Source organism: Streptomyces canus (assembly GCF_030815415.1).
In the GTDB taxonomy this organism is placed as follows: domain Bacteria; phylum Actinomycetota; class Actinomycetes; order Streptomycetales; family Streptomycetaceae; genus Streptomyces; species Streptomyces canus_F.
Window position 1 is genome coordinate 1,029,926 of sequence record NZ_JAUSWW010000001.1, and the last position, 57,671, is coordinate 1,087,596.

48 protein-coding genes and 4 pseudogenes (2 of these 52 running past the window's edge) are annotated in these 57,671 nt (G+C 70.2%); 29 read left to right on the forward strand and 23 right to left on the reverse strand.

Features of this window, described 5'->3' with window-relative positions; all coding sequences use genetic code 11:
• Positions 1-2,712, forward strand: partial view of a glycosyl hydrolase gene (locus QF037_RS04865; RefSeq protein WP_307022142.1) — the 3' portion only. 300 nt of this gene lie to the left of the window's left edge; 2,712 of the gene's 3,012 nt are visible here — the last part of the coding sequence; its start codon lies off the left edge, out of view; it ends in the stop codon at positions 2,710-2,712.
• Between the two features lie 93 nt (positions 2,713-2,805).
• Here the strand turns inward: QF037_RS04865 and QF037_RS04870 are convergent.
• The 6 genes and pseudogenes from QF037_RS04870 to QF037_RS04895 form a co-directional block, all read right to left on the reverse strand.
• Positions 2,806-3,340: pseudogene (locus tag QF037_RS04870) on the reverse strand (potassium-transporting ATPase subunit KdpA); the annotation flags it as partial.
• A 7-nt stretch (positions 3,341-3,347) separates the two neighbouring features.
• On the reverse strand, positions 3,348-3,437 hold the full coding sequence (kdpF, locus tag QF037_RS04875) for a K(+)-transporting ATPase subunit F (protein WP_016434100.1): 90 nt from the start codon (positions 3,435-3,437) through the stop codon (positions 3,348-3,350).
• Positions 3,438-3,667: 230 nt separating this feature from the next.
• Entirely contained in the window at positions 3,668-4,780 is a 1,113-nt protein-coding gene (locus tag QF037_RS04880) for a DUF4037 domain-containing protein (RefSeq protein WP_307022169.1), read from the reverse strand.
• 146 nt (positions 4,781-4,926) lie between these two features.
• A complete protein-coding gene (locus tag QF037_RS04885; RefSeq protein WP_307022171.1) occupies positions 4,927-5,172 on the reverse strand; it encodes an NAD-dependent epimerase/dehydratase family protein in 246 nt (81 codons plus the stop codon).
• 350 nt (positions 5,173-5,522) lie between these two features.
• Complete coding sequence (locus QF037_RS04890; RefSeq protein WP_266818958.1) at positions 5,523-6,539, reverse strand: DNA-directed RNA polymerase subunit alpha; 1,017 nt, start codon at positions 6,537-6,539, stop codon at positions 5,523-5,525.
• A 344-nt stretch (positions 6,540-6,883) separates the two neighbouring features.
• Positions 6,884-9,433: a discoidin domain-containing protein gene (locus tag QF037_RS04895; protein WP_307022174.1), complete on the reverse strand. Its 2,550-nt coding sequence runs from the start codon at positions 9,431-9,433 to the stop codon at positions 6,884-6,886.
• A 271-nt stretch (positions 9,434-9,704) separates the two neighbouring features.
• Here QF037_RS04895 and QF037_RS04900 point away from each other — a divergent pair.
• Positions 9,705-10,096, forward strand: a pseudogene (locus tag QF037_RS04900) (dihydrodipicolinate reductase); the annotation flags it as partial.
• A 93-nt stretch (positions 10,097-10,189) separates the two neighbouring features.
• Here the strand turns inward: QF037_RS04900 and QF037_RS04905 are convergent.
• Positions 10,190-10,597, reverse strand: a complete 408-nt coding sequence (locus QF037_RS04905) for a RidA family protein (RefSeq protein WP_307022177.1) — start codon at positions 10,595-10,597, stop codon at positions 10,190-10,192.
• 135 nt (positions 10,598-10,732) lie between these two features.
• Between QF037_RS04905 and QF037_RS04910 the strand changes: the two genes are divergently transcribed.
• From QF037_RS04910 to QF037_RS04920, 3 genes are all read left to right on the forward strand, one after another.
• A complete protein-coding gene (locus tag QF037_RS04910) occupies positions 10,733-11,113 on the forward strand; it encodes a winged helix-turn-helix transcriptional regulator (RefSeq protein WP_307022179.1) in 381 nt (126 codons plus the stop codon).
• Between the two features lie 82 nt (positions 11,114-11,195).
• A complete protein-coding gene (locus QF037_RS04915) occupies positions 11,196-12,194 on the forward strand; it encodes an RNA polymerase subunit sigma-70 (RefSeq protein WP_307022181.1) in 999 nt (332 codons plus the stop codon).
• Between the two features lie 5 nt (positions 12,195-12,199).
• Positions 12,200-12,955: a DUF6069 family protein gene (locus tag QF037_RS04920; RefSeq protein ID WP_307022183.1), complete on the forward strand. Its 756-nt coding sequence runs from the start codon at positions 12,200-12,202 to the stop codon at positions 12,953-12,955.
• Here QF037_RS04920 and QF037_RS04925 read toward each other — a convergent pair.
• Positions 12,941-13,396 carry a hypothetical protein gene (locus tag QF037_RS04925; protein ID WP_307022185.1) on the reverse strand — a complete coding sequence of 152 codons (456 nt, stop codon included), beginning with the start codon at positions 13,394-13,396 and terminating at the stop codon, positions 12,941-12,943. The genes QF037_RS04920 and QF037_RS04925 overlap by 15 nt on opposite strands.
• Before the next feature lie 120 nt (positions 13,397-13,516).
• Entirely contained in the window at positions 13,517-14,305 is a 789-nt protein-coding gene (locus tag QF037_RS04930; protein ID WP_307022186.1) for a heparin lyase I family protein, read from the reverse strand.
• Positions 14,306-14,667: 362 nt separating this feature from the next.
• On the opposite strand from QF037_RS04930, the gene QF037_RS04935 reads away from it, so the two are divergent.
• Positions 14,668-15,777: a hypothetical protein gene (locus QF037_RS04935; protein ID WP_307022187.1), complete on the forward strand. Its 1,110-nt coding sequence runs from the start codon at positions 14,668-14,670 to the stop codon at positions 15,775-15,777.
• Between the two features lie 44 nt (positions 15,778-15,821).
• Positions 15,822-16,175 carry a VOC family protein gene (locus tag QF037_RS04940; RefSeq protein WP_307022189.1) on the forward strand — a complete coding sequence of 118 codons (354 nt, stop codon included), beginning with the start codon at positions 15,822-15,824 and terminating at the stop codon, positions 16,173-16,175.
• Positions 16,176-16,470: 295 nt separating this feature from the next.
• Here the strand turns inward: QF037_RS04940 and QF037_RS04945 are convergent, their stop codons facing one another.
• Positions 16,471-17,256: an AraC family transcriptional regulator gene (locus tag QF037_RS04945; protein WP_307022192.1), complete on the reverse strand. Its 786-nt coding sequence runs from the start codon at positions 17,254-17,256 to the stop codon at positions 16,471-16,473.
• A 70-nt stretch (positions 17,257-17,326) separates the two neighbouring features.
• On the opposite strand from QF037_RS04945, the gene QF037_RS04950 reads away from it, so the two are divergent.
• Both QF037_RS04950 and QF037_RS04955 read left to right on the forward strand, forming a co-directional pair.
• Positions 17,327-18,145: a phytanoyl-CoA dioxygenase family protein gene (locus QF037_RS04950; protein ID WP_307022194.1), complete on the forward strand. Its 819-nt coding sequence runs from the start codon at positions 17,327-17,329 to the stop codon at positions 18,143-18,145.
• Positions 18,142-18,453 carry a hypothetical protein gene (locus QF037_RS04955; RefSeq protein ID WP_307022196.1) on the forward strand — a complete coding sequence of 104 codons (312 nt, stop codon included), beginning with the start codon at positions 18,142-18,144 and terminating at the stop codon, positions 18,451-18,453. Before QF037_RS04950 ends, QF037_RS04955 begins: the two co-directional genes overlap by 4 nt.
• Positions 18,454-18,476: 23 nt before the next feature.
• Here QF037_RS04955 and denD read toward each other — a convergent pair whose 3' ends face one another.
• The gene (gene denD / locus QF037_RS04960) at positions 18,477-19,487 is read right to left on the reverse strand and encodes a D-erythronate dehydrogenase (RefSeq protein WP_307022198.1); all 1,011 of its coding nucleotides are present in this window, start codon (positions 19,485-19,487) and stop codon (positions 18,477-18,479) included.
• 371 nt (positions 19,488-19,858) lie between these two features.
• Between denD and QF037_RS04965 the strand changes: the two genes are divergently transcribed.
• The gene (locus QF037_RS04965; RefSeq protein ID WP_307022200.1) at positions 19,859-21,058 is read left to right on the forward strand and encodes a serine hydrolase domain-containing protein; all 1,200 of its coding nucleotides are present in this window, start codon (positions 19,859-19,861) and stop codon (positions 21,056-21,058) included.
• Between the two features lie 289 nt (positions 21,059-21,347).
• Here the strand turns inward: QF037_RS04965 and QF037_RS04970 are convergent.
• Positions 21,348-21,698, reverse strand: a pseudogene (locus tag QF037_RS04970) (ArsR/SmtB family transcription factor); the annotation flags it as partial.
• A gap of 212 nt (positions 21,699-21,910) precedes the next feature.
• Complete coding sequence (locus QF037_RS04975) at positions 21,911-22,285, reverse strand: hypothetical protein (protein WP_307022202.1); 375 nt, start codon at positions 22,283-22,285, stop codon at positions 21,911-21,913.
• Positions 22,286-22,602: 317 nt separating this feature from the next.
• On the opposite strand from QF037_RS04975, the gene QF037_RS04980 reads away from it, so the two are divergent.
• Positions 22,603-23,943: a diacylglycerol/lipid kinase family protein gene (locus tag QF037_RS04980; protein ID WP_307022204.1), complete on the forward strand. Its 1,341-nt coding sequence runs from the start codon at positions 22,603-22,605 to the stop codon at positions 23,941-23,943.
• 62 nt (positions 23,944-24,005) lie between these two features.
• Here the strand turns inward: QF037_RS04980 and QF037_RS04985 are convergent, their stop codons facing one another.
• Together QF037_RS04985 and QF037_RS04990 are read right to left on the reverse strand one after the other, a co-directional pair.
• Complete coding sequence (locus QF037_RS04985) at positions 24,006-24,806, reverse strand: peptidoglycan-binding domain-containing protein (RefSeq protein ID WP_307022206.1); 801 nt, start codon at positions 24,804-24,806, stop codon at positions 24,006-24,008.
• 549 nt (positions 24,807-25,355) lie between these two features.
• A complete protein-coding gene (locus QF037_RS04990) occupies positions 25,356-25,874 on the reverse strand; it encodes an adenylate kinase (RefSeq protein ID WP_307022207.1) in 519 nt (172 codons plus the stop codon).
• Between the two features lie 113 nt (positions 25,875-25,987).
• Here QF037_RS04990 and QF037_RS04995 point away from each other — a divergent pair, with 113 nt between their 5' ends.
• The gene (locus QF037_RS04995; protein WP_307022208.1) at positions 25,988-27,163 is read left to right on the forward strand and encodes a cytochrome P450; all 1,176 of its coding nucleotides are present in this window, start codon (positions 25,988-25,990) and stop codon (positions 27,161-27,163) included.
• Positions 27,164-27,326: 163 nt separating this feature from the next.
• On the opposite strand, the gene QF037_RS05000 is transcribed toward QF037_RS04995, so the two are convergent.
• Positions 27,327-31,058, reverse strand: coding sequence for an nSTAND1 domain-containing NTPase (locus QF037_RS05000; protein WP_307022209.1), 3,732 nt, complete (start codon positions 31,056-31,058; stop codon positions 27,327-27,329).
• Between the two features lie 227 nt (positions 31,059-31,285).
• Between QF037_RS05000 and QF037_RS05005 the strand changes: the two genes are divergently transcribed.
• Positions 31,286-32,530 carry an acyltransferase family protein gene (locus QF037_RS05005; RefSeq protein WP_307022210.1) on the forward strand — a complete coding sequence of 415 codons (1,245 nt, stop codon included), beginning with the start codon at positions 31,286-31,288 and terminating at the stop codon, positions 32,528-32,530.
• A 12-nt stretch (positions 32,531-32,542) separates the two neighbouring features.
• Positions 32,543-33,511 (forward strand): phosphotransferase family protein, encoded by a 969-nt coding sequence (locus tag QF037_RS05010; RefSeq protein ID WP_307022211.1) that lies wholly within the window; start codon positions 32,543-32,545, stop codon positions 33,509-33,511.
• 32 nt (positions 33,512-33,543) lie between these two features.
• On the opposite strand, the gene QF037_RS05015 is transcribed toward QF037_RS05010, so the two are convergent.
• Positions 33,544-33,837 carry a hypothetical protein gene (locus tag QF037_RS05015; RefSeq protein ID WP_307022212.1) on the reverse strand — a complete coding sequence of 98 codons (294 nt, stop codon included), beginning with the start codon at positions 33,835-33,837 and terminating at the stop codon, positions 33,544-33,546.
• Positions 33,838-34,842: 1,005 nt separating this feature from the next.
• On the opposite strand from QF037_RS05015, the gene QF037_RS05020 reads away from it, so the two are divergent.
• The 3 genes and pseudogenes from QF037_RS05020 to QF037_RS50890 form a co-directional block, all read left to right on the forward strand.
• Positions 34,843-35,574, forward strand: coding sequence for an HAD family hydrolase (locus QF037_RS05020; protein ID WP_307022214.1), 732 nt, complete (start codon positions 34,843-34,845; stop codon positions 35,572-35,574).
• Positions 35,575-35,785: 211 nt separating this feature from the next.
• Positions 35,786-36,064, forward strand: a complete 279-nt coding sequence (locus tag QF037_RS05025) for a hypothetical protein (RefSeq protein WP_307022216.1) — start codon at positions 35,786-35,788, stop codon at positions 36,062-36,064.
• A 149-nt stretch (positions 36,065-36,213) separates the two neighbouring features.
• A pseudogene (locus tag QF037_RS50890) lies at positions 36,214-36,627 on the forward strand (GNAT family N-acetyltransferase); the annotation flags it as partial.
• A 123-nt stretch (positions 36,628-36,750) separates the two neighbouring features.
• On the opposite strand, the gene QF037_RS05035 reads toward QF037_RS50890, so the two are convergent.
• On the reverse strand, positions 36,751-37,404 hold the full coding sequence (locus QF037_RS05035) for a response regulator (protein ID WP_307022221.1): 654 nt from the start codon (positions 37,402-37,404) through the stop codon (positions 36,751-36,753).
• Positions 37,401-38,537 (reverse strand): sensor histidine kinase, encoded by a 1,137-nt coding sequence (locus tag QF037_RS05040; RefSeq protein WP_307022224.1) that lies wholly within the window; start codon positions 38,535-38,537, stop codon positions 37,401-37,403. The genes QF037_RS05035 and QF037_RS05040 overlap by 4 nt, the downstream gene beginning before the upstream one ends.
• A gap of 249 nt (positions 38,538-38,786) precedes the next feature.
• Between QF037_RS05040 and QF037_RS05045 the strand changes: the two genes are divergently transcribed.
• A complete protein-coding gene (locus tag QF037_RS05045; RefSeq protein WP_307022226.1) occupies positions 38,787-39,407 on the forward strand; it encodes a hypothetical protein in 621 nt (206 codons plus the stop codon).
• On the opposite strand, the gene QF037_RS05050 is transcribed toward QF037_RS05045, so the two are convergent.
• Positions 39,397-40,515 (reverse strand): endonuclease/exonuclease/phosphatase family protein, encoded by a 1,119-nt coding sequence (locus tag QF037_RS05050; protein WP_373463941.1) that lies wholly within the window; start codon positions 40,513-40,515, stop codon positions 39,397-39,399. The two genes, QF037_RS05045 and QF037_RS05050, sit on opposite strands and share 11 nt — an antisense overlap.
• Positions 40,516-40,541: 26 nt before the next feature.
• Positions 40,542-41,195: a M15 family metallopeptidase gene (locus QF037_RS05055; RefSeq protein ID WP_307022230.1), complete on the reverse strand. Its 654-nt coding sequence runs from the start codon at positions 41,193-41,195 to the stop codon at positions 40,542-40,544.
• A gap of 86 nt (positions 41,196-41,281) precedes the next feature.
• Here QF037_RS05055 and QF037_RS05060 point away from each other — a divergent pair, with 86 nt between their 5' ends.
• From QF037_RS05060 to QF037_RS05100, 9 genes are all read left to right on the forward strand, one after another.
• Positions 41,282-41,989 carry a response regulator transcription factor gene (locus QF037_RS05060; protein WP_307022232.1) on the forward strand — a complete coding sequence of 236 codons (708 nt, stop codon included), beginning with the start codon at positions 41,282-41,284 and terminating at the stop codon, positions 41,987-41,989.
• Positions 41,982-43,109, forward strand: coding sequence for a sensor histidine kinase (locus QF037_RS05065; RefSeq protein WP_307022233.1), 1,128 nt, complete (start codon positions 41,982-41,984; stop codon positions 43,107-43,109). The genes QF037_RS05060 and QF037_RS05065 overlap by 8 nt, the downstream gene beginning before the upstream one ends.
• Before the next feature lie 338 nt (positions 43,110-43,447).
• Complete coding sequence (locus tag QF037_RS05070; protein WP_373463942.1) at positions 43,448-44,539, forward strand: LacI family DNA-binding transcriptional regulator; 1,092 nt, start codon at positions 43,448-43,450, stop codon at positions 44,537-44,539.
• A 320-nt stretch (positions 44,540-44,859) separates the two neighbouring features.
• Entirely contained in the window at positions 44,860-46,251 is a 1,392-nt protein-coding gene (locus QF037_RS05075; RefSeq protein ID WP_307022236.1) for an ABC transporter substrate-binding protein, read from the forward strand.
• Position 46,252: 1 nt separating this feature from the next.
• Entirely contained in the window at positions 46,253-47,149 is an 897-nt protein-coding gene (locus tag QF037_RS05080) for a carbohydrate ABC transporter permease (RefSeq protein ID WP_307022238.1), read from the forward strand.
• Positions 47,146-48,087, forward strand: a complete 942-nt coding sequence (locus QF037_RS05085) for a carbohydrate ABC transporter permease (RefSeq protein ID WP_307022240.1) — start codon at positions 47,146-47,148, stop codon at positions 48,085-48,087. The genes QF037_RS05080 and QF037_RS05085 overlap by 4 nt, the downstream gene beginning before the upstream one ends.
• Positions 48,088-48,134: 47 nt before the next feature.
• On the forward strand, positions 48,135-50,261 hold the full coding sequence (locus QF037_RS05090) for a beta-galactosidase (protein ID WP_307022242.1): 2,127 nt from the start codon (positions 48,135-48,137) through the stop codon (positions 50,259-50,261).
• Positions 50,262-50,307: 46 nt separating this feature from the next.
• A complete protein-coding gene (locus QF037_RS05095; protein ID WP_307022244.1) occupies positions 50,308-52,113 on the forward strand; it encodes an RICIN domain-containing protein in 1,806 nt (601 codons plus the stop codon).
• A gap of 274 nt (positions 52,114-52,387) precedes the next feature.
• Positions 52,388-53,713, forward strand: coding sequence for an MFS transporter (locus QF037_RS05100; RefSeq protein WP_373463666.1), 1,326 nt, complete (start codon positions 52,388-52,390; stop codon positions 53,711-53,713).
• A 94-nt stretch (positions 53,714-53,807) separates the two neighbouring features.
• On the opposite strand, the gene QF037_RS05105 is transcribed toward QF037_RS05100, so the two are convergent.
• Complete coding sequence (locus tag QF037_RS05105; protein ID WP_307022248.1) at positions 53,808-54,290, reverse strand: class I SAM-dependent methyltransferase; 483 nt, start codon at positions 54,288-54,290, stop codon at positions 53,808-53,810.
• Between the two features lie 257 nt (positions 54,291-54,547).
• On the opposite strand from QF037_RS05105, the gene QF037_RS05110 reads away from it, so the two are divergent.
• Both QF037_RS05110 and QF037_RS05115 read left to right on the forward strand, forming a co-directional pair.
• Positions 54,548-55,726 carry an FAD-dependent monooxygenase gene (locus QF037_RS05110; RefSeq protein WP_307022250.1) on the forward strand — a complete coding sequence of 393 codons (1,179 nt, stop codon included), beginning with the start codon at positions 54,548-54,550 and terminating at the stop codon, positions 55,724-55,726.
• On the forward strand, positions 55,726-57,264 hold the full coding sequence (locus QF037_RS05115) for a hypothetical protein (protein WP_307022251.1): 1,539 nt from the start codon (positions 55,726-55,728) through the stop codon (positions 57,262-57,264). Before QF037_RS05110 ends, QF037_RS05115 begins: the two co-directional genes overlap by 1 nt.
• Before the next feature lie 96 nt (positions 57,265-57,360).
• Here the strand turns inward: QF037_RS05115 and QF037_RS05120 are convergent, their stop codons facing one another.
• Positions 57,361-57,671, reverse strand: the end of a protein-coding gene (locus QF037_RS05120) for an FAD-dependent oxidoreductase (RefSeq protein ID WP_307022253.1). 826 nt of this gene lie beyond the right edge of the window; the window shows 311 of its 1,137 coding nt (coding positions 827-1,137); the start codon falls outside the window, past its right edge; its stop codon occupies positions 57,361-57,363.

Below are 57,671 nucleotides of genomic sequence, written 5' to 3' on the forward strand. Positions count from 1 at the left end.
AGCATCAAGGACAAGTCCGTCCTCGACACCGCGCACCACGGCTGGGGCAGCGCTCCCTGGCGTGAGGGCGTCGAGGCCGCCCTGCGCCAGGCCGCCCGCCGCGGCCTGACCGTCGACCTCACCCTCGGCCCCAGCTGGCCTGTCGCCGTACCCGGCGTCACCCCCGACGACGAGTCGGCCGCCCAGGAACTCGCCTACGGGCGCGTCACCGTGACCGGCGGCACCACCTACCAGGGCCCGGTGCCCGAGCCCGTGCGCGTGGCCGCCGGCGCGGTCACCCGGCGCACCCTGCTCGCCGTCCAGGCGGCCCGCGTCGAGCCTGCCAACGCCACCCGCAAGGAGACCGGTCTCGATCTCGCGAGCGTCCAGGACCTCACCGCCACCGTCGAGGACGGCGCACTGCGCTGGACCGCTCCCGCCGGCGGCGACTGGGTGCTGATCTCCTACTGGCAGCGCGGCACCGCCCAGCAACCCGAGTCGGGCCCGCACTCCGCCCCGGCCGCCTATGTCGTCGACCACTTCAGCCCGGCCGGCACCGCCGCCGTCACCGGCTTCTGGGACCACTCGGTTCTGACCGGCACGATGCGCCGACTCCTCAGAGCCGCGGGCGGCGCCTTCTTCGAGGACTCCATCGAGCTGGAGACCGACTCCCTCGTGTGGACCTCGGCGCTGCCCGACGCCTTCGAAGAGCGCTGGGGCCGCTCGCTGCTGCCGTACCTGCCGGCGCTCGTCCTGGACAAGAACAACCAGGTCTTCGCCTTCGATGCGCAGATCACCCGGCAGATCCGGCACGACTTCTGGGAGACGGTCTCCCATCTGTTCAACACGCACCACGTCACCGCTCTGAGGGACTGGGCCCACTCCCTCGGCATGGAGCTGCGCGCCCAGCCCTACGGGCTGCAGACCGACGCCATCGCCTCCGCCGCGCTCCTCGACATCGCGGAGGGAGAGTCGCTCGGCTTCAAGAACCTGGACGACTACCGCTGTCTGGCGGGCGGCCGGGACATGGCCGGGCACACCGTGCTGTCCTGCGAGTCGGGCGCCTACAACGGCTCGGCGTACAGCACGACGTGGGACCGGTTCCTGCGCACCATGGGCGGTGCGTACGCCGCCGGCGTCAACCAGACGGTCGTGCACGGTTTCTCGTACGCGACCGCCCCCGGCGTGAGCTGGCCCGGCTTCGCCGCCTTCAGCCCCTACAACGGCGCGCCCGGCTACGGTGAGTCGTGGGGTCCCAGACAGCCCACCTGGCGGCACGCCGAGGACATCGCCGGATATCTCGGGCGCGTGCACCAGGTTCTCCAGGCGGGTACGGCACGAGCGGACGTCGCCGTCTTCCGCCAGACCGGCTACACCGCCACCGGCATCGGCGCCTCCTGGTTCACCGCGACGGGCGTCCCGCTCGGCTGGACCCACCAGTTCCTCAGCGGTCCCCTGCTCGACCTGCCCGCCGCCCGCGTCTCGGACGGCCGCCTGGCACCCGAAGGCCCCGCGTACAAGGCGCTGTTCGTCGAGGGCGACTTCTTCTACGGTTCCACTGCGACCCTCGCCCTCGCCGACGCCCGGAAGCTGCTGGGCCTGGCCCGGGCCGGACTGCCCATGGTCCTGCTCGGTTCCTTCGACCAGGCCCTGACCCCCGGCGTTCCCGGTGAGAACGAGACGGAGCAACTGCGCGGGGTCCTCGCGAGCCTCCTCGCCCTTCCCCACGTCAAGGCCGTCACCGACAAGAGCGCCGTCGGCGACGCACTCGCCGTCCTCGGCATCGCCCCCGACGCCCGCTACGCCGCCTCCTCCACTCTCCTCAACGCCCACCGCGTCATCGGCGACACCGACCTGTACTACCTGTGCAACGGCAAGCACGCCGAGACGGTCAAGCCGCCGGTCGCGGCCATCGACCACGACGTCACCCTGCACCGCACCCGGCGCGGCACGACCATCCCCTACCTCCTCGACCCGTGGACGGGAGAAGCGACCCGCATCGGCCGCTACACCGAGGACGGCGACACCCTCACCGTGCGCGTCACCCTGGAACCCGGTCAGGCCACCGTCATCGCCCTGGGCGGACCCGGCCTGTTCGGGGACCGCAACGGCGACCGGCAACACGCCGTGGACAGCACCGCCGACCGCGTGCTGTTCACCGACCGCGGCCTGGTCGTACGCGCCACGAGCGGCGGCACGTACACCACCCGGCTCTCCCGCGGCCGTACGGTCACCACCACGCTGCCCGCGGTACCGGGCCCGACGACACTGGAGCGCTGGCGGCTCGACGTTCAGGACTGGCAGCCTGGCACCCAGGCGACCGACACCGACATCGTCCGCCGCCGCCTCACCCTGGACGCCCTGCTGCCCTGGTCGCAGATCCCCGAGCTCGCCGACTCCGCGGGCACAGGCCGCTACCGCACCACCGTCTCCCTGCCCGCCGACTGGACCTCGGCGCACGGCGCCCACCTCGAACTCGGCACCGTCAGCGACACCTTCCGGGTCACGGTCAACGGCACACGGCTGGCCCCCTGCGACCGGCTCCACCCGGTCGTCGACCTCGGCGGACACCTGCGCCCCGGCAGCAACGTGATCGAGGTGGAGGTGGCGACGCCCCTCATCAACCGCCTCCGCGTCAGCCAGCCCTCCGTCTTCGGCACGGCCACCCGCCAGGCATACGGCCTCTCCGGCCCTGTCCGCCTGGTGCCGTACGCCCAGTCTCCGGTGAGGTGACGGCGGCCGCCCGCCGGCCGGCCGACCACACCGGTCAGGATTCGAGAAGCGATGGCCGGCGAGGTTCCCTAGCGTGAAGGACATGAAAGCCCCGGGCAGCAGGATGCGTACGACACCACGCACCAGGTCGGACCAGAAGTTGCCGAGTTCACCGGTCCGGGAGCGCGCGAACCCTCGTACAAGAGCCACCGCCACCGCGATACCGACAGCGGCGGAGACGAAGTTCTGCACGGCCAGTCCGGCGGTCTGTACGACGTGGCCCATGGACTGCTCGCCGTAGTAGGACTGCCAGTTGGTGTTCGTGACGAACGAGACCGCCGTGTTGAACGCCTGGTCCGGGTCGATCGACGCGAAGCCCAGCGAACCGGGCAGGACGCCCTGGAGCCGCTGGAGGAGGTACAGGAACAGGACGCTCACGGCCGAGAAGGCGAGCGCTCCGCGCAGGTAGGCGGGCCAGCGCATCTCGGTGGTCGGGTCGGCACCGATGCCTTTGTAGATCCACTTCTCGACGCGCCAGTGCCGGTCGGAGGTGTAGACCTTGGCCATGTAGTTGCCGAGGGGGGTGGACGAGCGCCAGCGCGCCTATGAGGGCGAGCAGTTGCAGGACCCCGGCGAGTACGGGACCCATCTGTGTCTCAGAACCTCTCCGGAAAAATCAGGGCGAGGACGAGATAGCCCAGCAGGGCGACGGCCACGACGAGGCCGACGATGTTCTCGGCGGTCACAGCTTCGTCACCCCCTTGGCGACGCGAGCCACCAGCGCGAGACCCGCGATCGTGACGATGACGAAGGCCAGATCGGCCATCGCGAACTCCGAAACTCCCGGAGTGAGGTTCGTGGGAAAGGGACAGCTAGAGGAAAGCGCCTCTTTCGCCGGATCGGTCGTTCGTTGACGGCTCCCTGACGGCGGTGCCCACGGCTTTGACGGACCTCTTACGGCCGGGATCAGAGCGCCTCAATCCTTCGGGGCAGGGGTCTCGGGGAGAAGGCCGAGGGATGCGTGGGTGGCGGCCCGCGTCAACGCCGGACGGCTCAGGACGTCCGTACTGTCGACGAACTGATCGACGGCCCCGATCATGGGCAGGCAGCGGACCTCCGGGGCGGTGACGCGGGCCATCAGCGCCGCGGTGAAGCGTTCGGCGTGCAGCACCTGGAAGGGCCTGCTGTGGTAGTGCCGCGTGGCGGGATCGACCGGGTCGGTCAGGCCGAGATCGTTGTGCGCGGCCGCGACCGTCTCGTAGGCGCGGGCCAGGTGCTGCTCGCGGGTGTGCCAGTCGGCGGCGGTGAGTGCCGCGGTCAGGACCGGAGTGAGGACGGATGCCTGCGGGATGCGGGAAAAGGCGCTGCCGAGCCATTTGCTGTACGGCGGGTAGCGGCGCTCCATCAGCAGGCACAGCCGCATCAGATCGCGCACCAGGCGGGCCGCGACGACAGCGGAACCGAGTTCGTCTCCCACCTCCCCGCAACGGCCGACGAAGGCTTCCTCCTGGGAGATCCGCTGCCACTGGCAGGCCAGGAGGTACCGCCACAGATCGTGGGGATACCAGGCGAGACGGGCGCGGGCCGGAGCGAGTCGGCCCAGTCCGTCGTGGAAGACGGCACCGGCCGTGACCTCGGCGAGGCGCTGGGTGGGGGCGGCCAGCCAGTCGGCGACGGTGACGTCCCGGCACGGGTCGAAGCCCAGGAGGTCGGTGAACCAGGCGCCAGGGTCGGCCACTTGGACTCGGTGGTGGACGGGGCCGTCCGTTGTCCGCATGACCCCGATGCCCGCCTCGCCGGTGGAGGCGAAGTGTGTCGGATAGCCGTGGAAGGTCTTCGGCAGGCGTTCGCCGAGTAGTGCGTTGATCCTCGGGCCATGGCGGGTGACGTCCTGCGGGTGGAGGAAGAGCTGCAGGCGAGGCCCCCACTCGTGGTCGGCGGAACGGACGGTGTCGAACCCGAGGACTTCCGATCCGCTGCCCAGACGGGCAGCGGAATGCGCCAGCCCGTCAGCGGCTTCGTCCAGCACCGCCTCGAAGTAGAACCGACGCGACAGTTCCAGCCCGGGAATGAAGGACGCCGTGGTCATGCGGGGAGCCTGCCGCACCGGCGTCCGGCCGGTCGACAGCTTTTCCCTCCGGCGGCTGTCAGCGGGGCAGAGGCCTCAAGATCTGTCCCTGCATGTCTCCCGTGACCGCCGGCGCAGCAGCACTACGTGTCCCATCAGCTTGCCTTTCAGACCGAGCGTGAACTCGTCGTCGGAAGGGAGGCGAGCGGCGTCAGCTGACCGCCGGCCGCGCAGCAGATCACCGCGTCCACCGTGCCGACGGTCGCGAACAGGGCGTCGATGGAGACCGGTGTTTCCAGGTCGACCCGTGTGCCGCTGTTGCGCGACGCCCGTATCACCTCATGCTCGGGCTCCAGCCTTTCAGCGACCGCTCGGCCGATGGTGCCGGTCGCTCCGATCACCAAGGTCTTCATACTGCTTCCTTCCGTCGGCGTCGCAGTGCCTGCCCGGAAGCCCGTCTCGCCGATGCGGTGGGTGCGGGACTGTCCGGTCACGTGATCAACAATCCCGGCAGTCCGTTGCGGTCGTCCAATACCTGCTTCCATGACCAGGCGGCATGGACATCGGCCCTGATGGCCGGACTCGCCGGCGCGCACACCCTGGTGGCGTCGGGAACGAGGGAAGGACCGGGCCCCTGGCTGCTTCACCAGGGGCCCGGTCCCTATTGCGGAGGTCGAGCGGCACGTCGCTTCAGGACGGCGTCAGCGCAGGACATCGTCCACGCCCTCGCCGGCCCTCACTCACGCGCGGCTCGGCGCGGCATTCAGTACTGCTCGGTCTCCACGAAACCCGCGTCCGCGTCGTCGTCCGCGCCGAAGGCGGCGGCGGTCGGGTCGAATCCGGGCGGGCTGTCCTTCAGACCCAGGCCCAGACCGGCCAGCTTCGCCTTGACCTCGTCGATGGACTTCGCACCGAAGTTACGGATGTCCAGGAGGTCGGCCTCCGAGCGCGCCAGGAGCTCGCCCACGGAGTGGACGCCCTCACGCTTGAGGCAGTTGTACGACCGAACGGTGAGCTCCAGCTCCTCGATCGGCAGCGCCAGATCAGCGGCCAGGGCGGCGTCCGTGGGCGACGGGCCCATGTCGATGCCCTCGGCGTCGATGTTCAGCTCACGGGCGAGCCCGAACAGCTCGACCAGCGTCTTACCGGCCGACGCCATGGCGTCACGCGGACGCATCGCCTGCTTGGTCTCGACATCGACGATCAGCTTGTCGAAGTCGGTCCGCTGCTCGACACGGGTCGCCTCGACCTTGTACGTCACCTTCAGAACCGGCGAGTAGATGGAGTCGACCGGAATACGGCCGATCTCCTGGCCCACCTGCTTGTTCTGCACGGCCGAGACATAACCACGGCCACGCTCGACCGTCAGCTCCATCTCCAGCTTGCCCTTGCCGTTCAGCGTGGCCAGGACCAGGTCGGGGTTGTGCACCTCGACACCGGCCGGAGGCGCGATGTCGGCGGCGGTGACCAGACCCGGACCCTGCTTGCGCAGGTACATCACGACCGGCTCGTCGTGCTCCGAGGAGACGACCAGCTGCTTGATGTTGAGGATCAGGTCGGTGACGTCCTCCTTGACGCCCGGCACGGTGGTGAACTCGTGCAGAACGCCATCGACGCGGATGCTGGTGACAGCAGCGCCGGGGATCGACGACAGCAGGGTACGGCGAAGAGAGTTGCCGAGGGTGTAACCGAAGCCCGGCTCCAGCGGCTCGATCACGAACCGGGAACGGAACTCGTCGACGACCTCTTCGGTCAGAGACGGACGCTGAGCAATGAGCACGAGGTGTGTCCTCCAAGGTTTGACGCCCGCTATGTGACGCCGTAGACCCTCGAAAGGGTACGGGCGATACGGCCGTCGAAGACACCGAACCTGCCGACTCCGCCTGTCCACCAGCCAGTCGGCGGCCCTGATCCACCTGCCGTGGAGCCCGGCCATCAGCGGCTTCTGCCCCGGAGAGTCAACGCGAAGCCGTATCTCATGCAGCTAGAACGGGTTAGTCCGTCTCGTGTGTCGAGAGCCGAGAGGAAGTCGTCTGTATTTTTCATCACACTGCCCGACAGTCCCCTGCCCGCAGGTGGCGCACCCCCGAGGGCGCACCACCCGAGGGCAGGCGACGACGTGGATCACGGGAACGAGGTCACCTTCGACGGCACGGTGTCCGTCCCCGAGGTCGGGGCGCCGGTGTCGTTGATGACATGGGCGTACTGGCCCTTGCCTCCCAGGGAGATCACCTGGAGGTGGTGCATCCTGACGCCCGCTTTGACCGGGACCTGGAAGCCGTGGTGCTGCACGATCGAGGGATCGGAGGTGTAGTTGCAGTAGCTGCCCAGGCCCCACGCTTCGTGCACGGCCACCGTGTCGGCGACCTTGTAGGCAGCCCAGCCGACCACGCCGTCGTGTGTGATGGCGGCGGCGTTGGGCGCGTCGTACGCCTTCTCGTTCTGGAAGAAGATCGTGCGCCCCCGCTCACCGCTCCATACGACGTCGTACTTGTTGAAGTGCTCCACGAACAGGCCGGTGGCCAGGACGTCGTCGCCGTTGACGCGCAGTCCGTAGTCGGCGCGGTTGGTCTCCCAGCCGACGCCTTCGCCGTGGTCGGCGCGCCAGATCCAGGTGTGGTCGATGACGACGTCGTCGCTGTTGACCACGACGGAGTCCGTGGCCAGGCCGGGGCCGGCGCCGCCGATGCGGATGAACACGTCCTGCATGGTCGTCGGGTTGGCGGAGTGGTCCGCGCCCGCGCCTGCGGGGCCGATCTGGAGCAGGGTGTCGGAGCGGGTGGCGCCGGCGTCGATGAGGAAGCCGGCCAGCCGTACGCCGTCGACGTCCGCGACGTGCAGGGCGTCGATGCCGCCGTCGGGCACGATGGTCGCCAGGCCGAGCCCGAGCACCACGGTGTCGGCGCGGGTGACGTTGATCGTCTGGTCCAGGTGGTAGACGCCGGGTGTGAACAGCAGGTTCAGACCCTGGGCCAGTGCGGTGTTGATGGTGGCGGCCGTCGCGCCGGGCTTGACGACGTAGAACTGGCTGAGCGGCAGCGACGTCCCGGCGTTGGCGGGCCAGGACACACCGCGGGCGTTGGTGCGCTTGGCGGGGACGAAGACCTTGTAGTCGTTGCCGTCGAGGTACAGGAACGGCTTCTCGCGGGAGACCGGGGTGGTGTCCAGCGTGGTGTACGGCCCGGTCTCGAAGTTGCTCGCCGGGGCGCCCTGGACGCCGGTGAACGTCATGTTCCACACGCCGTTGGTCCAGCCGCCCACGGAGCTGTCCCGGGTGTACCACTGCTGCTGCGAGTACGGACCGACCGTGCCGTCGATCTTGGAGTCGGCTATGTAGCCGCCGGAGGCCCATCCGTAGCCGTTGGGGGCGAGGTTGAGGCCGCCCTTGACGTGGATACGGCGGAACGGCGCGGCCTGGGCGACGGCCCAGCGGTCCGTGCCGTTGGACGGCGTGATCGCAAGGTTCTCCGCCGAACGCCAGAAGTTCTGGGTGGCGTTGCCGTTGAACCAGCCCGCGTCCACGGTGATGTCGCCGTTGATCTGGGTGTCGTCGGGGTTGATTCCGAGGCCGGAGACGGAGGTGTAGAAGCCGAGTTGGGCGTTGATGCCGTTGTAGGTTCCCGGCTTGAGCAGGAACTGGTAGCGCCCGGCGCCGAACTGGGCGGACTCCTGCTGGGCGAAGACCTGGTCGAACTTCTGCTGGAGGTTCGGTGTGGAGGGGTCGACGACGATCACGTTCGGGCCGAGGTCACCGCCGCCCTGGACCGGGCCTCCGGTGCCGCCGGACGTCGTATGGACGGCGACCCCCCACAGCGAGTATCCGTAGACCGTTCCGCGAGCCGTCCCCAGGACGCGGACATAGCGGCCCGTGCCGCTCACGTCGTAGGAGGCGCGGCCGCCGGTGGCGCCGGTGACGGTCTTGAGGGTGCTCCAGTTCTGGCCGTCGGCGGAGGCCTGGAGCTGGAAGTCCTTGCCGTACGCGGCTTCCCAGTTCAGGTCGATTTTGCAGACGTCCTGGGAGGAGCCCAGGTCGACGCGCAGCCACTGCGGGTCCGCGGCCTGGCTGGACCAGCGGGTGGAGTCGTTGCCGTCGACCGCGGCGGATGCGGGTGTGCCGGCGTTTTCCGTCGAGGACGCCGAAGCGGTCCTGCCCTGCGCCGAATCGGCGGTCGAGCAGGTGCCGGGCTGAGATGGCCCGGTGGTGCCGAACACCTGGAACTCCCACACGGAGTAGCCCCATGCCGTCGCGCGGTGGACGCCCTGCAGACGTACGTACCGGCCCTGGCCGGAGACGGCGAGCGTGTCGGTGCCGCCGTCCGAGCCGGTGACCGTGCGCAGATCGGTCCAGGTGCTGCCGTCGGACGACGACTGGATCTTGTAGTCCTTGCCGTAGGCCGTCTCCCAGTTGACGACGACCTGGCTGATCGTGGCGCCGGTTCCGAGGTCGACCTGGATCCACTGGTCGTCGGTGGCGGCCGAGGACCACCGGGTGCCGGTGTCGCCGTCGACCGCGTAGGCCGCGGGGGTGCCCGCGTTCTCGTTGGAGGATGCCGTTGCCGTTCTGCCCTGGGACAGGTTGGCGTCGGCGGCCGCGGCCGCCGGTGGCTGGATGGTGGGCAGGGTGATCAGCGCTGCCGTGGCGGCGAGCGCGACACCCAAGGATCTGAGTCTCATGGAGGTCCCTGCGGGTGCGTCGGGAAAGGACATGAGGGCGCGCCGACGGCGGATGTGGCCGTACGCCAAGGCCACTGCCGCGACGCTTAGTTCACGTCTTGATTTAACTGATGAGTTACAACTCTCGGCAAGCCTTCGAAAGTTGAAATCTTTCCGGGCCCGTCTCTGCCATATCCCTTGACAGGTTGACGACACACCGGCATCGGCTCCGGCACCGGATTCCTCGCGCACGGCTATGGGAAGTTCTGGGGTGCCTCGTTACCCTCCGCCCATGATTCCCACGGTGGTCTGGGGCACGGGCAACGTCGGGCGCGCCGCCGTTCGGGCCGTCGCGGCGCACCCGGAGCTCAGCCTTGTGGCCGTGCTGGTGTCCAGCCCCGCCAAGGTCGGCAAGGACGCGGGCGAGCTCAGCGGACTCGGCGGCGCCTCGGGGTGACGGCAACGGACGATGTGGCCGCGGCACTCTCCCGAGCCCCTCGCGCCGTCGCGTACGCGGCTTCCGGGGGTGTGCGCCCGGACGGTGCGATCGAGGACGTCAGCCGTGCGCTGCGCGCGGGCGCGGTGGTGGTCACGCCGTCCTTGTACGGCATGTACGACTGCACGCACGCGCCTGCCGAGATCCGCGACGTGCTGCTGGAGTCCATGGAGGCCGGGGGCTCCATCACGTCCTGGGGCTCGACACGGCCTGCACGCTGCCGTCCGTAAAGCATCCCTGACGACTGTGGCCTCAGCTCTGGCAGCGGTCGCCGGCAGCACTCAGTCGAGGACTGCGGTGGCTTCGATCGCGACCAGATGTTCGGGGACGTCCAGGGCCGCCACGCCGATCAGTGTGGCCGGCGGCACCGGAGTGAGTCCCAGCTTCGCGGTCGCCCGGGAGATTCCCTCCAGGAGGAGGGGCATCTTGTCGACGGTCCAGTCGACGACGTAGAAGGTCAGTTTCGCCACGTCGTCGAAGGAACCGCCGGCCTCGCCCAGTGCGGTGGCGACGTTGAGGTAGCACTGCTCCACCTGCGCGGCGAGGTCTCCCCCGCCGACCGTGATCCCTTCCGCGTCCCAGGAAACCTGGCCTGCGACAAAGACCAGCCTCGTGCCGGACGCGATCGCCACCTGCCGGTAGACATCGATCTTCGGCAGCCCCTCGGGGTTCCTCAGCGTGATGGCCACGGTGTCCGTCTCCTTGTCCAGGCTTCTGTGAGCCCGTGTCCGTCAGACCGATGCGGTCTCTTGTGGTTACTGAGGAACCGTAGGAGAGTGAGCGGTGACATGGAAGAACGCACTTTTCAGTGACTGGGGAACCTCATGGTGACCAAGCGGCTCAGCGGCTCGACCGATGACGCCAACCTGCGTCTCGCCGACTCCCTGGCGCGGGAGATCTTCTCCGACGTCGCCAACAAGTGGGCACTCTTGATCATCGAAGCACTGGGGGAAGGCACCCTGCGCTTCAGCGAGCTGCGCGGCCGGGTCGACGGCATCAGCCACAAGATGCTCACCCAGAACCTGCGCATGCTGGAGCGCAACGGCCTGGCCGAGCGAACCGTCCACCCCACCGTCCCGCCCCGTGTCGAGTACACCCTCACCGAAGCGGGCCACGGACTGCGGGCGACGGTCGACGGCATGTGCGAGTGGACCTACCGCTACTTCCGGCACATCGAGTCCGCCCGGCAGCGCTTCGAAAGCTGAGGGCCGGTGTCCCAGTGATGAGTTTTCGCGACCGCACCCGTCACACCTACGTCAGGACATGACGAGGCGGAAGGATGACGTGATGAGTGCGGACACGCGGCTGGAGGAGCCGGGCGGAAGCGGGCTGGGCGAGGTCGACGAGCCGGCGTTCGCGGGGCTGGCGGAGCGGCACCGGCGGGAGCTGCACGTGCACTGCTACCGGATGCTCGGGTCGTTCGAGGACGCCGAGGACACCGTGCAGGAGACGTTCCTGCGTGCCTGGCGGCGGCGGGAGACCTTCGAGGGACGGTCGACGTTCCGGGCCTGGCTGTACCGGATCGCCACCAACGCCTGCCTGGACCTGCTCGCCAAGCGCCGCCCGGAGCCCGCGACCGGCGGCGAGGTGCTGTGGCTGCAGCCCTACCCGGACCGACTGCTCGACGAACTGCCCGCGGGCGACATGGACGAGCCGGAGAGCCTCGCCGTCGCGCGGGAGACGATCGAACTGGCGTACCTGGTCGCGGTCCAGCACCTCGCCCCGCGCCCACGTGCCGTGCTGATCCTGCGGGACGTCCTCGGCTGGCCCGCGAAGGACGTCGCGGAGATCCTCGGGGACTCCGTCAACTCCGTGAACAGCGCGCTCCAGCGAGCCCGTGCCGGCATGCGGGAACACCTGCCCGCCGAGCGGCAGGACTGGACCGGCGGCGAACAGGACGCCGCAACGCGCGAGCTGGTGCGCCGCTTCACCGACGCCAGCGTGGCCACGGACATCCCGACGCTCGCCGCACTGCTGCGGGACGACGTCCGCTGCTCGATGCCGCCCACGCCGGGCCTGTACGTCGGCCGCGACGCGGTGGTGAACGACTGGGTCGAGGACGGCTTCGAGGGCATGACGGGCCTGCGCGGCGTCCCCACCTCCGTGAACCGGCAGCCCGCCGTCGCCTTCTACCTCTGGCAGGAGCGGGAGGGCGCGTACCTGCCGCTGACGCTCGACGTCCTGCGCATCACCGGCGGGGCGATCACCGAGATCGTCACGTTCCACGACGACCAGTTCCCGCGGCTCGGGCTGCCGGAACGTCTGCCTGCGGACGGTACGGAGTAATCCCGGTGCGGACGCTCACGCTCACGCTGCGCGGTGGCGCGCGTGTCGCGGTGGTCGCGGCGCAGTGGTACGACGCGTTCGGCGTCGTCACCCGCGGGCGGGTACAGCTGGAGCTGCGCGACGGCGAGCCCGGGCCGGTACTGGGACGCGATGCCGGGTTCTGGCTCCGCGGCACCGGCGTCCGGGCCCTGCGAAACCCCGGCCGTCGCACGGCCAGGGTGCGCGTCCTCACCCCGGGGCCAGGGCCGTCGTATGCCGGTCGACACCCTCGTACGCCGGCTACCGAACGATGGAGGAGCGGGATGAACACCATGGATGACGCCGGGGTCGTCGCAGGCCCGGCGGCGGGCCCCACCCGCCGCACCCACCGACTCGCCAGGCTCGCGGGCACCGGCCTCCTTGCCACGCTCGCGGCGATGGCGGCCACCACCCTGGGCGCGGCGCTGGCCCGGGCAGCCGGTGTCGACTTCGAGGTTCCCGAGGGCGGCGAGAGCATCCCGTTGCCCGGGTTCGCCGTGGTGACCGGCTTCTTCTCGGTCCTGGGCATCGTCATCGCCGCCGCTCTTCTGCACTGGAGCACCCGCCCCGCCGAGCGATTCGTGTGGACGGCAGTGTCAGTGACCGCGCTCTCGTGGGTCCCGCCCCTCCTCTGCGGGGCAGACACCGCCACCATCACCGCCCTCCTCGGGCTCCACCTCGTCCCGGCGGCGGTGATGATCCCCGTTCTGGCGCACAGCCTCCGGGAGTTACTCCTGGCGTGAGGTGCCGAACTCTCCAGCAGCACCAGGCAGCAATGCCGCAAGGCGGGTGGCGGTCTTCTCCCCCGCTCGCTGCTTGACCAAGCCCTCTTTGGCAGCCGCGCGGAGCCTCACCGCCGAGCTGTCCTCCCCGCCCTTTGTCACCAACACCGTGACCACCACGGGATTCAGGCCGCCAAGACCACCACCGACGACGGCACGCAGCATCTCCTGGTCCCTGCCGTCCTCGACGCGCATGGACACCACCGGCCGGTCTCCCCCTCCGAGCACGGCGGCGACGCGGTCCACGGCATCGCCGAACGGCAAGGGGATGACGAGGTCGATCTCGTGAACGTTCTTCCCCATCAGCTTGGCCACAAGTCCGGTCAGGCGACCGCTGCCCCCGCCCGCGGCACCCAGTGCGGCAAGCTCGTCCGCCAGAATCTGGTCCTCGCCCTGGTCCACACGCCCCGCCCTTCCCTGCCGGACCGGTCCACGGAATCAGCCACACGCCGTTGAGCGGGAGCACGCTTCCAGGTTCAGGAGCAGGGTAGCTTCGCGACGCCCCGCGGGCCGGCGGTCCCGTCAGAGGAGTTGATAGCCGCGCATGTTGCTGAGCAGCAGGTAGCAGTTCTGGAGGGAGCCTGACGTGTCGCCCAAGGAGCGGTAGATGCCCCACTTCGGGCGGACACGGTCGGCGAGGAAGGTGTCGATGCCGGTGCGGGACTTGTCGATGACGGTGGTCGAGCCGTTCTTGAGGATCCAGCGCAGGGAACCCGCCGAGCCGTTGCCGACCTTGATCTGGAAGTCGACGTCGATCCATCTGTCGTGGAGCGGCTCCAGGTCAGTACGGCCGATGAGGATGTCGTCGGTGAACTGCTTCAACTCGATGGTCTGGACGCCGTTCACGCGGCGCAGCGACTGAACGACGACGGGCGAGGAGCCGGTGCCTGGCTGCTTCATCTGCATGATGTGGGTGAAGCTGGTGGTCGCCTTCAGGGAACTCGGTATGTACATCGAGTACGTGACCCGCCAGGTCTGACCCTCGGTCCACTTGAGGTAGTTGCCGCCGCTGCCGTTGCGCAGGCCGGTGACCTCGTGGCGCTGACGGTCGGTGGAGGTGTCCCGGTCGACGGTGTGCATGTTGAAGCGCCAGTTGTCGCCGGTGGCGTAGATGTGCGGCGCGGCGGACGTGTGCGAGTCGGCGCGGTCGTCCTCGATGGTCTCGAAGGCGCCCAGTCCGTCACCGCTCGCCGACGGGGACCACTTCAGCTGCCAGGAGGCGGCGTGCGCGGTGGAGGCGGGCAGACCGACCGTTGCGGCGGCCGCACCGCCGAGCGCGGCGCCGAGAAGGTTTCTGCGCGTGGTGCTCATGACCGTTCACCTCGTCGTGAGTGGGGGGTGGACGTGCGGAGCCATGGCGGGGGACGCGAGCAGCGGGTTCATGGATCTGACCCATGTTCACTCACGCATCTGCCGGCGGAGTACAGAGTGGCGTCCCGACCATGCCGGGTCAATGGTCCAGACCGATAAGCCCGAGCCCCGGGAAGGATTCCGGCCAGAGCGCGACCAGCCAGGACGCGCTGGCGAACGAGCCTTCACAGAGGGCGAGCCCAGTTCGGGTATCGCGACGTCTCAGGTGACCTCGCGGATCTGTCACCGCGGCGGCCTCCGACTCGTGCCAGGATGCGGCAATGGTGTGGCTGAAAAGACGTGGGACGTGGACGCTCAGGCTCGTGACCGCGGTGAGTGCGGTGGTCGCGGTGGCCGCCTGCGGTGCGGCAGGCATGGACGACGGGGGCTCCGGGGACTCCGGGGGCCGTGAGGCGAAGTACAAGCGGGTCATCGAGGACCCTCACCCGCAGCCCGCCGACGTCCTCGAGGCGGCCGGCGCGCCCACCGGCGTGGCCCGCGCGGACGACGGTTCGCTGCTCCTGTCGTACGACGTCCTCAACGTCGAGGACGACGAGGGGCCGGCCGCCTTCGCCTGGCGCATCGTCGGACCAGACGGCCGTACGGTCGCCGAGCACGCGGAGCACGGGAACGCGGAGGCGACGCGGACCGCGTTCAAGGGAGTGAGCGGGGGCTTCGTGCGAGTGCCGTCCGGAGAGGGGGCGGACGGAGCGTACTTGCTCGACGTAGGCGGCAAGCGGCACAAGGTCGCCGTCACCGACACGCCGATGCGCACCCGGCCCGGCGACATCCTGCTCGCCGAGCTGGAGCCCACCCTCGTCTACCGCCCGGCCACGCGGACCGTGGCGCCCCCGGCCGGGGTGCCGGACGACGCCATCCTCCACGCCGTCGACGAGCGGGGCACGGTCTGGAGCCTGGAACAGTTCCTCACCGACGAGCCCAACCGTGTCGTATGGCAGCGCGACGGTCGCACCCTCGGCTCCAGGGCTGTCCCGAAGGCGTACTCCGACGCGGGAGGCATCCTCGTCGCAAAGGGCGGCACCGCGGCGCTGTCCCTCACCCGGAGTGAGGACGTGCGCGGCCTGCTGGTGACGACGGACGACGGCGGACACTGGCAGACGGTCCTCGACGGTGGCATCCCCTGGAAGGCCCTGAAGGGCGGCTCGGTGTCGCTGGTCCTGGAGCTGCTCACGGACGGGCGGCTGCTCGTCGGCGAGGAAGGCGGCCGCTACTGGCTCGCCGACGACCGCACCAACCGCGCCTTCCACGAGCTGAAGACACCGGCACGATTCACATCGTTCGCCGTCGACGGCACGACGCTCTACGGCATCGCTGACGCGACGACGTCGACGTACGGCCTGGTCAAGGGCGAAGGGCTGTGGATCTCGCACGACGGCGGTCGCGCATGGAAGCAGCACAAGCAGCGCCGGTAGCAGCACGGCGGGCCGCCCGAGAGCCGTCCTGGCAAGATGGCGCTATGGAACGCGTGCTTGGTATCGGTGGCTACTTCATGCGGGCCGCTGACCCCGCGGCCCTGAGTGCGTGGTACCGCGATTGTCTGGGCCTTGACGCCGACGAGCACGGCATGTGGCGTCAGGACGCCGGGGTGACGGTGTTCGCCACGTTCGAGTCCGGGACCGAGCACTTCGGGTCCCGTGCGCAGCGAACCATGCTCAACTTCCGGGTCCGCGACCTGGATGCGATGCTCGCGCAGTTGCGCGCCAAGGGGGCCGATGTGGCCGAAGAGACCCAGGACATGGAGGGCGTCGGTCGATTCGGCTGGGTCACCGATCCCGAGGGCAACCGGGTCGAGCTGTGGCAGCCCGCCTGACCTCGTCGTCAGACAGGCGGGCATGCCTGCTAGTGCCGCGGCAGGCAACGTTTGCCCGTCAAGGAGCGGCGTCGTGGGGGTCCCTCCCGCCCGAGCCGTGCGAAGCGCGGTTCGAGGGTGGGGGAGCGTGCTCTCGGCGTGCCGGCCGGAAGCCCTCGTACTGGACGTACTTGGGCTTTCGGCCGGTGCGGCGAGTGGGGGCCCCTCCCACGCCCTCAAGGCAGTGGGGGAGCGTGCCGGGCGTCGCGACGGGGCAAACGTTGCCTGCCGCGGCACTAGCCCGGGCCCGCTGCGCTCAGCCACTCGCCGCCTGCCGTACCGCCCGCGGTGAGGCGCCCAGTTCCTTGCGGCAGGTCTTGTTGAACGCCTGGAGGTCGGAGATGCCGACCGCGGCCGCGATCGCCGGGATGGCCAGGGTCGAGGCGATCAGGAGGTGTCGGGCGCGCTCCATGCGCCGGTGTCTGATGTAGCCGACGACGGTGGACCCGGTGTCCTCGCGGAACAGTCGGGTGAGGTGGGTGTGGGAGACGCCCGCGGCGCGGGCGATGGCGGGGATGTTCAGGGGACCGGCCAGGTGTTCCTCGATGTGGGCCATGGCCGTGCGCAGGGCGGGGTGCCGGGGGCCTGGGCTGCTGTCCGCGGAGCCGGTCAGGGTGGTCGTGCGCCACAACACCGTCCACAGCTCCGCGGAGGCGCGCGACGGGGACTGTGTGCTCGCCGCGACCGTCCGTCTCAGCAGCCCGCTCAGCGCGGCCGCCTCCGCACCGGCATCCTGCATCGCCGGGAGGCGGCGCCGCTCTCCGTCGCCGGGCAGCCGGAAGTGGGCGTAGAGGTGCTCGCAGCGCGGGGCGTCGTAGTGGAAGTGGACCTCGGTGTCGGGTGGCACCAGGCTCACGTGGCCAGGTCGGATCGGGTGCGAGACGCCGCCGAACTCCAGCGTGCCGGAGTAGCTGTACAGATGGAGCTGCCACAGCCTGGGCAGCCGGAAGACCTCGTGCGGGCCGGCCGAGCCGTGTACGCCCACGCCCGCGTTCGCCACGTGGGGCGGTTGATCGAGGGCGAGTTCCACCTGTTGCTGCATGGTGGAAAATTACCAGTGGTCGCTGATTACAGCCCACGACAGGGGCGGCGGCCACTTTTACGGTCGTCGTATGTCAACCACACGACAGCTGTTGAACTCCGTCGAGGTGGCGCGGTTCGTGGCTCACGGTTTCCTGCGCCTGGACGGCATCGTGCCCCGTGAGATGAACGAGGAGGCGCTCGGCGTCTTCGCCACCGGGCTGCCCGCCGTGCCGTACGGCACTACGGTGCCGAAGGCGTTCCCCGAGGGCTCCTTCACCCGGCGGCTCGTCGAACTCCCCGCTGTGGCAGGAGCGTTGGAGAGTCTGGTGGGATCGGACCCGAGCGTCGACCATCACTTCGTGCACACCCGCGAACCCCACGAGGGCAGCGCGCAGCCACTGCACGCCGACGCCCTCATCGATGTGCGGCCCGACGCGTTCGACGTGCAGCTCATGTACTACCCGCAGGAGGTCACCGCGGACATGGGCGGCACGCTCGTCGTACCGGGCAGCCATCTGCGCCGTACCAACGAGTCCGACACCGGCCGTTACCAGAACCTGCTCGGCCAGACCCGGCTGACCTGTGCGGCGGGCACCGTCATGCTGGTGCATCACGGCATCTGGCACGGCGGGCGTCGCAACGACAGCGACACCGTCCGCCACATGTACAAGATCCGCTTCAACCCGACCGTGCCCCAAGTTCGGCTGTGGGACGTCTCGGATCTGCACTCCCCCGCCGTGTCCTCCGAACTGGGGCGCACCTTCCCCTGGTACGAACCGGCCACCGGCCGACTGGAGATCCACAACCGGATCCAGCTGTGGCGCACCCTGACCGGCGACCCGGGCTTCGACATCGACCACTGGGCCACCCGTATCTCCAACCGGCCCGCTCTGAGGAGCCAGGCATGACCATCACCGCCAGCGAGACGACCGGCACCGCCGCACACACCACGCGTCAGCAGGTGCTCGTCCTGTACCTGGCCACCTCCGCCCTCGACTCGCACGTGGTCGGCTGGGCCCGCTACGACGGCACCGGCACCACCTCTCCCACCACCGGTGACAGCGACGAACCCCCGTACCGCACAGGCGTCGCCGCCCTGCGCGACGGCTGGCGACTCTTCCAGGCCGCCCAGCTCATCCCGCCGTATCCGGGGGCGGAGCACGAAACGTCCTTCCTCAAGCACGAGTTCTTCTTCGAGAAGCTCGTCGGCCTGTGAGATGACGATCGGGCGGGTTCGCCTCAGTGATCCACTACCGCCTCGGGATGATCGGCGAGGTACTCCCGCACCACCGATTCGAAGCTCGCGTCGGGCAGCAGGCCCAGGTCCGCCGCGCGGCGGTTGTCGAAGACCGCGGGCCAGGAACCGACGACGGCCTCCACGGCCGGATCTGGTGCGAGGGTCACAAGATCGGCGGCCGGAGCGCCCGCCACTCTCCGCAGTGTGGCGAGCATGTCGGCCACCGAGACGGTCAGACCGGGCACGTTGACCGGCGTCGCCCCCTCCACTTGTCCTGGCCCGCTGCCGCGCTCGGCTTCTGCGATGCGGAGCACGGCCTCGATCGTGCTCCGCGGCGAGGCCAGGGCCACCTTCAGCCCGGGGGCGACGGGACAGACGGTCGGCCGTCCGGCGAGCGGCTCGCGGATGATGGCGGAGACGAACCCGGAAGCGGCCGCGTTCGGCCTGCCCGGCCGGACCGCGACGGTCATCAACCGGGCCACGCGCCCGTCGACGAAACCGCGGCGGGTCATGTCCGCGATGAGGTGCTCGCACATCAACTTCTGTGTGCCATAGCTCGATTGTGGTGCCGGCAAGGTCGCCTCGCTGACCATCGGCGGGAACCCTCCCGTCGGCAGAGGGCCGTAGACGGCGAGGCTGCCGGCGAACAGCACCCGCGCCACCGGGCCGCCGCTCGCCGACTGCTCCCGCGCGGCCTGCAGCAGCGCACGGGTGGCGTCCACGTTGACGCGCATCCCGAGGTCGAAGTCGGCTTCGCACTCGGCGGACACCGCCGCCGCGAGGTGGAGCACCACGTCCACCGGCTCCGCGAACACCTCGCCGAGGTGGTCGACCAGGTCGCCGTCGACCGTCCGCACCAGCGGGTCCGTGGCCGATGGACCATCCGGCCAGGCAACACGATCGACCAGCACCAGCCGGGTGACCGGTTCCGCGGCGAACGACCGCTTCCGCAGGAGTTCCCTCACCAGCAGGCGTCCCAGGAACCCGGACGCCCCCGTCACGACGACCCTCACCCGCCACTCCCCCTCACCAGACAACCGGCACGTCTCACGATGGCGCACCGGGCCGCTTCGCGACACCGCACCCCGTCTGCTTTCGTGCACGGACATCTGGCCGACCGGCGGTCGATGAGCCGGCAGCACACGCCCCCGCAGCGAACCGACGCGGCCGTACGCAGCCCGCTCCGCACGGCTGGGGGCGATCCGCACCACACTTCGCTGGTGCGCCACGCGCCGCTGACGTGCCACGTTGTCATGCGTCCCAGCGACCCGCGCGGCGCCGAACGGGTGGACTTGCACGGAGGGCGGCCACGCGCAGGACCGGCTCCGAGGCAGCGGGTGGTGACGTGGCTGTCCCGACCCTGACCTGGAAGAGGCACCGAGTCGTGAAACGTACCTCCGCCCGCCGTGTCGTCGCCGCAGCGTTGCTCGTGGCGTCCGTGCTGGCCCCGATGGCGGCCGCTCCCGCCACGGCGGCACAGTCCGTCGCTTCCCACCCGTCCCGGCCGGACGACTGCCCGGCGCACGAACTCGACCCTGAGCTGGCCTCACGGCTGGACAAGGCCATCGAGAAGGTCCGTCAGCAGGCCGGCATCCCCGGCGTGGTCGCCGGGCTGTGGATGCCGGGCAAGGGCAGCTACGTCCGTGCGACCGGCGTCGCCGACACCGCCACCCGCAAGCCGATGACCTCCGATGTCTTCGTCCGGATCGGCAGCGAGACCAAGACCTTCACCGTCACCGCGCTACTCGAGCTCGTCGACGACGGTCTGGTCGGGCTCGACGACCCGATCTCCAAGTACATCCACGGCGTACCCAAGGGGCACCGGATCACGTTGCGCCATCTCGCCGAGATGCGCAGCGGCCTCTTCCCCTACACCGAGGACGCCGACTTCGTGCACGATCTGCTGAGCAACCCCAAGCGCTCGTTCACCCCGCGGGAAGTGCTGGCGTACGGCTTCAAGCACAAGAACACCTTCGCGCCCGGCAAGCAGTTCGAGTACTCCAACACCAACCTCATCCTGCTCGGCCTCGTGGTCGAGAAGATGAGCGGGCACCGCCTCGACGAGTTCATCGAGAAGCGGGTGCTGCGTCCCGCCCGTCTGTCCCACACGCTGTTCCCGCGGGGCTTCGAGTTCCCTCGACCGCACCCCCGCGGCTACACCAACCAGACGCTGACCGGTGAGGTCGCCGACAGCACGAACTGGAACCCGAGCTGGGCCTGGGCGGCCGGAGCGATGATCTCCGATCTGCACGACCTGCGTCGCTGGGCGAAGATCGTCGCCACGGGCACGCTGCTGCGGCCGCAGACCCAGGAGCAGCGGCTCAAGATGCTGCCCACCGGCCATCCCGGCACCAGCTACGGCCTGGGCATCTTCAACAGCGACGGCTGGATCGGGCACAACGGCTCCATCCCCGGATACCAGACCGTGACCGTCTACCTGCCCTCGAAGAAGGCCACTTTGGTGTTGATGCTCAACACCGACATCTCGTACCAGGGCCAGGAGCCGTCCTCGCTGCTCGCCCGGGCGATCACCGAGATCGTGACGCCGGACAACGTCTACGACCGGCCGCTCCCCACGAGCTAGTGCCGCGGCAGGCAACGTTTGCCCGTCAAGGAGCGGCGTCGTGGGGGTCCCTCCCGCCCGAGCCGTGCGAAGCGCGGTTCGAGGGTGGGGGAGCGTGCTCTCGGCGTGCCGGCCGGAAGCCCTCGTACTGGACGTACTTGGGCTTTCGGCCGGTGCGGCGAGTGGGGGCCCCTCCCACGCCCTCAAGGCAGTGGGGGAGCGTGCCGGGCGTCGCGACGGGGCAAACGTTGCCTGCCGCGGCACTAGCGCCGGCAGTTGCCGCACAGGTCCCCTTCGTCTCCGGTCGGCATCATCTGGTGGGGTGCAGCGGTTCGGGCGGGGCGTCGATCTGCTGCAGCTCTGCCAGGAGCTGGTTCCGGCCGGTGAGGAGTTCGGTGAGGATACGGCGGGCGGCGCGCAGGAGGTCGGCGACGTCGCCGTCGGCGAGGGCGTAGCGGACGGTGGAGCCCTCCCGTATGGACACGACGATGCCGGAGCGACGCAGAACGGCCAGTTGCTGCGAGAGGCTGGACGGCTCGATCTCGATGTCGGCGAGCAGGTCCCGGACGGACACCGGGCCGTCCTGGAGCAGTTCCAGCACCCGGATGCGTACGGGGTGACCGAGCATGCGGAAGAACTCCGCCTTGACTTGGTAGGGGGGCCTGCATGTCTGCTCGCTCCTGGTCGGGTGGGGGCGACGGGGCTGCCGGGATGCGGCGGCGTCCAGGGACGCCGCCGCACCGCTTGCCGCCCTCGGATGCCGATCCTTCACGCCCCGGGCCCGCCACGACCGCGCATGGGAACCATGCTCATGTGGTGACTTGAAGAAGTCTTCACATGATGGGCAGACGTGGCCCAGGGTCTTCGGCCGCGCTAGATCTCGATCGCCTCCTCCACCCGCTTGAGCTGATGGCGGGCCATCGCCAGGTTCGAGCGGGCCTTGTCCAGGACGAGGTACAGAAACAATCCGTTGCCGGTGCGACCGGTGACCAGGCGGATCAGGTGGTACTGGGAGTCCAGCGTGATCAGGATGTCCTCGATCCGGCGGTTGAGGCCCAGTTGCTCCATCGTGCGCACCTTGGCCCGGATCACGTCCGTGTTGCCGGCCGCCGCGACCGTCAGGTCCAGGTCCTTGCCCCCGCCCAGTGTGCCCAGCGCCATTCCGCTGGTGTAGTCGACGACGGCGGCTCCCAAAGAGCCCTCGACCCCGGCCATCATCTCCTTCAGGGCCACTTCCACACTCGCCACAACGCCTCCCCTTGCATGCCGTTGACTGCGGCGGACCGACGCTCCCGACCCGCCTCGGTCTCCGGACCGTACGCACGCCGTCCGCACACCACGGCCGAGTCTTTGAGACTGTCCTGTGCCGACCGGACAACGGCATGCCCGGACCGTTCGGCAGACCGGAAGTGCCGTGACCGGCCATGAAGTTGACGCCCCGCCCCGCTCGGCGGGCGTCGCCCGGCGAGCGGGGCGCCGGATCACAGAGGACGACGGTTCTGTCAGGGATCTGCCAGAGTTCGGTCGTGCGAGGTCGAGGCGGGTTTCCCGGGCGGAGAGAACACTTGGTCATAGATGTGAGCAGACGGGCGTATCGAGGGCAACGCTGGGCGGCGAGGGTGGCATTGGCCGCTGCCGCCCTCGCGGTCCTGGTGCCTCTCGGCTACGACGGCCTGGCCGGCGTGCTGCTTCTGGTGTGCGGCGCTGCCGGCCTGGCGGTCGCCTCGGCTGCGGCGTGGTGGACGCTGACCCTGCGGGGACCGTTGCGCTGGGCGGCGGGCGTGCTGGTCCTGGCCGTCCCCGCCGCGATCGTCGCCCTGTTCGCCGCCACCCTCCTCTGGGCCCTGCCGGTGTCCTTGGCGCTGTGGGGCGTTGCCGTGTGGAGCGGCCGGTATGCGTTGCGCGGCACCGGAAGCCATCGGGTGCGGAGCAAGGAGTACCGCACGCCCCCGCCGCAACGGCCGTTCCTGATCATGAATCCGCGGTCGGGCGGCGGCAAGGTGGACCGCTTCGGGCTCAAGGAGAAGGCCGAGCGGCTCGGCGCTCGAGTCGTCCTGCTGGACCCGGACGAACAACAGGACATCACGGCGCTGGCCCGGGCCGCCGTCGCGGAGGGTGCGGATCTGCTCGGTGCCGCGGGCGGCGACGGAACCCAGGCCCTGGTCGCGGCCGTCGCCGCCGAGCACGGCATACCGTTTCTCGTGATCAGCGCCGGCACCCGCAACCACTTCGCCCTGGACCTCGGTCTCGACCGCGACGACCCCGGCGCCTGCCTCGACGCGCTCAGCGACGGTGTCGAACTCCGCGTCGACCTCGGCTTCGCCGGTGACCATCCCTTCGTCAACAACGCCTCGTTTGGGGCCTATGCGGCGATCGTGCAGAGTCCCTCCTATCGCGGCGACAAGATCGGCACGAGCCTGGACCTGCTGCCCGACCTGCTCACCGGTCAGCAAGGCGCCCGGCTCACCGCAAAGGCGGGAGACACCACCCTCGACTCCCCCCAGGCGGTGCTGGTGAGCAACAACCCCTATCGGACCGGCGATCCCTTCGGGTTCGGCCGTCGTGACCGGCTCGACACCGGAGCACTGGGGGTCCTCGGCGTACGAGTGGACGGCGCGGCCGACGCCGCCGCGCTGCTGCTCGACCCGGAACCGGCCGCGCTCACCGTCCTGACCGTCCGCGAGGTCGTCGTCGAAGCCGACGCAGCGGAGGTGCAGGTGGGTCTCGACGGCGAGGCCCTCGTCCTTCCCTCACCGGTCCACTGCCGCATAGCGGCCGGCGCTCTCACCGTCCGCGTCCCTCGGAAGCGGCCGGGGGTGGTTCAACGTCAACCACGCCTGGACTGGCGCCGGTTGAGGAAGCTGGCGGCGACAGTCAGCCGTACGGCTGCCCCACGGCGTATGTGAGGGTCACCGCTGAGCCGGCAGAGCTGCCGGCTGCCGACTCGTACGTCCGCGGAAGTCGTGCGTCATGGCTCCGAGGTCTCGGATTCGAGTGAAGTTCGCGTCGCCGGCCCGTAGACGCCCGGCTCGTCCTCGACCACCACACGAGTCAACTGGTAGGCGCGGACCGCGTTCTCGACCTCACGGTCGTAGACGCCGTCGGCCTCTCCGGCGAAGAAGCCGGTCTGCCGCAGGCGGAGTTGGAGCTCGATCACCTCGGGTCCCCGGTCGCCGAGGCGGAGCACGGGGGCCTCCCCTTGCGAGGGGCTCGATGTAGGGCTGCCCGTGGCGGTGGCGCTGGACGAGGTCGGGCTGGGGGTGGTGCCGGTCGGAGGGAGGGGACCTGCGGTCGTGGTCGTGTCCGGTGAGGGAGTAGCGGACGGGGACGGTTGCGCCGAGGTCATCGACGCGGACGGGTCCGGGGACGAGGGATCGATGGCCGTGGACTGTTCGTCCGGCAGGCCCGCGCGCACGCCGCCGGACAAGGAGCCGTCCCGATCAGGACTGTCGTACCAGAAGAATCCGCCGACCAGGCATCCCGTCAGCAGGCCGGCCGCCGCGGCCCCCATCCCGGTGCCCAGCGCGATCCGACGCCTGCGCGGGGAGTTCTGGGTGTTGTCGTCCGAGCGAGGCACGTCCGGAGTATGGACGGGCAGTGAGATCGGGTCTTCCCGGCCTTGCCGGTCACCGGCCGGTTGGTCCGCGGGTTCCGTCTCGGATTCCTCCGACGTCGCGTAGACGTCAGGCGATGTGGTGTCGTCGCCTATCGCCACGAAGGGCCGTATCCGCACCGGATCGAAGTCCTCGGCAGCCTCGGCCTCTGCCATGCGGGTCGCACGATGGGCGTCGGCTGCGCGGCGAGCACAGGAACAGGCCAGGCTGCCGTCCGCGGGTCGAGGTGTACCGCACTCCGCGCAGGCGGGACCCGTCGGCTGACTCACACACGCTCCCTCTCCGTATGACCTCCATATTTTAGACATGAACAACACGCGTGAGCTCCGCAAGAAGTCCAAAAATGGAATCCACGTGTCCGGACCGTCGAGAATCGGCCGTGCGCGCTGTTGGGGCGGGTGAGGGCGCGTCAGCTGCCCGTTCAGACGAGCAGGTGTCCCCGGCCTGGCCTGGGAGGACTTGCGGATCCGCAGGATGCTCCAGTTGGCAGGCCGATTCCTCGCCATGCTCGAGCAAGCCCGCGAGGATCGTGGTCTGCCGGTTCCGAACACCCAGGGATCCGACCGGCTCGGCGCCAGGGCCGACAACTCAGAGGGAGCCGCACAGGATCCCGGTCAGCGAGTCGTCCGTGCCGACGAACGGACTCGGTGGCATCGCCCTTCGCGTCACACGCGTCGCGCCCAGGGGCGACCCGACCCCAGGGATCAAAGGGATTCCAGCCAGGCCGCCGTGTCATCGGGATGACCGAAGCGGAGGACGTCGAGATGGGCGAAGCGGGGGTCGCGGACGCGGCTTCCGATCTCGCGGCGGCGGGCCCCGTGTTGGGACCAGGCCCACCACGCCGGGTGTTCCCGGCTCAGCCAGCCGGTCCAGGTTTCCCTGTTCCCGCCGAAGAGGGCCTCGCGGGTGACGGTGCGCCGGATGGAGCGGCTCAGGACGCGGGGCATGATGACGTGTCTGGGGTAGTCCAGCCAGATCACGGTGTCGGCCCGGTCCCACAGCAGGTCACGGACGTCCGGGTACCCGACGGAGTCGACGATCCAGCGAGGCTCGGCGGTGAGCTTGGATACGTCTTCGGTCAGCTTGTCATTGACGGCCCAGTTGGGGCCGTTGAAGTACAGCGCGTCCATCTCGTGGTACGGCAGGACCAGACGACTGCCCAGGGTTTGGGCGAGCGTGGATTTACCCACACCGGTTACACCCGCCACCAAGATCCGTTCCACGGGTGCACTCTATGCCCGGCGCCCCGGCGCGGTCCCCCGACCTCCCTGCCCTGGGAGCACCTTGTTAGCGTCAGCCGCATGAACGGTTCCCAGCCCCCGGGCCAGAGCGCGCGATGAGCGTCGTCGAGTCCTGCCCGCTCGGCGCCGAGACCACGCTGGCCGAGCTCGCCCGGGATCCACATCCGCGCCTGGCACTGCTGCGGGCGAGGGAACCCGTGTCGTGGGTGCCCGAGTTGGGCGGCTGGCTGGTGACCCGGCGTGATCTCGCGTTGAGCGTGATGCGGGATGCCGAGACCTTCACCGTCGATGACCCCCGGTTCTCCACCGCGCAAGTGGTCGGCCCCAGCATGCTGTCCCTCGACGGTGACCGGCACGCCCGGCACCGCGAGCCCTTCATCGCGCCCTTCCGCCCCCGGGCCGTGCGTGAGGGCTTCGCCGCGTTCATCGAGCGGGAGACCGACACGCTCATCAGCGCCCTCGAACCGGCGGGAGCGGCCGAACTGCGGCGCTCCTTCGCCGGACCCCTCGCGGTCGCGGTGGTGACCGAGGCGCTGGGGCTGGCCGGCACCACCGTGGACACGGTGCTCTCCTGGTACGACGCCATCGTGCGGTCGGTCTCGGACATCACGGCTGGCCTGGAGGCGGGAGCGGCGGGCGTCACGGCGTACGCGCAGCTGCGCTCAGCGGTGGAAGCCACCGTCGCCGACCGGAACACGTCCTCCCTCCTCTCGGCAGCCGCCGGGCAGCTGACCGTGCCCGAGGTGGCGTCCAATGCCGCGGTGCTGATGTTCGGAGGCATCGAGACCACCGAGGCGATGATCACCAACGCGCTGTTGCACCTGCTGCGGCACCCCGACCAACTCGCCCTGGTCCGTGCCGACGCCGGTCTGCTGGACGGCGCGATCGAGGAATCCCTGCGCCTCGAACCCGGCGCGGCCGTCGTGGACCGCTACGCCACCCGCAACATCGTGCTCGGCCCGGCCACCATCCGCCGTGGTGACCTCGTCACCGTCTCCCTCACCGGTGCCAACCGCGACCCGGCCGTCTTTGCCGACCCCGACCGGTTCGACGTCCGCCGGGAGAACGCGCGTCTCCAACTGGCCTTCGCACACGGCCCGCACTACTGCCTCGCCGCCCACCTAGCGCGCCTGGAAACCCGTATCGCCCTCCAGCACCTGCTCCAACGCCTCCCCGAGCTGCGCCTCGACCCCGACCACACCGTGGCCCCGTACGGCCTGGTCTTCCGCAAGCCGACCGCGCTGCACGTGCGGTGGGGACGAGCGGCCTGAGCGGCCCGCACCGGGCTTTCGGGCGAGCAGGACGCAATACGGATCTGCCTCGCCGCGCCGCCTGAGCGCTCTGGTGGAAGTGCGGTGATGGACCTGCGGGCCGGTGGGGGCTGGTCGCGCAGTTCCCCGCGCCCCTGACGGGGCGCGGTCCGCACCGGACGTCCTATCGCGCGGTCTCCCGGCAGCCGGTCTCAGTTGACCGCGTGTCCGGGTAGCGGGCCTGTTCCACCGGGGTGAGGGTGCGGTCGACGGCCTCGCAGATGGTGCGGATCGCGTGGGTTACGTCGGGCAGGTCGACGTTCCACAGCCCGACGGAGCTGCCCGTGCCGATGGCCAGGGTCCGTCCGTCCGGGCTGAAGGTCACTGTTCCGGGCGAGCGGGCCGACAGGGTGGTTCGGTTCTGGCTGGTGGCGAGGTCCCACAGCTGGACTCCTCTTACGGTGCTCGCGGCCAGGGTGCGTGCATCGGGAGTGAAAGCCAGGGACGACACCTGGGCGCTGACGCTGAAGGCGTCTTCGAGCTGACCGGTGCGCGTGTCCCACGTCTTCACAAGGCCGCTGCTGCCGCTCGCGGTGGCCAGGGCGTGCCCGTCCGGGCTGAACGCGAGTGTCAGCAGGCTCCGGAGGCCCGGGTCGATGGTGCGCTCTGTGCGGCCGGTCGCGGCATCGAGCAGCGTGATCTGGTCGCCGCCCGTCTCGATGTCCACGACGGCGAGTGTGTGACCGTCCGGGGCGAATGCCATCGCCCTCACGGATCCGTCGGGGCTGGTGTGGACGGTGCGCAGTTCACCCGTGGACAGGTGCCAGATGCGCACCGACCCCTTCTCGCCGACGATGGCGAGCCGTGTCCCGTCGGGACTGAAGACCGCTGTGAGAATGCCGCCCACGTCACGGCTTTGGCGCAGGCTGCCCGTGGCGACATCCCGGACCTCGATGACCCTGCGGTTGACGGCCCCGGCGGTCAGGGCTCGCCCGGTCGGGCTGAATCCCACGGCCACGGGGCGGGAACCCGTGACGGGCGGTCGCTGTCCCCGAGGTGCCGGGTCCGTATTGGGTGCCCGGGTGGCTTCGAGTTCGCCGGTCCTGGCATCCCAGAGCTGTACCGACCCACGGCCGAGCGGCGGTTGCCGGACCGTGGTCACCGTACGTCCGTCGGGACTGAACTCCATGTCGGTGATGTACGTGCCGGATGGGCCGGACAGCGTGGTCCGCGGGTGATCAGCAAACAGGCGGTGCACGCGGATGGTGGGGCTCGTATTGCCGCTGGTGAACAGGGTGCGACCGTCCGCGCTGAGGGCCACGCTCCTGACTCCCCTTCCAGGGAGGCCGGCCGTGACGGTGGTCCGCGCCGTACCGGAGGCGGTGTCCCAGAGCCGCACCGTGTCTCCTGGGCCCGGGATGGCGAGGGTGCGCCCGTCGGCGGCGAAGGCCATCCCGTGCGACCCGGTGGGAGTGTCCTTGATGGTGCGCCGGACGATGCCGGTGGCCGTCTCCCGCAGTTGCACCGAACCGTCGGTGCGGACGACCGCGTACGTCTGACCGTCCGGGCTCAAGGCCGCCTCGCTGCCCCTGATGTGGCTGTCACGGGAGGTTCGGGTCCGGCCGGTCGTCAGGTCCCACACCCGCACCCCTCCAGTGGGGCTCACTGCGGCGACGGTGTGTCCGCCAGGGCCGAAGCCGACCGCCTGCGGGTCGGGGTGGTGGGTGAACCTGTGGCGTGTACGGCCGGTGGCCACGTCCCAGACCCGTACGGCGCTCGGGGAGGAGGCGGCCACGGCCCGACCGTCAGGACTGAAGGCCAACCCGCGAACCGAACCGTCGGGAACGGAAAGGGCCCTCATCTTCCTGCCGCCGGCCGGATCCCACAGGGTCACCTTCGTTCCGGTGCCACCGGAAGTGGCGACGGCCAGGATGCGTCCGTCAGGGCTGAACACCGCGGCCTGGCTGTCTTCGTTGCTGCTGGTGTGGCCGGTGAAGGTGTCTCGGAGTTGGCCTGCGGGAACGTTCCAGATCCGTATTTTGCCGTCTCTGCTGGAGGTGGCAAGTGTCTTTCCGTCCGGGCTGAGGGCGATGGCGTCCACGGGCTCGGTGCCACCGGTCAGGCGCTTGCGCAGGGGGAGCGCCGCGGCGGCGTAGAGGGCGGCGGTGGCTTCGCGGGTCGGGCTGGTTCGGTAGGCGTGCACGGCGAGCAGTGCGGCGAGGTCGGGGTCGGAGTCCAGCAACGCGCTGGACTGGGCGGCCAGTTGCCGGGACTGGGCCGTGTGCTGGGCGGTGACCGCGCTCTGCCACTGCCCCACGGCCAGGCCTGCGGCGACGAGGGCCAGGCACAGGGCGGCGGTGACCGCGGTGAGCACCAGCCGGTATCGGCGGCGGCCCTTCTGCTCATGGCCACGGCTGGCGTGAAGGAAGGCGTGTTCTACGTCGGTCAGGTCCTCGCGCGCTGTGCCACCGAAGTGTTCCAGGGCCGCGGTGAGCCTGCTGCCCCGGCTCAGGGCGCCCTTCTCGCGGCCCAAGTCCTGCCAGGCGTGGGCCGCTTCGGTCAGGTGCCGGTGCACACGCAGGCGTTCACGGTCCTCCTCGATCCACCCGCGCAGCCGGGGCCACGACGTGATCAGGGCCTCGTGGGCCATCTCGACCGTGTCGCCGTCCAGGGTGAGCAGCCGCGCCCCGGCGAGCGCCTCCACCACCGTGGCGGTGTCGTCCCGGCCGGTGCCGGGCAGTTCCGCGCGCTGGACCGGACAGCGGGTGTCGGGGGTGCCGTCACCGGGGGCGACCGTGCGCAGCAGTACCCGGCGGGCGGCGGTCGCCTGGCTTTCGGTGAACCGGTCGTAGATCTGCTCGGCGGTCTTGGCGATCGCCCCGTCCAGGCATCCGACCGCCTCGTACCCCGCCATGGTCAGCGTCTTGCCGCGGCGGCGGCGCCAGGTCTCCAGCAACGCGTGCGACAGCAGCGGCAACCCGCCCGGCGCGTCGGCGACCTCCTTGACCAGCCGCGCGGTGAGGGCGCGTTCCACGGTCAGCCCGGCGGCCGCGGCCGGCTTGACGACGGCGTCGCGCAGCTCCGTCTGACTCATCGCGCCGGCCAGCAGGTTGGCGTCGCGCAGTGCGTCGGCCAGGTCGCGGTGCTCGGCGCAGCGTCCGTAGAAGTCGCCGCGGACCGCCAAGAGCACCCGCAGGCGGCTGTCGGGGTGCCGGGCTGTCAGCAACAGGTCGATGAAGCGGGCGCGTTCGGCCATGTCGTGGCAGAGGGTGAAGACCTCCTCGAACTGGTCGACGATCACGAACGTATCCGCTTTCGCGCTGCCGTCGCTGGCCGATGCGGGGACGAGGAGGGGTGCGTGGCTGCGGGCGGGGTGTTCGCCAGGGGTCAGGATGCGGATCGCGGCCGGGCGCAGGTCCGGCTCCTGAGTGCGCCGGAGAGCGGGTATCAGGCCGGCCCGCAGCAGGGAGGACTTGCCGCTGCCAGAGGGGCCGAAGACCGCGGCGAACCGTCGGCCGCGCAGCAGCTCGACCAGGTCGGCGGTGAGCTGGTCCCGGCCGAAGAACAGGCCGCTGTCCCCGGTCTCGAACCGTGCCAGGCCCCGGTACGGCGTGAGTGATCCGTCGTCGTCCCCGTGGCCGTGACCGGACGACTCCTCCACCGCCTCCTTCCACCGGGTCTCCCATTCCGCCACGTCGCCGCCGCACGCCACCGCATAGGCCAGGGCCACCGGCAGCGTCGGCAACTGCTCGCCCGCCGCCGCCTGCGACAGCGTGGTCACCGAGTAGCCCGCCCGCCGCGCCAGCGCCCGGTAGGTGATCCCGTCCGCCTCCGCCCTCAGCTTGCGTAACTCGAACGCGAACCGCTGCACCGGACCCGCCGCCGGATCCAACGGCACCTCACGACGCCCCGCCACACCTTCACCCCGTTTTTCATTGTTCGGTCGCCAGAACGGTACTGCCGAACAATGCTCCGGCCGCTGGAGTCAGTGCTGTGAGCGGCGCGGGGGCAGTGCCCAAGAACCGACTCCGAGACGGCCGGTGAGGCGATCGCCGCGTGAGCCTCCGGACCAGGCTCGTGCCGCCTTTCGCCGCCGTACGACAAGCCCGACGCCCACCTCATCGAAGAGGACTTCGCCCACGCATGGAATCCCGACCCCTCGCCCCTGCCTCGCGATTACCGACCACCGTCAAGGCAGTCGGTCCGTCGCGGTTGGGCTGGCTGGACGCGTTGCGCGGCATCGCCGCACTCGTCGTCGTGTTCGACCACTCCTCGTACACCTTCATGGCCGACTTCCGGCGGGAGTTGATGCCGCAGTTCAACACGAGCCGCTACGCCATCATGGTGTTCTTCCTGGTCAGCGGTTACGTCATCCCCGCTTCGCTGGAACGCCGGGGCTGCGTCCGGACGTTCTGGGTCGGGCGGATCTTCCGTGTGTACCCGCTGGCGGCGGCTGTCATCACCATGCTCCTCGCCGCCAACTTCCTTGGCATCGCGGAGATCCGTGACTTCGACCGGCAGAGCGCCGCCACCGTGATCGTCGCCCACGCCACCATGCTCCAGGAGTTGCTGGGCACACCCAATCTCCTGCTCGTCCTGTGGACGCTCTCCTACGAGATGTCCTTCTACCTCCTCGTCGTCGCTCTGTTCACGGTCCGCCTCCATCAGCGGTCCGCGGCGATCGCAACCGTCCTGGCCGCGCTCGCCGCGATCAGCGTGACGGCAGGGGTGGTACTGCCGGCCTCTGCCCTGTCCGGCCTGGTCGGCACCGGTCCGCTGATCGCGTCAGCCGCAGTCGCCATGGCGGTCGCGATCAGCTGCGCGAGCGCCGGGTCACCCGTACTCCGGGGATTCGGGGGCGTGTTGGGCGGGCTGCTGGCGCTCGTGCTGGTCCTGTTCAACGGCACGGTCCCGCAGTGGGAGGGTCTGGTGATCCTCGCCGTGATGTTCCTCGGCACCGCCGTCTACCGTGCCGAGAACGGTCAGAGCACCTGGTCCGGTACGGCCGCTACCACTGTCGTCGTGGCCGCCTGTGCCGTGGGGAGCGCGTTCTGGTACGGCGACGGTGCCCACTTCGTACGGCGTGGCTGGATCGTCGCGTTCCTGATGGCCGTGCTCACCTTCGGCACCGGGCTGCTGTTGCGGCGCCGGCACATACCGCGGGTGCTGACCGGGCTGGGCACGATCAGTTACTCGGTCTATCTGGTGCATCCGGTGCTGCTGGCGGCGATCGACGGCACGATCGGCCGACGGCGCCAGGACAGTCTTCTGCTCGAAGTGGCGTTCTTCACCGTGCTGTTGCCGTTGTGCCTGCTGACCTACCGCTGCATCGAAGCGCCCGGCCAGAGGTGGGGCCGAAAGTCTTTGCGCGGGCCGCTCTCCGGATGATGGAGTGACACGGTGATCGACCACGGTGAGGCGGCGACGGTCCGACCATTGACCCTGGCCTGGGTGAGCCGGCAACTCGGCGCCGGCGAACGGATCGTCGGAACCGAGGTGCTGCACGGCGGGATCACCGCCGAAATGCGCCGGCTGACCATCGGCACGCGGGACGGAGCCACCCGCGACCTGGTCCTGCGAACCTTCGTCGACCCGTACTTCGTGGAACACGCCGAGGACCTGCTCAACCGCGAGGCCGACGTCCTCACCCGGCTCGCGGGGACCGGCGTGCCCGCTCCCGGACCGGTCGCGGCTGATCCGACCGCCACGCACTGCGAGTATCCGTCGCTCCTCATGACACATCTGGCGGGCCGGACCGTCCTCGCCGACGAGGGAGTGGAGGCACGGGTCCCCCTGCTGGCCCGTCAGCTCGTGGCGATCCACGCGTTGCGGCCCGCCGAACGCCCCCAGGAGTACAAGGCGTGGACGACCGCCGACGCCGTCGTCCCTCCGGACGGCGCCGATGCGGCGGCATGGGCCGCGGCGACCCGTGCGATCCGCGAGCCCGCGCCGCCCTATGAAGGGCGGTTCCTGCACCGGGACTTCCATCCCGGCAATGTGCTGTTCGACGTACCGCCGCCACCCGACCACCCGGCAAGCCTCCGGATCAGTGGCGTCGTCGACTGGGTGCAGACCTCCTGGGGCCCGGCGGACCTCGACGTGGCGCACTGCTCCACCAATCTCGCGCTGCTGCACGGCCCGGTGTGGGGTGCGCGGTTCGCCGAGGCGTACGAGGAGGCCGGCGGGGTGCTGGCCGCGACCCCGAGCGAGCGGTTGTACTGGCGGCTGCTGGACGCGCTGGCCTTCGCGCCGGGCGCCGAATCGGTCGGGCGGCCGTGGCGGGAGGCGGGGAGGACGGAGCTGACGACACGGGCCGTCGAGATGCGCCTCGATGCCTACGTCACCGCTCTGATGGACACGCTGGCCTGAGCTCGATCTGATGACCGCGCGAGGACGAGTCGTCAGCCGAAGAGGTGCCGGTGGTCTTGGCTCCATACCGACTTGCGTCCGAGATCCAGCAGGTAATCCCCGGCCACCCAGGTCGCCTGGGGTTCGTGCCCGGCTTCGGCCAGTAGGCGTACCCGTTCGATGGTGTCCTGCTGTTCGCGGATGACAGCGTCAACGACGCCGTCGGTAGAGGAAAGACCGTAGGCCGTGCAAAACACTTCCAGGCGTCGGCGGCGGTCGGGAGGCTGCGGGTAGTGCAGCCGGCGCGTGCACTCGGCGTCGTCCCGAAACGGGGCGACGTACTGCAATGCGTAGGCGATGTCGTGCAGCCGCGCTGCCGGGAGGCGTGAAGCTGGTGGTGGCGTCGTGGTAGTCGCGCAGCAGGCGGGCGAAGGCGGACAGGCCGTTGTCGTCCACGACTTTGGCCCACCCCGGCGGCCCCGACTCGCCGTCGATGTAGCTGAGGACCTCACGGCCTTCCTCGTCGAACCCCAGGACGCGCGGAGCACAGGGGAAGCCCACTGCCTCAAGATGCCGCAGCAGCGTGCGCACCGTCTCGGTCCAGGGCTGCACGGGGCGGCGCACTGTGTCGCCGATCCGCACGACCTGCCGGTGAGCGTGGTCCTGCAGCACATGCTCGTTCGTCACGACATGAGGCTGTCCGCGTCTCCGACGGGACGACTCGCGGACCTGCGCCCTGAGCCATGGGGCAACGCCGAGGTCACCGTTCCCGAATGCGCCACCACCACCAGCGCCCCGCCGTCCATTCGCTCATCCAACCGGGGTCCGGAACGGTACGCCGTTCGAACTCCACGTCGATCCGCTCCACCAAGCGGCCCAGATCTGCTCGGGCTCCTGCGGGCAGGTACAGCAGAGCCACTTCGAGATCGTCTCGGCCGTCCTCGATCTCGATGCCGGGGCTGTCGCCGGGACCGGACAGATATCGTCCCGGCTCTTTGAAGGCCCACTCGAACCGACTGAGGGCGACAGCGACTGCGTCGGGCCAGAGATGGGCGGCCTCAACGCGTCGTACCGCTGCCCGGGTTCGGGCTGATACGCCGGGGATCCGACGGACCGGAATGTGTTTCGGTGGCCGCCACCGCTCTGCGCGGACGGCCTTCGGGCGCCTACGCGGCATTGCCCTTTCTGATCAGAGTCATGTCCGCATTCTGCCACGGCCCACGCCTTCAGAGAGGGGCGAGGGGCCCGGCCCTCGCAGCCCGGAACAGCCCTGCCGTGTCGACGAGTTGGCCCAACGTACGGAAGCAGTGCTCCCCTTGGCATCAGGGACAAGCCCACGGGATGATCACCTCATGGCGGATGTGATCTTCTTCGATCTGGACGGCACCCTGGTCGATCATCGAAGCGCGGTCTGGGAAACGATCGGCCGGCTCGTCCGGGCCGCGCCGAACGCGACGGCTCCACCGGAGGAGCTGGCGGCGTCGTGGTGGACGCTGGAGGCACGCCACATGCGGGAATACCTTGCCGGTCAGTGCTCCTTCGCCGAGCACCACCGGCGCAGGGTCCGCTCCTTCCTGCCGATGCTCGGCGAGCCGGTTCCGGAGAGTCCCGGCCTGCTGGACGCCTGGATCTCCGAGCGTTACCTCACGGTGTTCGAGGAGGCGTGGCAGTGCTATCCCGATGTCCAGCCATGCCTGGAGACCCTGAAACAGCTCCCCGGGGGACCGCGTCTGGCTGTTCTCACCAACGGGGATCCCGACCAACAGCGCGCCAAGCTCGCCCGGTTCGGTCTCCTGGACTATTTCGAAGCCGTCCTGACCCCGACCGAGCTCGGTGCGGCCAAGCCTGTCGCCTACGCCGCCGCCTGCCGGTGGATGCGTACGGACCCCGTCCAGGCGGTCAACGTGGGCGACATGCTGGAAAGCGACGTGAACGCGGCCGCCCTCGCCGGACTCACCGGCGTCTGGCTGGACCGCGGCATCGACTTCGTCACCGGTGGACCGTCGCCGACGGCCGACGAGACGGTTCACCGCATCGAAAAGCTCACCGATCTCCCCGACCTCTTGACCCGTACGAACGCCTGACCGGCGCTCACGGCTGCCGCCGTGCCCCTGTCCGGGATGAGCCGAAAAACGTGCGGGGCCTGTCCGCATTTGCGGACAGGCCCCGTATTGAGCGCCGGGCAGGCCTTGCACCTGCATCTCCCCGCAGGAAGCGGGGCGTCTTTCCTTGGACCACCAACGCACTGCCTGTCGACCAGAGTTGTGGCGACCGGCTCGTGATCAACTCTATCGTATGTCCGGGGCGGTGTTCACCACGCGCCCCGAAACCGAAGTGCGTTCGGCCGCAGTGACGGCCGACGGCACCGACGAGCACTACGACGCCGAGGACCTCGCCGAGGAACTGGGCGATCCTCGCCTGGAGTTGTCCCAGGACTCGGTGGGAGTGTGGTCGCGCGGCGAACTGATCGGTTACGCCAAGGCGACGGGGCTGCCGGACGCGACCGACGGGTGCACGTCGAGGGGGCGGTACGCCCCGACGCACGCGGCCAGGGCGTGGGTGCCAACCTGGTGAGATGGCAGGTGGCCCAGGCGGCACAGCTGCATCGCGAGCGGTTTCCCGATCTGCCGGGCGAGGCACACATCCCGATCCACGCGCCGAACACCGCCAAACGGGGCCTGTATCAGGGAGCCGGGTTCCAGGCGCGACGCTGGTTCTTCGACATGCGTCGGCCGCTGGAGGCCGACGAGATCCCGGTGACGGCCCCGGCGGGCGGGCTGCGCGTCGTCCCCTTCACCGCGGCGTACGACGAGGCGACCCGGTTGGCGCACAACGAAGCGTTCCGCGACCACTGGGGTCACACCCCGAGCAGCGCGGACCATTGGCGTCACGGCACCACCGGCGCCCGGTCGTCGTTCCGGCCTGACATGTCGTTCCTGGCGCTGGACGGGGACGAGGTCGCCGGGTACCTGATCAGCCACGAGTACGACGCCGACACCGCGATGACCGGCATCCGCGAGTGCTGGATCGCCCGGCTCGGCACCCGCCCGCCCTGGCGTGGCAGCGGCGTGGCCACCGCGCTGCTCACCACCTGCCTGCGGGCCGGCCAGGAGCGAGGCTTTCACCGAGCCGGTCTGAATGTGGACAGCGCCAAGGCCACCGGTGCGCTGAGCCTGTCCGAGCGGTGCGGGTTCCGCACTCGGCACACATGGATCGGCTACGTGCGGCCGCTCCAGCGGCAGGCGCGACCACCCAAGGGGTCACAACAGGCCGAGGTCGCGGGCGCGCAGTGCGGCCTGGGTGCGGTCGCGCAGGGCGAGGCGGCTGAGGATGCGGGAGACGTGGTTCTTCACCGTGCCTTCGCTGAGGTACAGCTGCGCGGCGATCTCCCGGTTGGTGCGGCCGCGCGCCACGAGCCGCAGGATGTCGATCTCGCGCGGGCTGAGGGCGGGAGCGGCGGCGGGCGGCTCGGGAGCGGCATGGGGCAGGGCGGCCGCGAGCCGGGCGGCCACCGAGGAGTCGAGCTGAGTGACTCCGGCGTGCGCCAGGCGGACCGCCTGCGCGAGTTCCTCGGCCGGCAGGTCCTTGAGGAGATAGCCGCTGGCTCCGGCGCGCAGCGCCTGGACGACGTACTCCTCGTCGTCGAACGTCGTCAGCATCACGACCCGGCACTCCGGTGCCCGGCCGCGCAGCACGGCGACGGCCTCCACGCCGTCCAGTTCCGGCATCCGTACGTCCATCAGGACGACGTCGGGTTCCAGTTCCACCGCCTTCTCCACGGCCTCCCGCCCGTTGATCGCCGTACCGACGACGCTGATGCCCGGCCGGATCGAGAGCAGTGCGGCGATGCCGTCCCGGATCAGCTGCTGATCGTCCACCACCAGCACCCGTACCGCCGTCGGCTCCTGGCTCACCGCTCGCCTTCCCGCCGCGGGACGACGACGGTGAGCCGTGTGCCCTCGCCCGGTTTGCTGTCGATGTCGACGCTCCCCGCAACCAGGTGCACCCGTTCGCGCATGCCGGTCAGGCCGAATCCTGCCGTTGCCCGGTCCGGTGTGAAGCCGCAGCCGTCGTCGGTCACCGCCAGCCGTGCGGTGTCCTCGGTCAGCCGGACCGCGACGGACACCCGCGAGGCCCGCGCGTGACGCAGCGCGTTGGTCAGCCCCTCCTGGGCGGCCCGGTACAACGCGGTCAGTGCGGCCGTGCCGTAACCGTCCTCCTCCCCCGTCACCTCCACGCTGACGCGCGGCCCCGCACCGCCTTCACGCGCCCATCCCGCGAGCGTGGCCGACAGCGACGGGCGCGCGTCGTCGCGCAGCGCGCGCACCGACTGCCTCACGTCGCCGAGGGCCAGCTTCACCGACTGTCTGGCCTCGGCCATGGCCCGTCCGGCCGCGTCCGGGTCCAGGGCACGGAACTCGGACGCGATCTCCAACTGCACCGAGATCGCGGTGAGATGGTGGCCGAGGCTGTCGTGGATGTCGCGGGCCAGCCGGTTGCGTTCGGTCGCCGCGGACAGCTCCGCGACGCGCGCGGCGTACTCCTGCAGTTCTCTCCGGGCGCGTTGCTCGCCGACGGCGACGGCGGCCATTGAGATCGCCAGCACCAGGCCGACCGCGACCATCAGCAGGTCGGACACGTACTCCATGTCGCGATACCAGGCGGGGGCTGTCAGCAGAAAGCCGGTGAGCAGTCCGGCCAGGCACAGCGCCCCCAGAACGAGCGCCGTCGTACGGCCGAACGCGAAGTAGGCGGTGAACGGCAGGAGCACGAACAGCACTTGGGCCAGTTCCGAGGCATCCGCGGCGACCACGGCGCCTGTCAGCCCGCACCGCGCGAGCAGCAGCGGCACCTGCGGCAGGTTCCGCCGTCGCCCCACCAAGTCCAGCGCGCACAGGGCGGCGAGCCCGGCGACGAAGCCGGCCGTGCGCCAGGACAACAGTCCGGGGCCGGCGCCCAGATCCGCCGCCAGGTAGTAGATGCCGCCGACGAAGACCGCGCCGTACAGCAGCGGTGACACCCACGGCACGGGCACATACGCCGACATGCACACCCCCACCCCCGACGCCACCGCCCAGGCTAGGCCGGACGCGCGGGCCAGGCGACACCGACGGGAGAACTCCGGCCGGGAGCCGAGAAGTATGGACGAACGGCACATGCCGAACGGCACTCCACCGACCGCGGACGCCGATGACCTCCAGCCGCGGATGTCGCCGCTCGGCACCTGCCCGGACCGGCTGCGCGCTTCCTACGGTTTCGGCCTGACCTGCCCTTCGACACACCGGAGTTGGCTCTCATGTCCGCAGCGTTCGCCTCTGTGCCCGCCCCCGCCCGGCTCCCCCGCTTCGGCGCCCTGTGCGGGGTGCTGTCCGGCCTGCTCATCGCACTGCCCGCCGTCGCCGAGGCATTCACCGGCGAAACCGCCGCCACCAGCCTCCTCCTCGCCCTCTCCCCCGCGTTGGCCCTGCCGTGCCTCACCGCACTCCACCGGTGGCAGAGCCCTGCCACCGGCCGCTTCGGAGAGACCGCCTACCTGGTGAACCTCATCGGGCTCGGCCTGTTCGGCGGGGCGGCGTTCGCCGCGAACCTGGTGCTCTACTACCTGGACGACGACGTCATCGAAGCGGAACTGACGGGCCCCACCATTCCCGCCCTCCTCGGTTCAGCGTTCGTCTTCGCTGTGGGCTGCGCGCTGTTCGGGGCGGCGCTGATCCGTGCCCGGATGCTCCCGAAGGTTCCGGCGTGGGGGTACGCCGTCGCACTGCCCCTGTTCGCGTTCTTGATCGCGCTGCCCGATTCCGTGCTGACGAGCGCCCTGCACATCGTCGTCGGCGTCGTCCTGGTATGGCTCTCGACCGCCCTGTGGCGATCCGCTTCCTCGAACGACCGGACCGCTGCCTCGGCGTTCACCAGCTGATGCGGGCCGCCACCGGCAGATGGTCGCTGCCGGTGGCCGGCAGGACCCACGAGCTGTCCGGCTCCACGCCGCGGACCAGGATCTGGTCGATCCGCGCCACCGGGAACTGCGCCGGCCAGGTGAAGCCGAAGCCGTCCCCGGCCGTGTCCTGTGCCGAGTGCAGCTGCGAGGTGATGCCGGAGAGCGCGCGGTCGTCCATCGTGCCGTTCAGGTCGCCGAGCAGCACCACGCGCTCGTTCCGCTCGGCGGCGACGGCCTTGGCGAGGGCCCGCGCGTTCCTGTCCCGCGAGCCGGTCCAGAAGCCTGTCCTGGGAGTCACGCGTACGGAACCCAGGTGGGCGACGTACACGGCGAGGGGCCCGTTGCCCGTGGCGACCGTGGCGCGCAGTGCCCGGTTGTAGGCCAGCTTGACGTCGGCCGGCTTGGTCGCCCCCAGCGGCCCGGCGTCCATCTCGGTGTCGACCGGCCGGATGTCCGACAGCGGCAGCTTGCTCCACAGCCCGACCGTGCCCTGGACCGTGTGGTACGGGTACGCCTTCGCCAGCCCCTTCTCGTACACGCCCCGGTCCTGCGCGGTCAGCTCCTCCAGCGCCAGCACGTCCGCACCCGAGGCGGCCAGGTCGCGGGCGGTGCCGGCCGGGTCGGGGTTGTCGGCGCCGACGTTGTGGCCGGCCACGGTGAGGTCACCCCCCGCATGGGACTTGTCGCCGAGGAGCCCGCCGAAGAGGTTCAGCCAGACCATGACCGGCAGCAGCAGCGCGACCACGGCCGAGGCGGAGCGGCGCCACAGGGCCGCGGCCAGCAGCACCGGGATGAACAGGCCGAACCACGGCAGGAACGTCTCCACCAGACTGCCGAGACTCCCGGTCCGGTTCGGGATCTTCGCGTGCAGCAGCATGAGCAGGCCCAGCAGCAGCGCCGGCGCCGCGAGCACCAGGCCGCGCTTCCACGGCTCCGGCCGGGAGCCGATGCGGAGCGCCCGGTGGAGGGCCGCGTGCCAAGTCCCGGCGCCGGGTTCCTGTCGGATACCCGCGGGCCGGGTACCGGCGTCGGCTTCCTGGCTGCCGACGCCGTCCTGTGCCGGCTGCGCGGTGTCCGCCTGCGCCATCGTCGTCTGTCCTCGCTCACTGCTGGTCACTGCTGCATCCTGGGGTCCTGGGTGGGGTCGGCATACATGCGGGGGCAATCCCGGTCGATCGCCTCGGTACGCAGTTCGTAATGCCAGGGTTCGTTCTCGTAGATCTGGCACAGCCCGTACGCGGCGCCGTGCGTGGACAGCCACGCCGTCGCATCGGAGCGGCCGATGTCGACCGCGTCCCCCGACACGTGGGGAGACGTCGCCGCGGTGGCCACCCATCGGGCGGCTTCGTCCTCGGATCCGTACTCGGAGACCGCCTCACGAAGAAGCTGGTCCTGGTACTCGGGGGAACGCCAGCCGCTGTTGACGTAGAACGCCACGCCGTCGTCGGCGGCAGCCGTCGCAGCCTCACGGAGGGCCTCGAGCAGATCCGGATCGACGTGGGTCACGGCCGGAAGCGCGTCATCGAAGACCGTCACGCCGTCGGGGACGACACCACCGGCCTCGCCGAGCGCACCACGGTCCTCACCGCGATGAGGGCTCGTGAGTGATGCGGTGGAGGGGGGTAAGGAGGGCCAGGAGGACGAGGACTTCGTCACCTGGTGGCCGAGGGCCGCGGTGAGCCCCGCCAAGGCGACGAACAGGCCGACGGCAAGGAGCCATCGCAGCCGGTGGGTCGGTGTTCGTGCCGATGGTGGCGTTCGCGTCATACCGACAGTCAAGGCAGCGTGGTGTTGTCGGCGCGTATGCGGTTTTCGATATGCCGACGATAGGCGCCGACTCGTAGCCTCGGAGCATGCGTGTGCTGATTGTCGAGGACGAGCCCTATCTGGCCGAAGCCATCCGCGACGGCCTACGTCTGGAAGCGATCGCGGCCGACCTCGCAGGCGACGGCGACACCGCACTGGAACTGCTGAGCGTCAACACCTACGACATCGCCGTGCTGGACCGCGACATCCCCGGACCGTCCGGTGACGAGATCGCCAAACGCATCGTCGCCTCCGCCAGCGGCATGCCCATCCTCATGCTCACCGCGGCCGACCGGCTCGACGACAAGGCCTCCGGCTTCGAACTCGGCGCCGACGACTACCTCACCAAGCCCTTCGCCCTCCAGGAACTCGCGCTCAGGCTCAGAGCACTGGACCGCAGACGTGCCCACAACAGGCCCCCCGTGCAGGAGATCGCGGGGCTGCGGCTCAACGCGTTCCGCCGAGAGGTCTACCGCGACGGCCGCTATGTCGCGCTGACCAGGAAGCAGTTCGCGGTGCTCGAAGTCCTCGTCGCCGCCGACGGCGGTGTCGTCAGCGCCGAAGAGCTCCTGGAACGCGCGTGGGACGAGAACGCCGACCCGTTCACCAACGCCGTGCGCATCACCGTCTCGGCACTGCGCAAGCGTCTCGGCGAACCCTGGATCATCGCCACCGTGCCAGGCGTCGGCTACCGCATCGACACCCAACCAGAGACCGGCCCAGAGGCCGGACCCGAGGGGCGAGACCATGGATAGAGCGCCCGGTGTGAGCGTCCGCCTCAAGCTCACCCTCAGCTACGCCGGATTCCTCATGGTCGCCGGCGCCCTGCTGCTCGCGGCGGTGTGGGTCTTCCTCCTCCGCTACGTCCCCGACCGCGCGATGCTCTACAACCCCGACGACCGGCCCACGGGTGGTGTCTTTCCCATCCGGTCGGTCCTTTTGCACGTCTTCGCTCCGAGGGCGGTCGCGGTGCTGGCGTTCCTGCTGGTGTTCGGTCTCGTGGGAGGGTGGCTGCTCGCCGGCCGGATGCTCGCCCCGCTGACCCGCATCACCGAGGCGACCCGCCTGGCCTCGACCGGATCACTCGCCCACCGGGTCCGGCTGCCGGGCCGTAAGGACGAGTTCCGCGAGCTCGCCGACGCCTTCGACACCATGCTCGCCCGCCTCGAGGAACACATCGCCGAACAGCGCAGATTCGCGGCCAACGCCTCTCACGAGTTGCGCACCCCGCTCGCGATCTCGAAGTCGCTTCTCGACGTGGCCCGCACCGATCCGACCCACGACACCGGCGAGATCATCGAGCGTCTCCACGCCGTCAACACCCGAGCGATCGACCTCACCGAGGCGCTGCTCCTGCTCAGCCGCGCCGGCCAGCGCTCCTTCACCCGAGAACAGGTCGACCTGTCCCTCCTGGCGGAAGAAGCCACCGAGACACTCCTGCCCCTGGCGGAAAAGCTCGGCGTCTCCATCGAGACCTCCGGCGACATCGCCCCCACCGACGGCTCACACGCGCTGCTGCTGCAGCTGAGCACGAACCTCGTCCACAACGCGATCGTCCACAACCTGCCTGGGCAGGGCACCGTGTCGGTGAACACCAGCGTCCGCACCAAGACCGTGGTGCTCACGGTCGAGAACACCGGCGAGAAACTCACCCCACACTCGGTCTCCACGTTCACCGCACCGTTCCAGCGCGGCACCGAGCGCATCCACACCGACCACGCGGGCGTCGGCCTCGGCCTGGCCATCGTCAACACCATCACCCAGGCACACGACGGCACACTGACCCTCACCCCGCGCTCCGCGGGCGGCATCAGCGTCAGCGTGGAACTGCCCCGGTCTCCCGGCACGCTGACCGGTGACGCTTCAGCGAACTGACGCGCCGGTCTTCCCTGAGCGTCGCGCCTGGTCAGAGCCCCCGCCTCCCGGCAGACCGTGCCGTGCCGGAAGCCGCGTTCCAGGGTGTGAGACGCCCCGCCACGCCGCTGTCGGCGCCCGTTGCTCGCCGCCACGGCCCCTGTCCTGTCGGCGGCCCGGTCCCGACCGAACGTTACGGATACGTTCCGAGCTCTTGACGGCCACCGTATGACTGCGTAGACATGACCGCGCAGTCAGACATACGGCGTCTGTCGGAAGCGGGCTCGATCGTGCGGCCATCGGGAGACGTCATGACGCGAGGTACTGGACGGGACGGAAGCCCCGGCGCGCCGCGCAGTGTGGACGTGGCCCGGGTGGCCGGGGTCTCGCAGAAGACGGTGTCGAGGGTCTTCAACGACGAGCCGTACGTCTCCGCCGACGTACGCCGGCGCGTCCTCGACGCCGCCGAACAGCTCGGCTACCGGCGCAACAACGCCGCCCGGGCGCTGGCCTCCGGGCGGACCCGCTCGATCGGCGTGGTGACCTTGGGCACGGCCCTGTACGGTCCCGCCTCACTGCTCATGGGTGTGGAGCGGGTCGTCCGGGACACGGGCTACGCGCTCCGCGTGGTCAACACGATGGAGGGCGACCCGGCGGGCCTCGCCGGCGCCGTCGGCTCGCTCCTCGACCAGGGTGTGGACGGCATCGTCATCTCCGAGCCGATCGACGAGCCGGGCGGCGAAGCCGAACCCCTGCGCGTGGACGTGCCGGTGCTGGTTCTCGGCGCACCGCAGCCCTTCGCGGCCTCCACGGTGTTGTTCGGGGGACGGGGCGCCGACCGGATGGCACGGGCGGTCGTCGAGCATCTGCTGGACCTGGGACACGCGACGGTCCATCACCTCGCCGGCCCTCAGCGGTGGTACGCCGCCAAGGACCGTCTCGAGGGATGGCGGTCGGCTCTGGCCGCACACGGCAGGGACGAGCCGCCGGTCATCGAGGGCGACTGGTCGGCCGCCTCCGGCTACGCGGCGGGCCGGGAGCTGGCCGCCGACCCCGAGGTGACGGCGGTGTTCGCCGCCAACGACGACATGGCCATCGGCCTGATCCGGGCTCTGGCGGAAGCCGGCCGGAGGGTGCCGCAGGACGTCAGCGTCGTCGGCTTCGACGACATCCCGGTCGCCGCCTATGTGACTCCTCCCCTGACCACGGTGCGACAGCCGTTCGACACGGTGGCGCAGGAGGGCCTCAAGCGACTCGTGCACGCCATCGACAACCCGCAGGCACAGGCTCTGCCGGCGAGCGATCCGCCGGTCGACCTCATCGTGCGTGCTTCGACCCAGCCCCCGCCGCCCCGGACACCGCCGGGACGCCGACGACATAGCGTCTCCCGATCCCCTGGAGAGGTGCCCCCTCACCGGCTCCCTGAGAAAGACCCGTCCACCCGCCGCTGAACGGCGCCGATCAGTTCGGGCTCCAGAGCCCGCACCCGGCGCATGAGCCCAGGGCCTGGCGGCCGCACCGGCCGTAGCTCAGTCCCTGCCCAGCCCGACCGCGTCCCCGCCACGGCGGACGACCCCGCCACCCGGACGACGTACGCATTCCCTTCGCCCAGCGGCTCTCGAGCCGTATGGCGGCCCGCGCCACCGCGCTTGCCGAACCCGTCGGCTTCGACGTCCAGATCGTCGCGCCCACGCTCGCTGTCCCTGCGCCATCCACCTTCCGCACGCCCTCCCCCGGCGTGCCGTCCCTTCGCCATCGGCGGGAGTTCACCATGCCCACATCCGGATCCTTCGCCAGCCCCTCCTCCATGAACCGTCGTCTGTTCCTCACCGCGACGGGCGCCCTGTCGCTCGGCGCCGCCCTCACGGCGTGCGGCGGCGGTGACTCCGGCGGATCCTCCGCGGCCGCGAAGCCGGTCAGCCAGGCCGACATCGACAAGGCGATGAAGACACCGACCGAGCTGACGTTCTGGACCTGGGTCCCGAACATCGCCAAGGAGGTCGCCCTCTTCGAGAAGAAGTACCCGGCCGTCAAGATCAAGATCGTCAACGCCGGTCAGGGCACCCCGCAGTACACCAAGTTGCGTACAGCGCTGAAGGCCGGAAGCGGCGCTCCGGACATGGTGCAGATCGAATACCAGGCCATCCCGACCTTCACGATCACCAACAGCCTCCTGGACCTGCGTCCTTACGGCGCCTCCGCCCTCAAGAACCAGTTCGTCGACTGGACTTGGGGCCAGGTCAGCGGCAGCGACGGCGAGGTCTGGGCGATCCCCCAGGACACCGGCCCGATGGGCATGCTGTACCGCAAGGACATCTTCGACAAGCACGGCATCGAAGTCCCCGGGACCTGGGACGAGTTCGCCGCGGCGGCCCGCAAGCTCCACAAGGCCGACCCCGACGTCTACCTCACCAACCTCGCGGCGAACCAGCCCGCCGCCTGGCACGGTCTGCAGTGGCAGGCGGGCGCCAAGCCCTATGTGACCTCCGGCAAGAGCGACATCGCCATCAGCGTCGACGACGCCGTCTCCCGCAAGCTCGGCGAGTACTGGGGCGGGCTCGCCAAGGAGGGCGTCATCGGCGTCGAGCCGGACTTCACCGACGGCTGGTACGCGGCCCTCAACAAGGGCAAGTACGCCACCTGGCTCACCGCGGCCTGGGGGCCGGTCTTCCTCTCCGGTTCCGCCAAGGCCACCGCGGGGAAGTGGCGGGCGGCCCCGCTGCCGCAGTGGGACGCCGCCAAGCCCAGTTCGGGCAACTGGGGCGGCTCGACCACCGCGGTCATCCGCTCGACCAAGAACCCCATCGCGGCAGCCGAGTTCGCGAAGTTCCTCAACTCCGACCCGGCCAGCGCCCGGATGTTCGCCACCGAGCAGTTCTTCTTCCCGGCGACCAAGGCCCTGCTCACGGACGCCGAGTTCGTCGGCCAGGCACCGTCGTTCTACGGCGGCCAGAAGGTCAACCAGCTGTTCGCCGACATCAGTTCCACGGTCAACTCCTCCTTCCAGTGGCCGCCGTTCCTCGACCAGGCGGCCACCGACTGGACAGAGACGGTCGGCAAGTCCCTCGCCGACAAGACCGACACCGTCCGCGCGCTCGGCACGTGGCAGTCGCGACTGACGACGTACGCCAAGGGCCAGGGCTTCACCGTCAAGGGGAGCTGAGATGGCTGCTACCACCGCGGCCCCCGCCAAGGGCAAGCGCCGTGCGGCAGGGCCGCTGTTCGTCGCACCGTTCATGGTGCTCTTCCTCCTGCTCTTCCTCGCCCCGCTCGGCTACGCCGCCTACCTCAGCCTCTTCCAGGAACGCCTCATCGGCGGCACGGCCTTCGTCGGACTGGACAACTACGTCAAGGCCGTCCAAGACCCGCAGCTCATCCATGGCGTCGGACGCGTCGCGCTGTTCTTCGTGATCCAGGTCCCGGTGATGCTGCTGCTCGCCCTGCTGTTCGCCCTCGCGCTGGACAGCGGGCTGCTGCGGCTGGCCCGGGTGATCCGGCTGGGCATCTTCGTGCCGTACGCGGTGCCCAGCGTGGTCGCGGCCCTCATGTGGGGCTATCTGTACGGCCCGGACTTCGGCCCGTTCGCCCAGCTGAGCCGGGACCTGGACCTGCCGGTCCCGCACTTCCTCAGCGAGGGCTGGATGCTCGGCAGCCTCGCGAACATCGTGACCTGGGAGTTCGTCGGCTACAACATGATCATCCTGTATGCCGCCCTGCGCACCATCCCCACCGAGCTCTACGAAGCGGCGGCCATGGACGGCGCCGGCGCCTGGCGCATCGCCTGGTCCGTCAAACTCCCCGCGCTCAAGCCGGCGCTGATGCTCACCCTGCTGTTCTCCGTCATCGGCAGCTTCCAGCTCTTCAACGAACCGAACCTGCTGATGAAGGTCGCCCCGGACGTCATCAGCAGCTCCTACACCGCCAACCTCTACGCCTACTCCCTCGCCTTCACCGGCCAGCAGGTCAACTACGCGGCCACGGTGTCCTTCCTTCTCGGCCTCGTCATCGTGATCGCCTCCTACGCCATCCTGCTCACCGCGAACCGCAGGAGGACCCCGTGACGACCACCACAGCCCCGCCCCCGGGGACCACGAGCACCCCGCCCAAGGGCCGGAAGCCCGCGACGCGCGGCCGGCACGCGCCGTCCTCCGGGCGCCGCAGCACCCCGCTGACGATCGCCATGCTGGCCGCCCTGGCCTACTTCCTCCTCCCCCTGTTCTGGCTGCTGATCGCCTCGACCAAGAGCACCCAGGACCTGTTCAACAGCTTCGGCCTGTGGTTCTCGGACGCCCCGCAACTGCTGGCGAACGTCAAAGCGACCTTCACCCAGGACGACGGGGTCTTCCTGCACTGGCTCCTCAACACGGTGATGTACGCCGTGGTGAGCTCCGTCGGTGCCGCCCTGCTCGCGGCCGCGGCCGGGTACGGCTTCGCCAAGTTCCGTTTCCGCGGCGACCGGTTCGGCTTCAACCTGGTCCTCGGCGCCGTCATGGTCCCGACCACCGCCCTGGCGATCCCGACCTACCTGCTCTTCGCGGAGGCGGGCCTGGTCAACACCCCCTGGGCGATCATCCTGCCCTCCCTGGTCAACCCGTTCGGCCTCTACCTCATGCGCGTCTACGCCCAGGACGCCGTACCGGACAGCATCCTTGAGGCCGCCCGCATCGACGGCGCCGGGGAAGCCCGGATCTTCTTCACCATCGCCCTGCGGCTGCTCGCGCCGGGCCTGGTGACCGTCCTGCTGTTCACGCTGGTGGCGACCTGGAACAACTACTTCCTGCCGCTGATCATGCTCAACGACCCGGACCTGTACCCGATCACGGTCGGCCTGTCCTCCTGGGCCGCCCAGGCCCAGAACGGCGGGGCCGGCTCCAGCAGCGACATGCTCGCGCTCGTCGTGACCGGCTCCCTGATCTCGATCCTGCCCCTCGTCGTGGCCTTCCTGCTCCTCCAGCGGTACTGGCAGAGCGGCCTGGCCGCCGGCGGCGTCAAGCAGTAGGGCACGCAGCCCTCGCACCACTCCCCCCTTCCCCGGAGGTTTCCTTCATGGCGGCTCTGCCTGCCCGCGTCCTCTTCGGCGCCGCTTACTACCACGAGTACCAGCCTTACGAGCGCCCCGACCAACGTCTCAAGACCGACCTGGACCTGATGTCCGAGGCGCATGTCACCGTCATCCGGGTCGGCGAGTCGGTGTGGTCGACCTGGGAGCCGGAGAACGGACGGTTCGACCTCGACTGGCTCCAGCCGGTCCTCGACGGCGCTCACGAGCGGGGCATCTCCGTCGTCCTCGGCACCCCGACGTACGCCGTCCCGCCGTGGCTCGCCCGTCAGTACCCCGAGATCACCGGCGAGCGGCGCACCGGCGAGCGCATCGGCTGGGGTGCCCGCCAGGAGGTCGACTTCACCCACCCCGCGTTCCGCTTCCACGCCGAGCGGATCATCCGCAAGATCGTCGCCCGGTACGTCGACCACCCCGCGGTCATCGGCTTCCAGGTCGACAACGAACCCGGCCTGGAGCTCTTCCACAACCACGGCGTCTTCCAGCGCTTCACCGACCACCTGCGCGCCAAGTACGGCGACGTCGAGACCCTCAACCGCGAGTGGGGACTGGTCTATTGGTCGCACCGGCTGTCGACCTGGGCCGACCTGTGGACCCCGGACGGCAACGCCCAGCCCCAGTACGACGTCGCCTGGCGGGAGTTCCAGGCCCGGCAGGTCACCGAGTTCATCGGCTGGCAGGCCGACCTCGTCCGCGAGTACGCCAGGCCCGAGCAGTTCGTCACCACCTGCATCTCCTACAAGCGTCCCGGGGTGGAGGACGACGAGCTGACCGACCGGCTCGACGTCGCCACCGGCAACGCGTACTACGGCATGCAGGACGATCTGCTGCTGCCCGACCCCACGCCCGACGGTCTCGAGCAAGGCTGGCAGACCACCGGCGTCTGGGCGCTGTACCAGACCGCGGACTGGATGTTCTCCTCCCGCCAGGAGCCCTTCCTGGTCACCGAGACCAACGCCGGCTCGATCGGCATGCCGTGGGACAACCGCCCCGCCTACGACGGCCAGTGGCGCCAGGCCGCCTGGGCGCTGGTCGGGCGCGGAGCCCGGATGATCGAGTACTGGCACTGGCACACACTGCACTTCGGCGCGGAGACCTACTGGGGCGGCATCCTGCCCCACACCGGGCAGCCCGGCCGCACCTACGCGGAACTGGCCAAGCTGGGCGCGGAGTTCGACGCCGCGGGCCCGCTGGTGGCCGGGCTCGAACCGGACGCCGACATCACGATGGTGTACTCGACGCCGAGCAAGTGGCTGATGGAGAAGTACCCGCCGCTGGCCAAGCCGGACGGCGAGCCCGACCCGACCGCCTACCACCGCATCTTCGACCCCTTCTACCGCGGCGCCTTCGACGCCGGCCGCCAGGTCCGCATGGTCCACGCCCGCCAGCTGCACGACCCGCGCGGTGAACGGGAGGGAATGACGCCGCAGGACGCCGCCCGGCGCCACCCCGTCCTCGTGGTCCCGGCGCTGTACATCGCCGCCGACTCGACCCTCGACTGGCTGGCCGCCTACTCGGAAGCCGGCGGCCACCTGGTCCTCGGCCCACGCACCGGCTACGCCGACCACGAGGCGCGAGCCCGGCACGAGCCGGCGCCCGGACGGCTGGTCGACGCCGCGGGCGTCCAGTACGACGAGTTCAGCAACCTCGTACAGGACGTACCCGTGCGCTCGGCGTCCGGCGGACCGCTCGACCTGCCCGAGGGCGCGACGGCGACCCACTGGGCGGAGGGCCTGACCGTCACCGACGCCGACGTCCTCGTCGAGTACGACCACCCGCACTTCGGCCGCTGGCCCGCCGTCACCACCCGCCGCCACGGCGCCGGCCGCGTCACCACCGTCGGCACCGTCCCCGGCCGCGACCTCGCCCGGGCACTGGCCGCCTGGATGACACCGGCCTCCCACGGCGCGTGGCCGGACCTCCCGGAGTCCGTCACCGCCACGACCGGCACCTCACCCGACGGACGCCGCGTCCACATCGTCCACAACTGGAGCTGGGAGCCTGCCCGCGTCCAGACACCGGTGGCCCTCTCCGACGCGCTGACCGGCGCCTCCGTCCCCGCGGGCACGGCACTGGAGCTCGGCGCCTGGGACGTCCGCGTACTCGTCGCCTGATCCGACCCCTTACCGGCACCACCGTGGCCATCCCCCAGGAGGGGCAATGCACACAAGAAGAGCAGGAAAAGCGCTGGGAACCTTCGTCGCGGCATCAGCGATGCTGGCGATACCCGCCTCCAGTGCGCAGGCGTACAACCCGACGGGCGGGATCCTCTACCAGCTCGGCAGCGAACCGTGTCTGAAGGGGCGGGGCAACTGCGCGGTCTACCCGAAGTCGGCGCAGCTGCCGAGCGGGCGTCTGGTCGCGTCGTTCGAGAAGTCCACGGTCGTGTCGGCGACGGGCAGCGCCGACAGACAGACCCTCCCCGTGTACAAGAGCGACGACCACGGCACGTCGTGGCAGCCGCTGTCGGAGGTCAAGGCTCCCGCGTACCTCTCCAGCGACCCCAAGTACGCGAAGTACACGAGCAATTGGACGAACCCGTACCTCTACACGCTGCCGCAGGACGTCGGCAACCTGAAGCAGGGCACGCTGCTTCTCGCGAGCGTCGTCTCCGGTGACGACTACTACTACAAGGAGCACAAGGCGGCCGACCCGAACTGGACGCCGTCCAACGACGGAGACCGCAAGGACCTGGCGATAGCCCTGTACTCCAGCACCGATGAGGGTGCGACGTGGAAGGTCCTCAACATCGTCGCGACCGGCGGCTGGCAGGGCGGCAGCGCGGGCGCGACCGGGAAGAACATCGCCGCCGCGAACACGAACAAGCAGGTGGATCCCCTGTGGGAGCCGTACCTGATGGTCTACAAGGGCCAACTCGTCTGCTACTACTCCGACGAGAACGACTACACCGGCTTCAACGCGAGCACCGGCGTCCCGACGCTGGACCCCGCCAACGACACCGCCACGGACTCCCTGGGCCAGATCCTCGCCCACAAGACCTGGGACGGACATAGTGCGCAGTGGAGCGCACCCGTCGTCGACGTCGCCGGACTGACCCAGAACATGGGAGGCGGCAAGACGGAGATCGGCGGCGGGCGGCCGGGCATGGCGAACGTCGTGCGCACCACGGACGGCAAGTGGATGCTCCCCTTCGAGTACTGGGGCGGCGGAGCCAACACCAGGTACGTGGTCGCCGACAACCCGTTGCAGTTCTACCGCGGTTCGGCCACCGGCACGGACGTCGCCTCCCTGCCGGTCCACTCCAGCTCCCGTCCGCTCGCCGGAAACGGCAGTCCGGTGATCATCAGGCTGCCCGGCGGGCGCCTGGTCTACAACGCGGCCGCCAGCGGCAACGTCTGGGTCAACGAGAGCGGACGCAGCGACGGCACGTGGAAGGAGTACCAGACGACCTCACCGGCCGCTTACAGCCGCAACCTCCAGTACGTCGACGGCACCGGCCGCATCGCGATCCTCAACAACCAGGGCCCCTCGACGATCGCCTACGCCGAGGTCGACCTCGGCCGATCAGCCGGCGCGTACTACCAGTTGGTCAACCGCAAGACCGACCAGGTGATCGGTACCGGGAACAACACCAACGACGCGAACCTCGGCAACGCCGACGTCCCCGACGTCGTCCTGGAGGACCCCGGCGCCGCGGCGAACCCGGACACCCAGTACTGGCACGTGGTGACCGAACCGAACGGCGGCACGACCCTGCTCAACAAGTCGGGCGGCCGCGCGGCGGCCATCTGGACGGGCAACGCGACAGCCGGCCAACGGATCGGCCAATGGGTCGACAACAGCGCCACCGGCAGCTGGAACCTGATCAAGACCAGCGACGGGTTCTACAAACTGCAGTCGGTCAAGGACACGAGCCTCTACCTGACCGGCGCCTCCGACGGAGCACCTCTGACCTTGCAGAACGCGACCACGGACGGCTCGCAGGACTGGGAGCTCGTCCAGTAGGCAGGCCACCGCCGGCCCGGCGCGAGAGGCAGGTGAAAACCGCCTTTCGCACCGGGCCGGCGACAGCTAGCGTCTGGGTGCAGCGAGTCGCCCACGAGGAGTTGAGAGATGGTCGGTCTTCCGAGCGCGCGTTGACGTCGTAGGCCGTGACCGGCCCGTCATCGCGTGCTGCCCTTGATGTTGCGGCACAGCGAGCCTTCTCCTGCCTGGACCGTCGGCGCACCTGCCGGGTGCCCGGTGGCAGGCCTCGTTGTCGGCAACCCGAGGGATCCCCGTGCCGTCCGCCTCCTCCGCTGTATCCGATTCCGGTCGACCCGTGCCGTCCAGCCTGTGGCGGGACAGCGACTTCCGCAGACTCTGGGTGGGGCAGACCGCCTCCCAACTCGGGGAACAAGCAGGCCTGGTGGTCCTTCCGCTCTTCGCCGTCCTGACCCTGCATGCCGGTGCGACCGAGCTGGGCGCCCTGCGTGCCATGGGGCAGGCGCCGATCCTGTTGCTCTCGCTGTTCGTCGGCGCCTGGGTGGACCGGTGGCGCACTCGCACGGTGATGGTGCTGACGGACGTGGGCCGGACCCTTGCCCTGGGTGCCGCCGCCGTGGCCGGCCTCTTCGGCTGGCTCGGCCTGCCCGCGCTGTTCGTGATCGCTTTCGCCGTCGGGGCCCTGTCCGTGTTCTTCGACGTGGCGTACCAGGCGTGTCTCGTACGGCTGGTGCGACGCGATCAACTGGTGTGCGGAAACAGCTCCCTTGAGGGCAGCCGGTCCGCGGCGCAGATCGGCGGTCCCGCCCTGGGTGGTGCGTTGGTGTCCCTGCTGTCGGCGCCGATCGCCGCCGTCTCCAGCGCGCTGTTCTTCACGCTGTCGTTCCTGTCCATCCGGCGAATCCGTCGAGTCGAATCGGCCCCGGAGGACCGGGAACGTCCCTCGCGGGTCTGGCGGCGGATCCACGAAGGTCTACGTTTTGTCGTCAATGACAGCGCACTGCGGACCGTGTGCCTGGCCTCGGCCGCCTTCCAGTTCTCGTTCGCGGCCGTGATGACCGTCTATCTGCTCTTCCTGCCGCGGGAGTTGCACCTGTCCGGCGCCGCCGTCGGGCTGGCCCTCGCGGCGACCGGGCCGGGTGCGCTTCTGGGCTCCGTCCTGGCCGCCCGTCTGCCGAACCGGTTCGGGTACGGCCCGGTACTCGTGGCCGCGGCGGCACTCGGCGACGGCGTGTTCTTGTGTGTACCCGCGCTCCACGGCTCCCCTACGGTGACCGTTCCCGCGCTCCTCGCGGTCAACTTCGCGTTCGGGGTCGGCAGCCAGTTGGTGAATGTGGCGGTCATGGCCGTCCGGCAGACGGTCACACCGGACGGGATGCAAGGCCGCGCCGCCGCGACGATCACGTTCGTCGGCATGGGATTCTCCCCGCTCGGTTCGCTGCTCGGCGGATTCCTCGCGGAGGCTTGGGGGCTGCGTACCAGTCTCCTGGCGACGGCCACAGGCATGCTGCTGTCCCCGGCGGTGATGGCTCTGTCCCCGCTCGTACGCCTCGGACGGACGCTCCCGGCCCCGCAGAACGCGCCGCTGACGGCCGACCGTGCGAAGGGCGACTCGGGGTGATGGCCTGGTCAGCCGGCTTGGAGCCAGAAGTGCAGCAGGCCGGTGTCACCGGCCGGGGCAGGCTTGCCATCGGGATCGGTGACCGCGGTCACCGTCAGGCCGGCCGTCGTGGTGTACCAGTGCAAGATCCACGGGCGTTCCACGACACTGCTGTCCGAACGATGGTGGCGTTCGTAGCGCAGAAGCGTCGTCTGTGTCCGAGCTGTCTCGTCGCAACCGTGCGGACGCGGCCGATCTGTTCGGCCGGTGTCGGTGCGGGGGTGAACAGAGGAACCAGGACGGTGCCACCCTCCGCCAGGTGAGCGCGGATGCCGCGCAAGGCGGCCAGTGCCACATCGTCGTCGGGGAGCAGGGTGAAGGTCGGTCCGGCGAGGAAGATCGCTCGGTAGCGGCGGGGCAGTTGAAAAGCCTCCATCCGCTGGTGGAACACGGTCGTACGGATGCCTTCCTCGTCGGCCCGGCGACGCAGGCGGTCAAGCATGTCCGCGGAAGAGTCGACGCCGTCGACTTCCAGACCGCGGCGGCGCAGTTCGAGCAGAGGGTCACCGTCGCCGCACCCCAGCTCCAGTGCCGGCATGCCGGCCCGCTGAACGAAGGCCGCATAGGGCTCAGGGTCCGTCCTGGGAGAAGGACTTCAGCGGTCCGTAGAGCTCTGCGACGAGCCAGCTCCCGGCTCCGCATCAAGGGCACGGGAAGCACGTTGACAGGTGTCTGTCGACATGTTGCTATGAGGCGCTGCTCAGTCGGATCTGCGTCGCGTCGCATACCGCTCGGGCACCGGGTGGACGGACAACAGAGCGGGGGCAGTGCCCCTCAAGTACAGAGCGAGGAACCATGCCGCAGCGCGCTGCGACCATCGTCGGCGGCGGCATCGGCGGGCTCGCGGCAGCCATCGCCCTGCATCGCCGGGGCTGGCATGTCGAGGTGCTGGAACGGGCTCCGGAGTTCGCCGAGATCGGCGCCGGCATCTCCCTGTGGCCGAACGCGCTGCGCGCACTCGAGGCCCTCGGCCTGGCCGACGCCGTCCGGGCACTGGGCGCCGTAGAGGCCGCGGGCGGCGTACGCGACCGCCGGGGCCGGTGGCTCTCCCGCACGGACAACGCGGAACTGGCACGCCGCTTCGGCCACCCCCTGACGGTCCTGCACCGCGCCGACCTGCTGCGGGCGCTCACCCAGGCGCTGCCCGCCGACAGTCTGCGGCCGGGCAGCGAGGTGTCCGCGGTCCATGACGACGGCCACCGCCCGGTCGTAGCTCACGGTGGGGGTCAGTCCCGGCCCGACCTCGTCATCGGCGCCGACGGGCTGCGCAGTGTGGTCCGGCGCGCCCTGTGGCCCGACACGGCCGGACCCAGGTACGCCGGTTACACCGCCTGGCGCATGGTCACCGAGCCCCTCCCCCAGCCGCCCGCCGAGGGCGCGGCGACCTGGGGCCGCGGGGAGAGGTTCGGCTACACCGCGCTGCCGGGCGGGCGGATGTACTGCTTCGCGACCGCGTCGCTCCCGGCCGGAGCGGCCTCCGCCTCCTCCGAGTACGCCGAGTTGCTGCGCCGGTTCGGCTCCTGGCCGGATCCCGTCCCCGCCCTGCTGGCCGCCGTCCCCGCGGACGCGGTGCTCCGCCACGACCTGTACGACCTGCCGCCCCTGCCCTCCTTCGTCCACGGCCGCACCGCGCTGCTGGGCGACGCGGCCCATGCGATGACCCCCAATCTGGGCCAGGGCGCCTGCCAGGCACTGGAGGACGCGGTCACCCTCGCCCACTGCCTCGACAGCACCCCGGACGTCACCGCCGCGCTCCGCTCGTACGATCTGCTGCGCCGCCCGCGTACGCAGGCCATCACCCGCCGCTCCGCCCGGCTCGGTGTGCTGGGCCAACTGTCGTGGCCGCCTGCGGTGTTGCTGCGCGACACCGCCGCCCGGCTGACACCGACGCGAGCGACGCTGCGTTCCATGACGCCGGTGCTCGGCTGGACCGCACCCGATGGCCCGACCGCGACACAGAGCGAGACCCACTGATGCCGGACTGGACCTATCACCCGCTGCGCCAGGCGGCCGCCGCCGTCCTCGGCCGACGCCGTTCCCAGCGCACCGCACTGGGACTGCTCGCCGGGATCGGCTCCCGCCCCGCCGGCGCGCGACTCATCGCCCGCGGGTTCGGCCACCGCCATCCGCCGCGGCACCTCGCGGGCGACGTCGTCGGCGTCCCCGTGACCGTCCGACTCGGCCTCTCCGTCCTGCCCTCCGTCGCCCGCCAAGCGGTACACGCCATGCCCCCGCTCGGGGCCGGTGTCGTCGAGGTGGGGCCCGTCTCGGCGGCCGACGTGGAGACGGTACGCAAAGCCGCTGCCGGGCGCACGATCCCGCTGGTCGTCCGCGCCGCCGACCCCGAGGTCGAGGCCGCCCTCAAGCCCCATGTCGACGGGTTCACCCGCGACGACGACCCCCACCTGGTCCACGTGTCCGACCCGTCGGTCACCGCCGCGGCCGCCGCGCTCGAGGAACCGGGCACCGTCGTGCTCGCCCGGCCCGGGGTGCTCGTCGAGTCCGGGCCCGGCTGGTTCGCCCGGGTCACCGAGGCGGCCACACCGACCGCGCCCGCCCCACGGCTACGGGATGTCGGCCTCGATCCCCGCCGCTGGCCCGCCTGGTGGTGGGCGCTGCTCGTCGGGCTCGGGATGACGGGCGCCGGACTCGGGGCCGCGGCGATCACCCTCGGGCCGGTGCTGCTCTGGTACGACCGCGACTACCTCGGCATGACGTTGCACGACCTGCATGCCGCCAACCACCACCTCGTGCACTTCCTCCAGCACGACCGGATCACCATGGCCGGCACGATGGTGGCGATCGGCGCCCTCTACACCGGCCTCGCCGTGGGCGGCATCAGACGCGGCTGGCCCTGGGCCCGCGAGGTGTACCTGCTCTCGGGCGCCATCGGCTTCCCCACTCTGTTCTACTTCCTGGCCACCGGCTTCGTGGAACCCCTGCACACGGCCACCGCCCTCGTCCTGTTCCCGATGTTCGTGGCCGGGATCCGCCCGACCCCGCACGCACCCCGCTGGCGCCCGGCCCCCGAGGGACCGGAGCCGGAGCGCCGACGGGCGCTGACCGGCCAGCTGCTCCTGATCGTCACGGGAGCCGGGCTGTTCGTCGGCGGAGCCGTGATCTCCGTGGTCGGCCTGACCGGCGTCTTCGTGCCCACCGACCTGACCTTCCTGGGCACCAGCGCGCAGACGCTGGAAGCAGTCAATCCGCGGCTCGTGCCGTTCATCGCCCACGACCGCGCGGGGTTCGGCGGCGCCCTGATGTCCGCGGCCGTGGCGATCCTCCTGCTCAGCGCGTGGGGCTGGCGGCGCGGTGAGGCCTGGGTGTTCTGGACCCTGGCCGCGGCGGCGACCGCCGGCTTCCTGCCCGCCGTCGTGGTCCACGGAGTGATCCACTACACCGACTTCACCCACCTCGTACCGGTCTACATCGGCATCGCCCTGACCAGCACCGGCCTACTGCTCGCGCGCCCCTACCTCTGCGCCAAGACGCCGACCCCGCCAGGCGACTGACGGGCAGCCCCGGAGAGAAACCGGAGCGGCACACGTCACGCAGCGGGACGGCACTTGGGCAAGAGGACAGTCACCGTGGCGACCTCGGCAGGCGGCTCACGAGGTCTGCTTGTGCTGAGTGAACGCGGCGATCAGGCCCTGGGCCGTGTTGTTCTCGGAGTCGATGTGGTGGACTTCGGCTCCTTCGAACATGGCCACCTCGGCGCTGCGTACGAACATGGCCAGTTCGTACTCGCTGAGCGCGGCCTCGATGTCGTCGGGGTGCGTGGCGAGGGCCTTGCCGAGTTCGGCGCCGTCGAGCATGGCCAGGTTGGCTCCTTCGCCGTTCGGGGCCGCGAGGTGGGCGGCGTCACCGAGGAGGGTCACCCCCGGCACCCGCTCCCACCGGTGTTCGGCCGGCAGGGTGC

Excerpts from the sequence above, each read along its gene's own strand:
- QF037_RS04985 (WP_307022206.1), bottom strand. The coding sequence starts at position 24,806 with ATGGCAGAGGCCGAGGCTGCCGAGGACTTCGATCCGGTGCGGATACGG.
- QF037_RS04910 (WP_307022179.1), top strand. The coding sequence starts at position 10,733 with ATGGTGACCAAGCGGCTCAGCGGCTCGACCGATGACGCCAACCTGCGT.
- QF037_RS04880 (WP_307022169.1), bottom strand. The coding sequence starts at position 4,780 with ATGACCACGGCGTCCTTCATTCCCGGGCTGGAACTGTCGCGTCGGTTC.
- QF037_RS04885 (WP_307022171.1), bottom strand. The coding sequence starts at position 5,172 with ATGAAGACCTTGGTGATCGGAGCGACCGGCACCATCGGCCGAGCGGTC.
- QF037_RS05095 (WP_307022244.1), top strand. The coding sequence starts at position 50,308 with ATGCACACAAGAAGAGCAGGAAAAGCGCTGGGAACCTTCGTCGCGGCA.
- QF037_RS05060 (WP_307022232.1), top strand. The coding sequence starts at position 41,282 with ATGCGTGTGCTGATTGTCGAGGACGAGCCCTATCTGGCCGAAGCCATC.
- QF037_RS04930 (WP_307022186.1), bottom strand. The coding sequence starts at position 14,305 with ATGAGCACCACGCGCAGAAACCTTCTCGGCGCCGCGCTCGGCGGTGCG.
- QF037_RS05050 (WP_373463941.1), bottom strand. The coding sequence starts at position 40,515 with ATGGCGCAGGCGGACACCGCGCAGCCGGCACAGGACGGCGTCGGCAGC.
- QF037_RS05075 (WP_307022236.1), top strand. The coding sequence starts at position 44,860 with ATGCCCACATCCGGATCCTTCGCCAGCCCCTCCTCCATGAACCGTCGT.
- QF037_RS05045 (WP_307022226.1), top strand. The coding sequence starts at position 38,787 with ATGTCCGCAGCGTTCGCCTCTGTGCCCGCCCCCGCCCGGCTCCCCCGC.
- QF037_RS05105 (WP_307022248.1), bottom strand. The coding sequence starts at position 54,290 with ATGCCGGCACTGGAGCTGGGGTGCGGCGACGGTGACCCTCTGCTCGAA.
- QF037_RS04895 (WP_307022174.1), bottom strand. The coding sequence starts at position 9,433 with ATGAGACTCAGATCCTTGGGTGTCGCGCTCGCCGCCACGGCAGCGCTG.
- QF037_RS05055 (WP_307022230.1), bottom strand. The coding sequence starts at position 41,195 with ATGACGCGAACGCCACCATCGGCACGAACACCGACCCACCGGCTGCGA.
- QF037_RS05040 (WP_307022224.1), bottom strand. The coding sequence starts at position 38,537 with ATGTCGGCGTATGTGCCCGTGCCGTGGGTGTCACCGCTGCTGTACGGC.
- QF037_RS04940 (WP_307022189.1), top strand. The coding sequence starts at position 15,822 with ATGGAACGCGTGCTTGGTATCGGTGGCTACTTCATGCGGGCCGCTGAC.
- QF037_RS05005 (WP_307022210.1), top strand. The coding sequence starts at position 31,286 with ATGGAATCCCGACCCCTCGCCCCTGCCTCGCGATTACCGACCACCGTC.
- QF037_RS05020 (WP_307022214.1), top strand. The coding sequence starts at position 34,843 with ATGGCGGATGTGATCTTCTTCGATCTGGACGGCACCCTGGTCGATCAT.
- QF037_RS05065 (WP_307022233.1), top strand. The coding sequence starts at position 41,982 with ATGGATAGAGCGCCCGGTGTGAGCGTCCGCCTCAAGCTCACCCTCAGC.
- QF037_RS05115 (WP_307022251.1), top strand. The coding sequence starts at position 55,726 with ATGCCGGACTGGACCTATCACCCGCTGCGCCAGGCGGCCGCCGCCGTC.
- QF037_RS04995 (WP_307022208.1), top strand. The coding sequence starts at position 25,988 with ATGAGCGTCGTCGAGTCCTGCCCGCTCGGCGCCGAGACCACGCTGGCC.
- QF037_RS05080 (WP_307022238.1), top strand. The coding sequence starts at position 46,253 with ATGGCTGCTACCACCGCGGCCCCCGCCAAGGGCAAGCGCCGTGCGGCA.
- QF037_RS04915 (WP_307022181.1), top strand. The coding sequence starts at position 11,196 with ATGAGTGCGGACACGCGGCTGGAGGAGCCGGGCGGAAGCGGGCTGGGC.
- QF037_RS04945 (WP_307022192.1), bottom strand. The coding sequence starts at position 17,256 with ATGCAGCAACAGGTGGAACTCGCCCTCGATCAACCGCCCCACGTGGCG.
- QF037_RS05090 (WP_307022242.1), top strand. The coding sequence starts at position 48,135 with ATGGCGGCTCTGCCTGCCCGCGTCCTCTTCGGCGCCGCTTACTACCAC.
- QF037_RS04950 (WP_307022194.1), top strand. The coding sequence starts at position 17,327 with ATGTCAACCACACGACAGCTGTTGAACTCCGTCGAGGTGGCGCGGTTC.
- QF037_RS05025 (WP_307022216.1), top strand. The coding sequence starts at position 35,786 with ATGTCCGGGGCGGTGTTCACCACGCGCCCCGAAACCGAAGTGCGTTCG.
- QF037_RS04955 (WP_307022196.1), top strand. The coding sequence starts at position 18,142 with ATGACCATCACCGCCAGCGAGACGACCGGCACCGCCGCACACACCACG.
- QF037_RS05110 (WP_307022250.1), top strand. The coding sequence starts at position 54,548 with ATGCCGCAGCGCGCTGCGACCATCGTCGGCGGCGGCATCGGCGGGCTC.